At 63.2% G+C, this 57,671-nt stretch carries 32 protein-coding genes and 1 pseudogene (2 of these 33 cut by a window edge); 9 read left to right on the top strand and 24 right to left on the bottom strand.

From position 1 onward, the window contains the following. The 6 genes from AB4O22_RS13510 to AB4O22_RS13485 form a co-directional block, all read right to left on the bottom strand. Window positions 1-2,755: the beginning of an amino acid adenylation domain-containing protein gene (locus AB4O22_RS13510; RefSeq protein WP_460096478.1), read on the bottom strand. It extends 7,445 nt beyond the left edge of the window; only the first 2,755 of its 10,200 coding nucleotides appear in the window; its start codon is at window positions 2,753-2,755; its stop codon lies off the left edge, out of view. Between the two features lie 94 nt (window positions 2,756-2,849). Continuing rightward, on the bottom strand, window positions 2,850-16,796 hold the full coding sequence (locus AB4O22_RS13505; RefSeq protein WP_460096477.1) for a non-ribosomal peptide synthase/polyketide synthase: 13,947 nt from the start codon (window positions 16,794-16,796) through the stop codon (window positions 2,850-2,852). Between the two features lie 57 nt (window positions 16,797-16,853). After that, complete coding sequence (locus tag AB4O22_RS13500; RefSeq protein ID WP_460096476.1) at window positions 16,854-19,916, bottom strand: non-ribosomal peptide synthetase; 3,063 nt, start codon at window positions 19,914-19,916, stop codon at window positions 16,854-16,856. Window positions 19,917-20,027: 111 nt separating this feature from the next. After that, the gene (locus tag AB4O22_RS13495; RefSeq protein WP_223471717.1) at window positions 20,028-21,074 is read right to left on the bottom strand and encodes a TauD/TfdA family dioxygenase; all 1,047 of its coding nucleotides are present in this window, start codon (window positions 21,072-21,074) and stop codon (window positions 20,028-20,030) included. 17 nt (window positions 21,075-21,091) lie between these two features. Further along, window positions 21,092-24,520, bottom strand: coding sequence for a condensation domain-containing protein (locus AB4O22_RS13490; RefSeq protein ID WP_460096474.1), 3,429 nt, complete (start codon window positions 24,518-24,520; stop codon window positions 21,092-21,094). A gap of 7 nt (window positions 24,521-24,527) precedes the next feature. Beyond that, window positions 24,528-25,505 carry a TauD/TfdA family dioxygenase gene (locus AB4O22_RS13485; RefSeq protein ID WP_223471719.1) on the bottom strand — a complete coding sequence of 326 codons (978 nt, stop codon included), beginning with the start codon at window positions 25,503-25,505 and terminating at the stop codon, window positions 24,528-24,530. A gap of 248 nt (window positions 25,506-25,753) precedes the next feature. On the opposite strand from AB4O22_RS13485, the gene AB4O22_RS13480 reads away from it, so the two are divergent. Next, the gene (locus AB4O22_RS13480; RefSeq protein WP_460096473.1) at window positions 25,754-27,817 is read left to right on the top strand and encodes a TonB-dependent receptor; all 2,064 of its coding nucleotides are present in this window, start codon (window positions 25,754-25,756) and stop codon (window positions 27,815-27,817) included. Between the two features lie 108 nt (window positions 27,818-27,925). Next, the gene (locus AB4O22_RS13475; RefSeq protein WP_223471721.1) at window positions 27,926-29,347 is read left to right on the top strand and encodes a diaminobutyrate--2-oxoglutarate transaminase; all 1,422 of its coding nucleotides are present in this window, start codon (window positions 27,926-27,928) and stop codon (window positions 29,345-29,347) included. A gap of 724 nt (window positions 29,348-30,071) precedes the next feature. Here the strand turns inward: AB4O22_RS13475 and AB4O22_RS13470 are convergent. Together AB4O22_RS13470 and AB4O22_RS13465 are read right to left on the bottom strand one after the other, a co-directional pair. After that, window positions 30,072-30,572, bottom strand: a complete 501-nt coding sequence (locus tag AB4O22_RS13470; RefSeq protein WP_223471818.1) for a methyl-accepting chemotaxis protein — start codon at window positions 30,570-30,572, stop codon at window positions 30,072-30,074. A 372-nt stretch (window positions 30,573-30,944) separates the two neighbouring features. Next, a pseudogene (locus tag AB4O22_RS13465) lies at window positions 30,945-32,099 on the bottom strand (FIST signal transduction protein); the annotation flags it as partial. Between the two features lie 308 nt (window positions 32,100-32,407). Here AB4O22_RS13465 and AB4O22_RS13460 point away from each other — a divergent pair. Then, a complete protein-coding gene (locus AB4O22_RS13460; RefSeq protein WP_460096471.1) occupies window positions 32,408-33,934 on the top strand; it encodes an FAD-dependent oxidoreductase in 1,527 nt (508 codons plus the stop codon). Between the two features lie 25 nt (window positions 33,935-33,959). Here the strand turns inward: AB4O22_RS13460 and yghU are convergent, their stop codons facing one another. The 5 genes from yghU to AB4O22_RS13435 all read right to left on the bottom strand — a co-directional run bounded on the left by yghU (window position 33,960) and on the right by AB4O22_RS13435 (window position 38,825). Next, complete coding sequence (gene yghU / locus AB4O22_RS13455; RefSeq protein WP_223471723.1) at window positions 33,960-34,799, bottom strand: glutathione-dependent disulfide-bond oxidoreductase; 840 nt, start codon at window positions 34,797-34,799, stop codon at window positions 33,960-33,962. 44 nt (window positions 34,800-34,843) lie between these two features. Beyond that, a complete protein-coding gene (locus tag AB4O22_RS13450; RefSeq protein ID WP_223471724.1) occupies window positions 34,844-35,578 on the bottom strand; it encodes a substrate-binding periplasmic protein in 735 nt (244 codons plus the stop codon). A 26-nt stretch (window positions 35,579-35,604) separates the two neighbouring features. After that, window positions 35,605-36,948 carry a diguanylate cyclase gene (locus tag AB4O22_RS13445; RefSeq protein WP_223471725.1) on the bottom strand — a complete coding sequence of 448 codons (1,344 nt, stop codon included), beginning with the start codon at window positions 36,946-36,948 and terminating at the stop codon, window positions 35,605-35,607. Window position 36,949: 1 nt separating this feature from the next. Continuing rightward, window positions 36,950-37,708, bottom strand: coding sequence for a substrate-binding periplasmic protein (locus AB4O22_RS13440; protein WP_057448047.1), 759 nt, complete (start codon window positions 37,706-37,708; stop codon window positions 36,950-36,952). A gap of 121 nt (window positions 37,709-37,829) precedes the next feature. Then, window positions 37,830-38,825: an aldo/keto reductase gene (locus tag AB4O22_RS13435; RefSeq protein WP_460096470.1), complete on the bottom strand. Its 996-nt coding sequence runs from the start codon at window positions 38,823-38,825 to the stop codon at window positions 37,830-37,832. Between the two features lie 113 nt (window positions 38,826-38,938). Between AB4O22_RS13435 and AB4O22_RS13430 the strand changes: the two genes are divergently transcribed. Then, window positions 38,939-39,862, top strand: coding sequence for a LysR family transcriptional regulator (locus AB4O22_RS13430; RefSeq protein ID WP_223471728.1), 924 nt, complete (start codon window positions 38,939-38,941; stop codon window positions 39,860-39,862). 172 nt (window positions 39,863-40,034) lie between these two features. On the opposite strand, the gene phnE (AB4O22_RS13425) is transcribed toward AB4O22_RS13430, so the two are convergent. From phnE (AB4O22_RS13425) to ppk2, 6 genes are all read right to left on the bottom strand, one after another. Beyond that, window positions 40,035-40,802, bottom strand: coding sequence for a phosphonate ABC transporter, permease protein PhnE (gene phnE, locus AB4O22_RS13425; RefSeq protein WP_013693114.1), 768 nt, complete (start codon window positions 40,800-40,802; stop codon window positions 40,035-40,037). Beyond that, the gene (gene phnE / locus AB4O22_RS13420; protein WP_411740627.1) at window positions 40,799-41,650 is read right to left on the bottom strand and encodes a phosphonate ABC transporter, permease protein PhnE; all 852 of its coding nucleotides are present in this window, start codon (window positions 41,648-41,650) and stop codon (window positions 40,799-40,801) included. The genes phnE (AB4O22_RS13425) and phnE (AB4O22_RS13420) overlap by 4 nt, the downstream gene beginning before the upstream one ends. Further along, the gene (locus tag AB4O22_RS13415) at window positions 41,620-42,417 is read right to left on the bottom strand and encodes a phosphonate ABC transporter ATP-binding protein (protein ID WP_223471730.1); all 798 of its coding nucleotides are present in this window, start codon (window positions 42,415-42,417) and stop codon (window positions 41,620-41,622) included. Before AB4O22_RS13415 ends, phnE (AB4O22_RS13420) begins: the two co-directional genes overlap by 31 nt. Next, entirely contained in the window at window positions 42,414-43,265 is an 852-nt protein-coding gene (locus AB4O22_RS13410) for a putative selenate ABC transporter substrate-binding protein (protein WP_003200995.1), read from the bottom strand. Before AB4O22_RS13410 ends, AB4O22_RS13415 begins: the two co-directional genes overlap by 4 nt. 325 nt (window positions 43,266-43,590) lie before the next feature. Next, window positions 43,591-45,210, bottom strand: a complete 1,620-nt coding sequence (locus AB4O22_RS13405; RefSeq protein WP_003200997.1) for an inorganic phosphate transporter — start codon at window positions 45,208-45,210, stop codon at window positions 43,591-43,593. A gap of 68 nt (window positions 45,211-45,278) precedes the next feature. Then, the gene (ppk2, locus tag AB4O22_RS13400) at window positions 45,279-46,196 is read right to left on the bottom strand and encodes a polyphosphate kinase 2 (protein ID WP_028237133.1); all 918 of its coding nucleotides are present in this window, start codon (window positions 46,194-46,196) and stop codon (window positions 45,279-45,281) included. Between the two features lie 319 nt (window positions 46,197-46,515). Between ppk2 and AB4O22_RS13395 the strand changes: the two genes are divergently transcribed. The 3 genes from AB4O22_RS13395 to AB4O22_RS13385 all read left to right on the top strand — a co-directional run bounded on the left by AB4O22_RS13395 (window position 46,516) and on the right by AB4O22_RS13385 (window position 50,073). Then, the gene (locus AB4O22_RS13395) at window positions 46,516-47,451 is read left to right on the top strand and encodes a Ppx/GppA family phosphatase (RefSeq protein WP_003200999.1); all 936 of its coding nucleotides are present in this window, start codon (window positions 46,516-46,518) and stop codon (window positions 47,449-47,451) included. A gap of 254 nt (window positions 47,452-47,705) precedes the next feature. Beyond that, entirely contained in the window at window positions 47,706-48,803 is a 1,098-nt protein-coding gene (locus AB4O22_RS13390) for a carboxynorspermidine decarboxylase (protein ID WP_003201000.1), read from the top strand. A gap of 25 nt (window positions 48,804-48,828) precedes the next feature. Then, window positions 48,829-50,073, top strand: a complete 1,245-nt coding sequence (locus AB4O22_RS13385) for a saccharopine dehydrogenase family protein (protein WP_043042741.1) — start codon at window positions 48,829-48,831, stop codon at window positions 50,071-50,073. 465 nt (window positions 50,074-50,538) lie between these two features. On the opposite strand, the gene AB4O22_RS13380 is transcribed toward AB4O22_RS13385, so the two are convergent. Next, a complete protein-coding gene (locus AB4O22_RS13380; protein ID WP_460096468.1) occupies window positions 50,539-50,967 on the bottom strand; it encodes a DUF1810 domain-containing protein in 429 nt (142 codons plus the stop codon). A gap of 101 nt (window positions 50,968-51,068) precedes the next feature. Between AB4O22_RS13380 and AB4O22_RS13375 the strand changes: the two genes are divergently transcribed. Beyond that, window positions 51,069-51,911 carry a hypothetical protein gene (locus tag AB4O22_RS13375; RefSeq protein ID WP_460096467.1) on the top strand — a complete coding sequence of 281 codons (843 nt, stop codon included), beginning with the start codon at window positions 51,069-51,071 and terminating at the stop codon, window positions 51,909-51,911. Next, window positions 51,898-52,563 carry a LuxR C-terminal-related transcriptional regulator gene (locus AB4O22_RS13370; RefSeq protein WP_013693119.1) on the top strand — a complete coding sequence of 222 codons (666 nt, stop codon included), beginning with the start codon at window positions 51,898-51,900 and terminating at the stop codon, window positions 52,561-52,563. Before AB4O22_RS13375 ends, AB4O22_RS13370 begins: the two co-directional genes overlap by 14 nt. Window positions 52,564-52,616: 53 nt before the next feature. Here AB4O22_RS13370 and AB4O22_RS13365 read toward each other — a convergent pair whose 3' ends face one another. From AB4O22_RS13365 to AB4O22_RS13350, 4 genes are all read right to left on the bottom strand, one after another. Continuing rightward, on the bottom strand, window positions 52,617-53,315 hold the full coding sequence (locus AB4O22_RS13365) for an outer membrane protein (RefSeq protein WP_003201010.1): 699 nt from the start codon (window positions 53,313-53,315) through the stop codon (window positions 52,617-52,619). Between the two features lie 85 nt (window positions 53,316-53,400). Then, entirely contained in the window at window positions 53,401-53,871 is a 471-nt protein-coding gene (locus AB4O22_RS13360) for an SRPBCC family protein (RefSeq protein WP_013693120.1), read from the bottom strand. Window positions 53,872-53,928: 57 nt separating this feature from the next. Next, window positions 53,929-57,357: a beta-ketoacyl synthase N-terminal-like domain-containing protein gene (locus tag AB4O22_RS13355; RefSeq protein WP_460096466.1), complete on the bottom strand. Its 3,429-nt coding sequence runs from the start codon at window positions 57,355-57,357 to the stop codon at window positions 53,929-53,931. Window positions 57,358-57,431: 74 nt separating this feature from the next. Beyond that, window positions 57,432-57,671, bottom strand: partial view of an acyl carrier protein gene (locus tag AB4O22_RS13350; protein ID WP_460096465.1) — the end only. It continues 861 nt past the right edge of the window; only the last 240 of its 1,101 coding nucleotides appear in the window; its start codon lies off the right edge, out of view; it ends in the stop codon at window positions 57,432-57,434.

Genomic DNA, 57,671 nt, shown 5'->3' with positions numbered 1-57,671 from the left:
TGGCGGACAGCGACTGGCTGGCGACCAGGTAGGCCACCAGGCGCAGGCTGCCGTCCAGTTCCACAGCGCGGACCAGCGCCTGTTCGATCAGCGGCGACAGGCGTTTGAGCTGCGCCTCTACTTCGCCCAGCTCCAGGCGGTTGCCACGGATCTTGACCTGGCTGTCGACCCGACCGAGGAACGCCAATTGGCCGTCCACTTGCCAGCGCACGCGGTCGCCCGTGCGGTACCAGCGTTGTTGATCCGCGTCGAGGTGGAAGCGCTCGGCGGTCAGGTCCGGGCGGTGCAGGTAACCCCGGGCCAGGGCGCCGTTGATCAGCAGCTCACCGGACACCCCGGTGGGCACCAGCCGACCGTTGGCATCCACCACTTGCAATCGGCGGTTCGGCAGCGGCCGGCCGAGGGCGATGCTGTGCAGGCCTGCCGGCAGTTCGGTGGCAATCGCCCCGACTGTCGCTTCACTCGGCCCATAGTGGTTGAACACCCTGAGCCCTGGGGCCAGGCGGTTGACCTGCTCCAGCAGCGCCGGGCCGAGGGCGTCGCCACCGAAGACCAGCAGGGCGCGCGGCAACAGGCGGGCGTCGGGAAGCGCCTGCAACAGACCGGCCAGGTGGCTTGGGGTGATCTTCAGCACATCCACCGGGTGTTGCTCGAAGAGTTCGGCCAGCGCCAGGGGGCTGAAACCGCTGTCTTCATCCACCAGCAACAGGCTGGCGCCGCTGCACAGGGCGCCGAACAGCTGGGTGTGGCCGAGGTCGGCGGCAATGCTCGACAGCAAGCCGTAACGGGCCGCCAGCGGTGGATTGAGTACTGCGTGCACCGCCGTCAGGTAGTCGACGATGGACTGGTGCTCGACCACCACACCCTTGGGGGTGCCGGTGGAGCCCGAGGTGTAGATCACGTAGGCGGCGTCAGTCGGGCTGTGGGCCACGGTCGGGGGCATGTCTGGCTGGGAGGCGATGGTCTCGGCCTGTTCCGCCAGCCACAGCGTCGGCGTGTGCTCGGCCAGGCCCTTGAGCAGGGGCGAGGCGGACGCGCCGATCAGCAGTGCGGCGCGGCTGTCCACCAGCACATCGGCCAGGCGCCCGGCGGGCTGCTTGAGGTCCAGCGGCAGATAGGCGGCGCCGGCCTTGAGGGTGGCCAGCAGGGCAATCACGAACTCGGCGCTGCGTTCCAGGGCCAGTGCCACGACGCTGTCGTGGTCGATGCCCTGGGCGCGCAAATACTGGCTGAGGCGGTTGGCCTGCTGGTCCAGTTCACGGTAGGTCAGGGCGACCTGACGGTCGCGGACCGCCAGGTGTTCCGGGTGAGCGGCCACCTGTTGTTCGAAGCGCTGGTGCAGGCACGCCTCAGGCACCGGCAGTTGCACGCCGCGACCCTGCACGAGCAGTTGCTGGCGTTCTTCAGGGCTCAGCCATTCAAGCTCGCTGACCCGGCACTGCGCTTGCGCCGTCATCGCCAACAGGATGGCGCGCAATTGTGCCGACAACACCGCGACCTCGGCATCGCTGAAGCGACTGCGGTCGTAGCTGATCAGGTAGTGCAATTGTTTGTCCGGCACCACGATCAGCGACAGCGGGAAGTGGTTGCGGCCTTGGGTGAGGGTAATGCCGTCGACCTGCCGGTCGCTGCTCGGGGCACTGAAGCTCAAGCCGCCGGTGTCCTGGTTGAGCGCGTCGGTGACCGGGAAGTTCTCGAACACCAGGATCGAGTCGAACAGCGCCTGTTCAGCAGCGATGCGCGTCATCGACTTGAGCTTGCCCAGCGGCAGGTAGGCGTGGTGACGCAGATCGCTGTTGGCTTGCTGCAAGTGTTGCAGCCAGGTCACCAGCGTCGGCTCGTCAGCCCATTGCACACGCAGCGGCAATGTATTGATGAACAGCCCGACGGTGCTGTCCACTGCCGCCAGGCTCTCCGGACGTCCGGCGACGGTGACGCCATAGACCACGTCGTCACGCCCGGCGTGTTGGCCCAGCAGCAGTGCCCAGGCGCCCTGGATCAGCGTATTGATGGTCAGATCGTTCTGGCGGGCGAAGTGCGCCAGTTGCTCGGTTTCGCTGGCCGCCAGCAGACTTTCCCGTTCGGCGAACGGCGCTCCTGCCGGTGCCGCCTGGCGTACGGCGAAGGTGGGCAGCGGGGTCGGCTCGCTGACGTCCTGCAACTGCTCGCGCCAGAAGCCTTCGGTGGCGACCATGTCCTGTTCCGCCAGCCAGGCGATGTAGTCCCGATAAGGGCGGGTCGGCGCGAGGTCGGCGGGGCGGCCATGGGCTTGTTCGTAGTACAGCGCCAGCCACTCCTGGACGGCGATGCCGACGCTCCAGCCGTCCATGAGGATGTGATGGAAGGTCCAGATCAGGTGCCAGCGCTCGGGGGCCAGGCGCACCAGGCACACGCGCATCAGCGGCGAGTCATTCAGCTCCAGGGGTTGCGCCCGCTGCTCCAGTGCCAACTGCTCCAGCGCGGCCTGTGGCTCGGCGCGGTCTTGCCAGTCCAGTTCGGTCAGGGGCAGGGCGACTTCCTGTTGCACCACCTGATAGGCATCGTCCAGTTCTTCCCAGAGAAACGCACTGCGCAGCACCGCGTGGCGCTGCATCAGCGCCTGCCAGGCAGCGCGAAACGCGTTCAGTTGCAGCGGGCCGTTCATGTCCAGGCTCAATTGCTGGTAATAAACCCGCGAATCCGGTTCATAGACGCTGTGGAACAACAGGCCGTGCTGGGTCGGCGAAAGGGAGTAGATGTCTTCGATGTTGTTCATGCTTGCTTGGTCCATTTCAAAGTCTTGAAAACTCAAGTGAGTCGATCAAGGCGCCGCGTCGGTCGGTCTGAGACCTGCGGCGCCGCATCGCTCGCTAGTTTTGGGAATTGGGTTTGGTCTTGAGCTTGCCCAGCAGCTTGTCCAGGGATTTCTGGTTCAGCGCCTTGGCCAGCGGGAAGTCCGCGGGCATCAGCGAACCGGCCTGCGGGTCGAGGCAGTGTTCGACCAGTGCCTGCAAACGTTCCAGCAGACGAGCGGGCAAGCGGCTGTCGGCATTTGGCGTGACGCTGTGCCATTCGACACGCAACACGCCGTCCTCCAGCCAGGCCACCACTTCACGGGCGTGGGTCACTCGGTTCACCGGGGCCACGTCCGGCGGCGGGGTCAGGCTGCTGGCGCGCAACCAGCCCTCTGGCGTTTGCTCATGCCCCAGGTAGTTGAACAGCACATCACCGTGGCTGGCCGGCAACTCGCCGCGCTGGCGCAGCAAGCCGTAGCCGAGGCCCAGGCCAGGTACGTCACGCAAGGCTTGCTTGGCGTTGCGCACTTGATCGCCCGCGGCGCCGCTGGCATTCACGCGCAGTGGGTAGAGGGTGGTGAACCAGCCGACGGTGCGGCCGACGTCCAGCCCGGCAAACGGTGCGTCACGCCCGTGGCGCTCCAGGTCCACCACGATGTCGCTGCGCTGTTCGGCCTCGGCCAGGGTCGCGGCGAGGGCGGCGATCAGCAGTTCTTCCGGTTGCGTGCGGTAAGCCGCATGGGATTCGGTCAGCCATTGGTGCGTGCGGCTGGCGTCCCAGCGGGCCGACAGGGTCTGGCGTTCGGCGACCGCGGCCATGGGCGGCTGGTTAGCGCCGATCTGGGCACTCCAGTAGCGATGCTCGGCGGCGACCTTGGCGGCATGGGCTTGCAGGTGCTCGCTCCATTGACGATACGTGGTGGTTTTCGCCGGCAACGTCGGGCTCTCGCCACGCTCCAGTGCCGGGTACAACTGCTGGAAGTCTTCCAGCAGCGGCGTCCAGGAAACTGCGTCCACCACCAGGTGATGGGCCACCAGGTATAGGCGCTGCGGGGTACCTTCCAGCAGCGCCGCGGCAAACAGCGGGCCGTGTTGCAGGTCCAGGCTTTGGGCAACTTGCAGCAGTTGTTCCGGGCGTTCGCAGCAGGTCAGTTGGGCCGCAGCCACTGGTGCGATGTGCGCCTGCCATTGGCCGTCGACGTCGGTGAAACGCAAGCGCAGGGCGTCGTGGTGGGCGACCAGTCGATCCAGCGTGGCTTGGACGATGGCCGGCACCAGGCGACGGTCGCTGTCGGCCAGTACCGATTGGTTCCAGTGCGCGACCTGGACCTGCTGCTGGTCGAAGAACCACTGGTGCAATGGCATCAGCGGCATCGGCCCGGTCACGTCACCTTGTTCGGCCTGGGTCAGCAACGCCGTGGTCACGTGGGCCAGGGCCGCTGGGGTTGGCGAACGGAACAAGTCCCGTGGGGTGAGCGAATAGCCCTGTTCACGCAAGCGCGAGATCAGTTTCAGGCCGAGGATCGAGTCACCGCCCAGGGCGAAGAAACTGTCCGAGGTGCCGACTTCACGGCCACCGGTCAAGGTGTCGCCGAGCAGCTCGCCGAACAACTGGCAGAGCAGGCGTTCCAGATCGTTGCGCGGTGCCGCGTAGTCCTTCTGGGTGTTCGGCAAGGGCAGGGCGGCGAGGGCCTTGCGGTCGATCTTGCCGTTGGTGCTCAGGGGCAGGGCCGGGATCTGCACCCATACCGCCGGCACCATGTAGGCCGGCAGCTCGGCCGCGAGCTGGGTGTCGAGGTCCGGTTGCGCGGCGCTACTGCTGTAGAACGCCACCAGGCGGTTGTCGATGACCAGGGTGCAGGCACCGGTGATGGCCGGCAGGTTCAGCAGGGCTGAGTCGATTTCCCCCAACTCGATGCGCTGGCCGCGCAACTTCACCTGATGGTCGAGACGCCCCAGGTACTCGATGTTGCCATCGGCCAGGAAGCGGCAACGGTCGCCGGTGCGGTACAGGCGATCACCGGCCACGAACGGGCTGGCGAGGAAGCGTTCCTCGGTCAGGTCCGGGCGTTTCAGGTAACCCCGGGCCACACCGACGCCGCCGATGTACAGCTCGCCGATGCTGCCAATCGGTAGCGGTTGCAGGACTTCGTCGAGGATGTACAAGCGCAGGTTGGCGATGGGCTTGCCGATCGGCACGATTGCATCGTCCGCCGAGCAGCGCCAGACCGAGACGTCGATGGCCGCTTCGGTCGGGCCATACAGGTTGACCAGCGCTGCCGGGTGCTGGCCCATGAAGCGCCGGACCAGGTCCACCGGCAGGGCTTCGCCACTGGCGAACACCTGGCGCAGGCTCTGGCAGTTGACCAGGCTCGGTTCCTCGACAAAGGCACGCAGCATCGACGGGACGAAGTGCAAGGTCGTGATCCGCTCCTGCTGGATCAACTGGCTGAGATAGGCCGGGTCGCGATGACCGTCCGGGCGGGCAACCACCAGGGTCGCGCCAGTGATCAGCGGCCAGAAGAACTCCCACACCGACACGTCGAAGCTGTACGGGGTTTTCTGCAGAACACGGTCGTTCGGGCCAATCGGGAAGGCGTCCTGCATCCAGTACAGACGGTTCATCAAGGCGCCGTGTTCGTTCATCACGCCTTTGGGTTGGCCGGTGGAACCGGAGGTGTAGAGCACATAGGCCAGGTCGTGGGCCTCGACAGTGATAGGTTCGAACGCTGGGGCTTGGGGCAGGGCGTCGAGGGTCCAGGCCTGATGCCCGGCCGGCAGGCGCGACAGCCACTGCGCTTGGGTCAAGGTGACCTTGGCATCGGCGTCTTCGATCAGGAACGCCAGGCGCGCGGCAGGCAACTCCGGGTCCAGCGGCAACCACGCGGCGCCGGCATGGACGATGCCGAGCAAGGCCACGACCATCTCCACCGAACGCTCCATGCACACCGGCACGATGCTGTCGGTGCCCACGCCAGCGGCGCGCAGGGCGCGGGCAACGGTTTGCGCCCGCTGGTCCAGCTCGGCATAGCTCAGGCGCTGGCCTTCGAACACCAGCGCAGGTGCGTTGGGGCTCAGGGCTGCTTGTTGGCTCAGGGCGGTGTGCAGGTTGGTCGGGCCGCTGTAGTGGCGCTCGGTGGCGTTCCAGCGGTCCAGTTGCTGCTGATCCTGCTGTTGCGGGAACAGTTCGACCAGGGTACGTCCAGGAGTGGCCACCAAGGCGTCAAGCAGCGCGCACCACTGCGCGCTCCAGCGTTGCATCGTCGCTTCGTCGTACAAGGCCGATTGGTATTCCAGCGCCAGCGTCATGTCGCTGCCGTCGTCCTGGACTTCCCAGCTCTGTTCAAACTTGGCGTCGATCACCGGCAGCATCTGTTCTTCGACGTTCAGCCCCGGCCATTGGCTGCTGTCGATGCGGCCATAGTTGAGGGAGAACAGCACTTGGAACAGCGGCGTGCGGTTCAAGTCGCGGTTCTGCGCAATGGCACCGACCAGGGTGGCGAAGGGCAGGTCAGCATGGGCTTGGGCTGCACGCAGGTCGGCCTCGAGGCTGGCCAGCAGTTGCTCGGCCGGGGCCCGTTGGTCGACGTCGCTGCGGATCACCAGGGTATTGACCAGGCAGGCCAGCAACGTCTGGGTTTGCCCATGGTCACGCTGGTCCGCCGGGGTGCCGAGACGAATCTCCCGCTGACCGCTGTAGCGGGCCAGCAGCGCGCTCAGGGCCGTGGCCAGCACCACGTAGGTGGTCGTGCCGCGCTGACGGGCGAACTGCCGGACGGCTTCGGCGCGCTGGGTTCCGAGGCGCACGGTGAGTTGCCGGGCGCGGCGATCCGCTTCGGCGCCGCGTGGATGGTCGATGGGCAGGTCGAGCTGGTAGTCGTCCTGGCCCAGGTGGTTTTTCCAGTAGTCCAGGCTGTCATTGCGCCGGGCCTGGGTGTCCGGGTGCTGTTGCCACAGGGCGAAATCGACGTAGTCGATTTCCAGCGGAGCCCAGGCGGGCGACTGCCCGTTCAGGCCGGCGGCGTAGGCCTGGGTCAGTTCGTCGATGAGCAACTGCATGGCCCAGCCGTCGGTGGCGCTGTGATGCAGGCATACCAGCAACAGGTTCTCGTCACTGCCTTGGCGTTGCAGCAGGTGCGCCCGCCAAGGCGCCGCGGCGGCCAGGTCGAACGGCGTCATCAGTGCGTTCTGGGCATTGGCACAGGTCGCTGCCCAGTCCTGGATTGCAACGCCAGTGACCGCGAGCGCCGGGCCGTGGTCGTCGATCAGCAATTGCGGCTCGCCGTCGACTTCGACGATACGGCTGCGCAGCACCAGGTGGCGCTGGCTGACCTGCGCAAAGGCCTCGCGCAAGACCTCGACCTGCAACTCGCCGCGCAAGGTCAGGGCGAATGGCATGTGGTACTCGCGGGACTCCGGTACCAGGCGGCTGAGCATCCAGAACCGGCGTTGAGCCAGGCCCAGGGGCAATTGCGCCGGGCGCGGTTGTGCGCTGATCGACTCACCGGGCATGGCCGCGCGCAGATGCTCGGCCAGGGCCGCGACCGTCGGTTGGGCGAACACCAGCGGCAAGGGCAGGGAAACCCCGAGGCGCTCACGGACCCGGCTGACCAGGCGGGTTGCCAGCAAGGAATGGCCGCCGAGTTGGAAAAAGTTGTCTTCGATGCCGACTTCCGCACCACCCAGCACTTCGCTGAACAGTTCGCAGAGCACGGTTTCAGTGACCGTGCGCGGCGCGGTGCGCGGCTGCTCGCTTTGGCTTTGTGGCAGCGGCGTGGCGGCCAATGCCTTGCGGTCGAGCTTGCCGTTGCTGTTGAGCGGCAGGTTATCGAGCTGCACGAACAGGCTTGGCTGCATGTGCGCGGGCAGGCTGTCACTCAGGTCGGCACGCAGGGTGACCTCATCGGCGTCACCGCACCAGAAACTCACCAGACGCTGGTCCAGCAACAAGGTGGCGGCGTCGCGAACACCGGCCAGTGCCAGCAGCGCAGCGTCGATTTCCCCCAGCTCGATGCGTTGACCGCGCAGTTTCACCTGATGGTCGAGACGCCCCAGGTACTCGATGTTGCCATCGGCCAGGAAGCGGCAACGGTCGCCGGTGCGGTACAGGCGATCACCGGCCACGAACGGGCTGGCGAGGAAGCGTTCCTCGGTCAGGTCCGGGCGTTTCAGGTAACCCCGGGCCACACCGACGCCGCCGATGTACAGCTCGCCGATGCTGCCAATCGGTAGCGGTTGCAGGGCTTCGTCGAGGATGTACAAACGCAGGTTGGCGATGGGTTTGCCGATCGGCACGATTGCATCGTCCGCCGAGCAACGCCAGACCGAGACGTCGATGGCCGCTTCGGTCGGGCCGTACAGGTTGACCAGCGCCGCCGGGTGTTGACCCATGAAGCGCCGGACCAGGTCCACCGGCAGGGCTTCGCCACTGGCGAACACCTGGCGCAGGCTCTGGCAGTTGACCAGGCTCGGCTCTTCGACAAAGGCCCGCAGCATCGACGGTACGAAGTGCAAGGTCGTGACCCGTTCCTGCTGGATCAACCGGCTGAGGTAGGCCGGGTCGCGATGACCGTCCGGACGGGCAACCACCAGGGTCGCGCCAGTGATCAGCGGCCAGAAGAACTCCCACACCGACACGTCGAAGCTGTACGGGGTTTTCTGCAGAACACGGTCGTTCGGGCCGATCGGGAAGGCGTCCTGCATCCAGTACAGACGGTTCATCAAGGCGCCGTGTTCGTTCATCACGCCCTTGGGTTGGCCGGTGGAACCGGAGGTGTAGAGCACGTAGGCCAGGTCGTTGGCGTCGACGCTGATCGGCTCTGCGACTTCAGCGATTGGCAACGCATCCAGCGTCCAGGCGTCATGTTCGGCGGGCAGGCGCGACAGCCACTGCGCCTGGGTCAAGGTGACCCGGGCGTCGGCGTCTTCGATCAGGAACGCCAGGCGCGCGGCAGGCAGTTCGGGATCCAGCGGCAGCCACGCGGCGCCGGCATGGACGATGCCGAGCAAGGCCACGACCATCTCCACCGAGCGCTCCATGCACAGCGGCACGATGCTGTCGGTGCCTATACCGGTTGCGCGCAGGGCACGGGCGACGGCTTGCGCCCGCTGGTCCAGCTCGGCATAACTCAGGCGCTGGCCTTCGAACACCAGCGCAGGTGCGTTGGGGCTCAGGGCTGCTTGTTGGCTCAGGGCGGTGTGCAGGTTGGTCGGGCCGCTGTAGTGGCGGTCGGTGGCGTTCCACTCGATCAGTTGGCGGTGACGCTCTGCCGCCGGCAGCGGTGTCCAATCGCCGAGGCGGGTCCGTGGCGCTTCGAGCATCGCCTCCAGCAGTTGTTGCCATTGTTCCAGCCAACGCCGGGCCGTGGTTTCGCTGAACAGCGCGGCGCGGTACTCCAGCAACACCGACAGCACCTCGCCGTCATGCACTTCCCAGTTCAGGTCGTACTTGGTGGCCTGGGCGGTCACGGCGCGTTCGCTGACCCGCAACTGCGGCCATGGCTGGCTCGACGAGTCGGCGTTCTGCATGGCGAACAACACTTGGAACAGCGGCGTCTGGCCGAGGCTGCGCGAAGGCTTCAAATGCTCGACAACCTGGTCGAAGGGCACGTCCTGATGCTGCTGGGCATCCAGCACACGGTTGCGCACCTGGTCGAGCAAACCTTCGAAGTCCAGCGCCGGATCGAGGTCGGCACGCATGACCACGGTGTTGACGAAGCAGCCGATCAGCGGCTGCAGCTCGGCGAATGGACGCTGGGCCACCGGGCTGCCAACCCGTACATCGCGCTGGTTGGCGTAGCGGCCCAACAGCAATTGCGCGGCGCCGAGCATGAGCATGTACAGGGTGGCGCCGCGGTGCTGGGCGAACTGTCGCAGGCGTTCCACCAGGACGGGCGGCAATTGCAGTTGGACCGCGCCGGCCGCCGGGGCGAGCTGGGTTGGCCGGCCCTGTTCGGTTGGCAGGTCCAGCAGGTAGTCGCCGTCCTCCAGTTGGTTGCGCCAGTATTCCAGTTGGCTGCTGAACGCGGTCTGTTGACCGGGTTCGCGCTGCCAGAGGGCGTACTCGGGGTATTGCAGCGCCAGCCCTGGCAGTGCTGCCGGGGCGCCCTGGCACTGGGCGGTGTAGCACTGTCGCAGTTCATCCAGCAGGTTCTGGCTGGAGGCGTCGTCGGTGGCGCAGTGGTGCACGTTGAGCAACAGCAGCGACTGTGCAGCGCCGCTGCGTTGCAATAGCGTGGCACGGACCGGCACTTCGGCGGCGAGGTCGAAGCGGCGGCCGGTTTCTGCGTGGATCGCCGCGTCGGTCAGTTGCTGCCATTGCTCGTCGCTGGTCGCGTGCAGTGCCGTCACTTGCACGCTGATATCGACCTGCGGTTCGATCACCAGCGCCAACTCGCCGTCGCTATCGCGCACGATGCGGCTGCGCAGGATCTCGTGGCGCTGGACCACGCTGTTCAAGGCCGTGTGCAGGGCCTGGACGTTGAGTTCGCCGTCCAGTTGCACGGCGCTGACCACGTTGTACTCGCCACCGCCGGTGCTCAGTTGTTCAAGGAACCACAAGCGTTGCTGTTCGAACGACAGCGGCAGGCGCGCCGGACGCGGTGCCGGGACAAAGGTCGCCGCCGGGGCTTGCCGGGGATCGCCCAGCAGCGCGGCCAAGGCGTCGAGGGTCGGGTGTTCGAACACCGCCCGCAACGGCGGCACGCTGGCGAACTGTTGGCGCAGGCGGGCAAACAATGTCGCCGCCAGCAGCGAGTGGCCGCCGAGGTAGAAGAAATGGCTGTCACGGCCGATCTGCGAAGACGGCACCTTCAGCAACTCGGCCCACAGGGCAGCCAGTTGCTGTTCGGCGGCGCTGCGGGGCGGATCGAGGGCGTCTGGCGCGGCTTGGATGTCCGGGGCCGGCAAGGCCTTGCGGTTGAGTTTGCCGTTGTCAGTCAGCGGCAGTTCATCGAGCAGTACGAATGCCGAGGGCACCATGTAGTCGGGCAGGGCGGCGCCAATGGCTTTGCGCCAGGCATGGATGTCGGCCTGCTGGTCGCACGTCACATAGGCGACCAGGCGCTTGTCGCCGGGCACGTCTTCACGGGCCAGCACCACGGCCTGGCGCACGCCCGGTTGGGCGCCGATCAAGGTTTCTATTTCCCCCAGCTCGACACGGAAACCACGGATCTTCACTTGATGATCCATGCGTCCCAGGTATTCGAGCTGGCCGTCGGGCAACCAGCGCACCAGGTCACCGGACTTGTACATCCGTGCCCCGGCCACGGTGGAGAACGGGTCTTCGATGAACACCTTCGCGGTCTGCTCGGCGCGGTTGAGGTAGCCCAGGGTCACGCCGGCACCGCCGATGTGCAGTTCCCCCGGGACGCCTACCGGCATCGGGTTGAGGAAGGCATCGAGCACGTAGGTGCGCACGTTGGCGATGGGCCGGCCGATGATTGGCCGCAGCGGGAAGTCATCCACCGCGCAACCAGTGGCATCCACCGTGCATTCGGTTGGGCCGTAGGTGTTGAAGAAGCGGCTGCCGACAATCGACGGCAGGCGTTGCCACAGTTGTGCGTCCACCGCATCGCCACCGAACAGCACGAAGCGCGGCAGGTACACCTCGCCACGCCGAACACCGTCGCTTTCGAGCAGGGCCTTGAGCTGTGCCGGGGTGCATTCGAAGGCGTCCAGGCGGGTGTCGCGGAAGAATCCGGCCAGGGCCTCAGGGTCGTAACGCACGTCTTCCGGGGTCAGGTACAGGCTGTGGCCGTCGAGCAACAGGATCAGCTCGGCCACCGAACTGTCGAAGGCGAACGAGTAGTTGAAGCTGGTGCGCATCGGCTGGTCGGTGTAGCGGCGATACAAGCCATGGATACGCGCCCAGGCCAGGTTGACCACCGAACCGTTGGTCACCAGGGTGCCCTTGGGCTTACCGGTCGAACCGGAGGTGTACATGATGTAGGCCAGGTCTTGCGGCCCGGCGAGCGGGGCAGGGTTGCTGTACGGCTGGTTGGCGAACAGGGCTGCGTCGCTGTCCAGGCGCAAGCGCGGCAGTTCGGCGCCCAACTGTTCCAACAGGCCTTGCTGGCCGAGCAACAGTGCCGGTTGCGCGTCTTCGAGCATGTACGCCAGGCGATCCACCGGGTAGGTCGGGTCCAGCGGCACATAGGCGCCACCGGACTTGAGAATGCCCAGCAGGCCGACCAGCAGTTCCAGCGAGCGCTCGACACACAGCGCCACCGGGCTGTTGGCGCCGACGCCCCGGCTGCGCAGGTAATGCGCCACCTGGTTGGCGCGCCGGTTGAGTTCGCCGTAGCTCAGGCTGCGGCCTTCGAAGCACAGGGCGTCACGCTCCGGGGTGCGTTCGGCCTGTTGTTCGAACAACTGGGCGAAGGTCAGGTGCGTTGGCACCGCCATCTCGGTGCGGTTCCACTCGACCACGGTGCGTTGCCATTCGGCGTCCATCAGCAACGGCAAGGCGGCGACCGGGCGTTGGGGCTCGGCGAGCATGTGTTCGAGCAGATGTTCCAGGCGCGCCAGGGTCTGGCGGGCGCTGTCGGCGACGAACAGATCGAGGGCGAACATCAACTCCAGCTGGATCGGCGCATTGGCCGGGCACAGCACGTGCAGGTCCAAGTCGCATTCGGAATGTCGCAGCGGCGTGTCCAGCGCTTCGAATGCCAGCCCGGGGAAGCGCAACCGTGACTCCATGGCCAGTTGCTGGGCGACCATCACCTGGTACAGCGGCGCATGGCTGAGGCTGCGTGGCAGTTGCAGGCTGTCCACCAGTTGCTCGAAGGGCAGGTCCTGGTGCAGCAGGCCACTGCGCAGACGTTCGGCCACCTGTTTGACCAGGGCAGTGAAACCGGCTTGCGGCTCGAAGTCCGCGCGGATCGCCAGGTTGTTCAGCAGGATGCCCAGCAGGCCTTCAGTGCCCGGCTGTTCACGGTGGGTGACCGGGGTGCCGACCAGCACCGTGGCATCGCCGCTCAAACGGTGCATCAGCACGGCGAAACCGGCGAACAGGACGGTGAACGGCGTGGTGCCGAGGCGACTGGCAAAGGCCTGTACCCGGGCGCTGAGGTCGGCGCTGAGTTCACGCTGCACGATCCCGGCGCGGTAGCTTTGCACCGACGGCCGTGGATGATCGGTGGGCAAGGCCAGCAGCGGGCTGGCGTCGCTGTCGCGCCGGTCGAGGGTGGTGGTCCAGTAGTCGAGTTGGCGCTTGAGTTCGGCGCCTTGCAGGTGTTCGCGCTGCCAGAGGGCGAAGTCGGCGTATTGCAGCGGCAGGGCCGGCAGTTTGGCAGGGGCGCCGTTGCAACGGGCTTCATAACCCAGGGCCAGTTCGCGCAGGGCGATGGTGGCCGACCAGGCGTCCGAGACCAGGTGATGCAGGGCGATGCCGAGCACGTGCTCGCCCGGCGCCAGGCGTAGCAAGCGCGCACGCAGCAGCGGTGGGCAGGTCAGGTCGAACGGCAGCTCGAAGGTGTCTTGCAGGGCATTGAACTGCGCGCCGGCGCGAGCGGTGGTGGTCAGCCCCGACAAGTCTTCGAAGGGCAGCGCGATGTCCAGCGCTGGGCTGATGCGCTGGCACGGCACGCCGTCGGTGCTGTGGATGCCGGTGCGCAGGATTTCGTGGCGCAGCAGCAGGTCGTTCAGGCTGGCGTGCAGCGCCTCGACATTGAGTTCACCCTTGAGGTGCAGGGCGAACGGGATGTTGAACAGGGTGGTGCCCGGCGTCAGTTGCTCGATGAACCACAAGCGTTGTTGCGAGAACGACAGCGGTAGCAGCGTCGGGCGTGGCTGGGCCTTGGGCACGCTGATCGCGCTGGCTTGCGGCGCGGCGGCCTCGGCCTGGCGGGCGGCGATGGCCACGGCCAGCAAGGCCACGGTCGGCTGTTCGAACAGCACCCGCAACGGCAGGTCGAGCTTGAACTGAGTGCGCAGGCGGGCAACGATCTGGGTCGCCAGCAGCGAGTGTCCGCCGAGGGTGAAAAAGTTGTCTTCCACGCCCACCGTGTCGCGCCCCAGGACCTCGGCCCAGATCGACGCGACGGTGGTTTCCAGCGCGTTGCGCGGGGCGATGCTTTGCTGGGTGTCGGCCTGCCAGTCCAATTCCCGGGCGGCCAGGGCCTTGCGATCGACCTTGCCGTTGTTGTTCAGGGGCAGTTTGTCCAGGCAGACGAACGCCGCCGGCACCATGTACGGCGGCAGTTGCGTGCGCAGGTGTTCGCTCAGGCCGTCGCTGCCCAGGGTTTCGTCATGGGCCGACCAGTACGCCACCAGCCAGGCTTCGCCGACGGTGTTTTCCCGCAGCAGGACGGCGGCTTCGCGTACGTTGGGGTGCTGGGCGAGACGGTGTTCGATTTCCGTCAGTTCGATCCGGTGCCCGCGCAGTTTGACCTGCTGGTCGCGGCGGCCGAGGTATTCGATCACCCCGTCTGCACGCCAGCGTCCCAGGTCACCGGTGCGGTACAGGCGACCTTCGAGTTGAGGGTGGTCGATAAAGGCTTCAACGGTGCGCTGCGGGTCGTGCAGGTAACCGCGGCCAACGCCGACGCCGCCGACACAGATTTCCCCGGCCACGCCCACCGGCACCGGGCGCAGGGATTCGTCCAGCACATACAGGCGGTTGTTGGCGGTCGGCTGGCCGATGGGCATGTGGCTGACCTCGGCCCCCGGTGCTTTGAGGATCGGCTGGAAGGCCACGTCGTCGGCGCACTCGGCCGGCCCGTAGGCGTTCATCAGGGCAATGTCGGGGAACCGTGCGAACCAGTCGCGGGCCACGGTCGGCGGCAGGGCTTCGCCGGTAGGCAACACCCAGCGCAGGTCCGGCAGTTGCAAGTCGCACGGGCACAGCGCGAGCAAGGTGCGCATCAGGCTCGGGACGATTTCCAGCACGTTCAGGCGCTCGCTGGCGAGCACCTGCAACAGGCGTTGCGGGTCGTGGGCAACTTCATCCGCAAGGATGTGCACGGTGGCACCGAGCACCGGTGCGGCAAGGAACTGCCACACCGAAATGTCGAACGCCACCGAGGCAGTCTGGGGAATCCGGTCGGCGGCGCTGAGCCCCAGGGCCGGTACTTTGCCGAAGATGTTGTTGAGCATGCCGCGCTGTTCGATCATCACGCCCTTGGGCGTACCGGTCGAACCCGAGGTGAACAGCACGTAGGCCAGGCTGTCGGGGCTGGCGAGCACCGGCAGTGGCGCGTCGTTGCCGGACGTCCAGCAGGCTTCGGCGAACAGCGCCTCGGGTGCCTGGTCGAGGCCGCTGAGCAGTTGATCGAGCAGGCCGCTGTAGGCTTCGCTGGCGACCAGGAGCGGGGCGCGGGACAGCCCGAGGATTTCCCGCAGGCGCTCGGGCGGGTGATTGACCTCAAGGGGCAGCATCGCCGCACCGGCCTTGAACACCGCCAGCATCATGCTCAACAGCGCCAGACCACGGGGGGCTACCAGCGCGACCAGTTGGTCTTCAGCAGCGCCGGCCTCGCGCAGGGCGTGGGCCAGGCGCGTGGAGCGCAGGTCCAGCTCGGCGTAGGTCAGCGACTCCCCGTCGCAGGTCGCGGCGATCTGTTCGCCGCGCTGAGCGACCTGGGCGGCAAACAGCTCGGCGTAGCTTTGCTCCAGCGGAAAATCGTGGGGGTTGAGCGCCCACTCGCCCAGCAACTGCTGACGTTCGTCGGCGGCCAGCAGCTCAAAGCTGGCCAACGGCGCCTCGGGTGCGGCGAGCATGTTGCGCACCAGGCTGGCGATGTGGCCCAGCAGGCGTTGCACGGTGGCGGCTTCGAAACGTTCGCGGTCATAGGAGACGCGGATGCCCAGCTGTTCGCCCGGCAGGATCACCACGGTCAAGCCGTAGTGGGTGTGCACGCTGTGGTCCATGCCTTCGAGGCTGAACTGGAAGCCGCCTTCGAGGATCTGTTCGTCGATGGGTGCGTTTTCAAATACCAGGATGCTGTCGAACAGGGTCTCGCCCCGGGGGAAATCGCTCCAGCCCTGGATGTCGGTCAAGGGCGTGTGTTCGAAGTCGCGCATGTCGACGTTGAGCTTTTGCAAGTCGCCCAGCCAACTGCCGAGCGAGGCGCTCGGGTCCACCGAAACCCGCAGCGGCAAGGTGTTGATGAACAGGCCGATCATTTCCGCGACACCGGTCAGGTCGGCCGGGCGCCCGGCCACGGTGACGCCGAAGACCACGTCCTGTTGCCCGCTGTAGCGTGATAGCAGCAGCGACCAGACGCCCTGGAAGAACGTGTTCGGGGTGATCCGGCGACTGCGGCAGAACGCCGCCAGTGCCTGGGTTTCCTGTTCGTCGAGGTGAATCAGTTGGTCGTCCACCAGCACCGCATCGGTGTAGCGGTCGCGGGTCACGCCGTTGTCCACGGTCAGCGGCGTGGGGGCATTGAGACCTTGCAGCTGGCCGCGCCAGAACTGCTCGGCCTCGCTCGCGTCCTGGTGTTGCAGCCACTGGATGTAATCGCGAAACGGCCGCGGGCTTTTCAGCTCTGGCGTGCGGTCGTTGCACAGTGCTTCGTAGACTTTGAGGAAGTCCACGGTCACCAGGGAAATGCACCAGGCGTCCATCAGGATGTGGTGGAAGCTGCGAATGAATTCGTAGGACTCATCGCCCAGGCGGACCAGCCGGAAGCGAATCAGCGGTGGCTTCGACAGGTTGAAGCCGACTTTCTGCTCGTCTTCCAGCAGCGTGCGGATTCGCGCTTCCTGCTCATGGGGGGCGAGCCCACGCAGGTCGAGGGTGTCCAGCGGTACCTTGACCTGGCGATGGATCACCTGCACCGGTTGCTTCTGGCTTTTCCATTGGAAACTGGCGCGCAGGGAAGGGTGCAACGCCACCACCTGGCGCCACGATTCGAGGAACGCCCCTTCATCGATAGCCCCGCCGATGCGGTAGCGATCCTGCATCAGGTACACACCGGAGTCTTCGTGCAGCAGGGAGTGGAACAGCATCCCTTGTTGCAGCGGCGACAGCGGGTAAATGTCTTCGATCGGGTTACCGGTGGTTTTTTCGGTGGTCATTGAAAGCGTCCTGCGTAAAAGGGGCAACGGTGATGGCGGGGCGACGGGACGAGCCGCTCACAGGTCGGCCTCGTCCAGTTCGGCCATCAGCGCTTGCATTTCGTCATCGGACAGGCCCGAGGCGCTGAACTCGGTGCTGTCGGCTTGCGGCTCGGCGGCGCTCGGTGCCAGCGGTTGCGCGACCTCGGCCATGGCCGCGATGGTCTGGCGTTCGAAGACTTGCTTGGCCGAAAGCGCGATGCCTTGCTCGTGGGCCTGGGCCACCACTTGCAGGCTCAGGATCGAGTCGCCGCCGATGGCGAAAAAGTTGTCGGTGACACTCACCGTCAAGAGCTTCAAGACCTTGGCGACGATGGTTTGCAGGGCGGTTTCCATGGCGTTGCGCGGCGCCACGTGGGCACTTTCGTCGAACGAGTCGGGGTCGGGCAATTGGCGGGTGTCGAGCTTGCCGTTGGGCGTGCGCGGAAAGCTTGCCAGGGTCAGCACCAGGGCCGGCACCATGTACGACGGCAGGCGCTCGCCGAGGAAACGCTTGATCGCCTCGGAGTCCGGTGCGTAGCCGTGGGCGGCGAGGATGTAGGCGAGCAGGCGCTTGCCGGCGGCGTGTTCCTGGACGATCACCGCGGCTTCGCGCACGTCGCTGTGGCTGCACAACTGGCGTTCGATTTCACCCAGCTCGATGCGGTAGCCGCGCACCTTGACCTGATGGTCCTTGCGCCCCAGGAACGCCAGGCGCCCGTCGGCCAACCAGCACGCCAGGTCGCCCGTACGGTAGGCGCGAGTGCCGTCGGCCAGGGTGACGAAGGCCTTGGCGGTTTCTTCGGGTTTGTGGCGATAGCCGCGGGCCAGGGTCGGGCCGGCGAGGACGATTTCCCCTGGTTCGCCAATGCCGCAGGCAGTGTCGAACTCGTTCAGCAGGCGCAGGTCCATGCCGGCGATGGGGCGGCCAATGCTGACGTTGCGGTTTGGCTCCAACACCTCATAGGTGGCCCAGACGGTGGCTTCGGTGGGACCGTATTCGTTCACCAGCCGGGCGTGGGGCAGGGTCTTGCTGTGTTGCGCGATCAGCGATGGCGGGCAGGCTTCACCGGCGACGATCCAGCAGGCGAGGCTGTCGGTGCCTGCGCTGCGCTGCAATTGATCGAGCAGGGCCTGGTACAGCGATGGCAGCGACAGACCGTGGCTGACCTGATGCTGGGCAATCAGTTGCGCCAGGCGGGACATTTCCAACTCTTCACCCGGGGCGGGCAAGACCAGGCGTCCGCCTTGGGCCAGGGTCCAGAAAATCCCGGCGACCGAACTGTCGAAGGCGAACGACGACAGCAGCAAGTAGGCGCGCACCGGAGTCTCATAGGCGGCCATGCGCACCTGGGTCGAGAAGCTCAGTGCGCCGTGGCTGATTTCCACGGCCTTTGGCGCACCGGTAGAGCCCGAGGTGTAGATCAAGTAGGCGAGGTCGTTCGCGTCCGGCAACGGCAGCGCCGGCCAATCGCCGAGGTCCGGCGCTGCCAGGTCATCCAGCACGAAGCGTTGCAGGGTGGCTGGCACGCTGTCGGCCAGTTCGCTGCTGACCACGATGTGGGCAATGGTGCTGTCGGCGAGCATGTAGGCGCGACGGTCGGCTGGGTAGGTCGGGTCGATCGGCACGTAGGCGCCGCCGGCTTTCAACACGGCGAGTATGGCGACAATGGCCGCGTTGCTGCGGGCGAACAGGATGCCGACGGGCACGCCAGGACCGATTCCGGCCGCGACCAGTCGATGGGCCAGTTGCGTGGCGCAGGCGTCGAGGTGGCTGTAGCTCAGGTCACCGTTCTGGTCGCTGAGGGCAATGGCGTCTGGCTGTTGGCGAACCTGACGGGCAATCAATTCCACCAGCGTCACCGGTTCGATGGCCGGCACGCTCGTGCTGGTGCCGATCAACTGAGATTGCAGCGTTCCACCCAAGGGCAGTTGGGCCCAGGCCCGTTGCGGTTCAGCCAGGGCGCCTTGCAGCAGTTGCAGCCATTGCTCGGCGAGGCAACCCGCGGCTTCGGCGCTGAGGGCATGGCGGTCGTAGACCAGCTGCGCGTGCAGGTTGGCGGGCAACTGGCGTACGTTCAGGCAGGCCTTCAGCGGGTTCATCACCGCGCTGGCATGACGCTCCCGGGTATCGCCCGAGCGCCAGGCAAAGGCATAGCCGGCGTTGAGGTGGCCGGTGTAATAGTCTTGCCAGCCGACAGCCCGTTCCACGGTGGCGGCCACTTGCGTGCTTTGTTCCAGCAGGGTCGCCTGGGCATCCAGTTCGATGCTCACGGGCAGGCACTGCTCGAACAGGCCCAGGGTGTTTTCCAGCTCCGCGCCGCGACTTTCATGGATCAGGGTGAGCGGCACCTGTTGCTGGCCGGCCAATCGTCCCAGCACCGCTGCCCATGCCGCCAGCAGCAGGTCCGGGGTCAGGGCCGAGTGACGGGCGAGGTCGCTCGGCAGAGTCAGGTCCAGCCGGGTCGGCGCGAACCCGCCATCGAGGGCCACTTCGAGCGGCAGCTGCAAGGTGGCCTGCTCGGTTTCGCCCGAGGGTTTCCAGAAGCTCACGCCCGGATGGTCCGGCGCGTCTTCAACCAGGCTCCAGCGCCATTCGGCGTAGTCGGCGTACTGCAAGGTGTCGGCCAGGTCCGTTGCGCTGTCTTGCAGCAGTGCGCCGGCCAGCCATTTCAGGCTGGCGAGGTCGAAGTGGCTGCTGGCCGCCGCCAGGTCCAGGACCGCATGTTCATCGGACAGGCGCACCAGGGTCACGCACAGTGGGGTTGCCCAGTCGCGGGACTGGGTAGCGAGCCGGGCCAGCGCGGCGTCCTGGTCGGCGCGGTTGCGTTGGCGCAGGTCCTGGAGATTCACCGCCAGCGAGCCGGCTTCGTCGATCACCTGCACCGGGTGGCGCAGGCCGGGCACGGGCATCAGGCGCGTGCGCAGGATTTCACTGCCGGCCACCAGGGCTTGCAGGCGGTTGTCCAGTGCAGCGACGTCCAGCGACTGTGACAGCGACCATTGCAAATGGCAGCCGAACGGGTGCTCCGCCGCGCCGTTGATGTGGGGGTAAACCGATGCCTGTTGCGGCGAAATACGAAAACCTTGAAGTTCGCTCATGTTCATCTCGACTGGAAAAGGGCTTGAGCCTGGATCACCGCACAGACGCTGGGGCTTGCTGGACACGTGTCAGGCAAGCCTCCTGCGAACGGCGGGTGGACCCGTTGAATGTCAGACGGCGACGTCGCTCGACAGCAGGGCTTCAGCCATGCCGGTCATGATGGCGCGCTTGCCGGTAAAGGGTTCGCGACCGTGCACGGCGAGCATGTTGTCGATGAACAACACGTCCCCCTGTTGCCAACTGAACCGCACCAGCGAATCGAGGTAGGCCGCACGCAGCGATTGCAGTACGTGTGGCTCGATCGGTTCGCCATCGCCATAAAAGGTGTTGGTGGGCAGGTCGAGGTCGTTGAAGTTGCTTTGCAGCGAATCGCGGATTCGCTCAGGCAGGGTGCTGATGTGGAAGAACGTGGCGTGGTTGAACCAGACCTCTTCACCGGTGCGCGGGTGGCGCACCACGGCCGGCCCGCGTTGGCGGGTGCGCAGGCGATTGCTGTCTTTCCATTCCACTTCGATGCCGACGCTGGCGCAGTAGGCCTCCACTTCGCGGCGGTCTTCGGACTGGAACACGGTCTGCCACGGCAGGCCGAAACCGTCGCCGTAGTTGCGCACGTACAGCACGCCTTTTTCCCGGAATCGCGCTTCGATCTGCGGGCTGATCCCGGCCTTCACGGCGCGGGTCGAGCCAATCGGTGTTTCACCACCGGTCTCGGACGGCAGTTGGCAGTAGAAGAACAGCCGCAGTGGAAAGCGCGGCGAGTAGGAGTGCTCGTTGTGGGGGAAAATCATCTGGTCGGCCGGGTAGTCGGTCGAGGTGTAGATGTTGCCGCCGACCCGTGTCCGGGGCGAGGCGCGGAACATGTATTCCAGAGCGCCGGGGGAAAGGGCGGCGATCACTTGGTCGAACTGCTCGACGGACGCGACGTTGAAGCCGCGAAACAGCAGGGCGCCGTACTCCAGCAGTTTCTTTTCCAGCGACTCGCGTTCCCGGGTGGCCCAGGCGATCAGGTCGACGCCGCTGACCGCCGGCTCGATCACCAGGGGCAGGGCGTGGTCCGGGCTGAGCAGGCGCTCGGTGACCAACTGTTGTTCCGAGACGTTCATGGCTTTGCGACGCACGGCGCCGAGGGCGCGTGGCGATGGGGGCACGATAGACATAACGGCATCCGACTCGGTTAAAGGGACAAGGTGCGACGTTTGGCTTGCATCATCTGGCTGCGACCGGCCAGCGCCTGTGACTGTTGTCGCTCACGGGTAAAGGCCTGGTCCCAGTTATCGATGCGCTCGGCCAATGCCGGCAGCGGCTCGTCCAACAGGGTGTGTAGCTGTTCCAGCAGGCCCGTCCACAGGTGTTGCAGGCGCAGGGCACGCTGCTGGTCGAAGTATTCGCCGCGATACTTGAGGGTCGCGGCGAGGCCTTCGCTGCCGTGCACGAGGTCGAGCACCAGGTGGAAATCTCCCGGTGCCTGGGCCACGTCCAGCGCGGACAGCTGCGCGCCGGCGATGGCGGTCGGGGTCACCCGTGACGGTTGATAGTTGAGCTTGACCTGGAACAGTGGCGAGTGACCGGGACGGCGTTGCGGCGCAAGGGCCGAGACCACCAGATCGAAAGGCAGACCTTGATGGGCATAGGCCAGGCGCGCTTCATCGCGAACCCGCTCAAGGAAACCGGCCAGGGTCGGTTCGCCGCGCAAGTTGCAACACAGGGTCAACTGGTTGACGAAGAAACCGATGACGTCACTGTGCTCGGCCAGTGGCCGGCCGCTGACGTCGGTGCCCAGCAGGAATTGCTGCTGGCCGCCCAGTTGCTTGAGCACCAGTTGGTAGCTGGCCAGCAACAGCATGAACAAGGTCATGCCTTGCTCGCGGGCCAGTGCTGCCAGCCGTTCGCAGCGGGCCTGGGGCACGCTGAAATCCAGGCTGTGTTCGCCCGGGGCCTGGCCGCTGCCACCGAGTGCCACCGTTTGCGGCATGCCGGCCAGGTGTGTGCGCCAGAAGTCCTGCTCGATGGCGATCCGCTGTTCGCTCCAGTACCGGGCTTCCCATTGGGCGAAATCGAGGTATTGCCCCGGCAGCGCGACGTCTGCCGAGCCTGCCAGTTCCGCCAGCAGCACTTGCGCCGAACGCCCGTCGAAGGCGATGTGGTGCAGGGTCAGCAGCAGGTCATGCTGGTGGTCCTGTCGGCTAAGCAACTGCGCTCGCAGCAGCGGGCCGGCTTGCAAATCGACAGGGGTGGCGTGTTCGTGGGCCAGGTGCTCGCTCAGCGCCTGCTGTTGCTGCGCTTCATTCTGCTCGCGCAAATCATGATGGATCAGCGCTACCGCCGTGGCCGGCAACACCTGTTGTTGCGGGCCATCGACACCGTCGCGGTACACCGTGCGCAACACGCCATGCCGCTCGACCAGCGTGTTCAAGCGCAGGGCCAGGGCCTCGATGTCCAACGGCCCTTGCAGGCGCAGATGCAGCACCAGGTTGTGGCGGGTGTCGTCCGGGTTCAGTTGGCGCAGGAACCACAGGCGACGCTGGGCGAACGACTGATGGCCCTGGTTGAGGTTGGCCTGCTCGGTCGAGGCTTCGGCCGTGGGCGCCGGTTCATTCAGGAAACCTTGCAGGGCCAGCGCCCATTGTTCCAGGGTGATTTCCCCGAACAAGTCCTGGGTCTCGAGATTCCAGCCCAGGTCCCGGTGCAGGCGCGCAGCGAAGTCGGCCACGCCGATGGAGTCCAGGCCCTGGCCGATCAGGCTGCGTTCGAAATGGGCGGACAGATACGGGTTGACCGCGTGCAGCGTCTGTTCCAGCCATTGGCGGCAGGCGACCTGGGCCTGTTGCGGCGTCTGGGCCACCAGGCGCTTGAACTGGGCAAGGTCAAGGGTCTCGCCGTGCGAGGCATGCTGCCCACCGCTCTGGGCGATGATGCTCAATGTGCCGGCGGCCAGCTGCTTGCGTGCGCCTTGACGGGCGATCTTGCCGCTGGTGGTCATCGGGATGGTGCCGGCTTGCACCAGCACAATCTGGTCGATGCCACAGTCGGCGGCTTCGCTCACGGCGTTTTGCATCGACGCGAACAGCGCCGGATGATGCGCCGGGTCGACGAACTTGCGCTGCGGCTCGGCGACGATCACCAGTTTCTCGCGGCCCAGGGCCGGGTCCATTTCCGAGAAGGCGGCGATGCGTCCGGTACGGATGCCCGGCTCGGCGTCGGTGATGGCGAATTCGATGTCGTGGGGATAGAGGTTGCGTCCGTTGAGAATCAGCAGGTCCTTGAGCCGTCCGCAGATCACCACCTGGCCTTCGTGCATGAAGCCCAGGTCGCCGGAGCGCAGATAATGCTCCGATGAACCGACAATCCGTGCTTCAAAGGCTTCGCGAGTGGCCTCGGGGTTCTTCCAATAGGACTCGGCGTTGCTCGGGCCCTTGAGCCAGACTTCGCCGATGCGCTCGGCGGCGCAGCGTTCGAAGGTGTGCGGGTCGACGATGGCGATGCCGTGCAAGGCTTGCGGGTAACCGCAGGCGACGAACTCCACGGCAGCGGCATCGGCCGTCGCCAGGGCCACGCGACCGGTCTCCAGCACGGTCTTGTCCAGGCGCAGCACCACTGGCAGCGCATCGGCCGGCGTGGCGCTGACGCACAGGGTCGCTTCGGCCTGGCCATACCCGGGGCTGATGGCCAACGGGTTCAGGCCACACGCGGCAAAGCGCTGGGCGAAAGCTTCCAGGGTGCCAGGGTGGATCGGTTCGGCACCGTTGATCGCGTGTTTCCAGGCGCTCAGGTCAAGCTGCGCGATCAGGTTGTCGCTGACCACGCGGTTGCACAGGGCATAGGCGAAGTTGGGGGCGAAACTGGCGGTGGCGCGGTAGCGACTCAACGCCTGCAACCAGGTCGACGGCGCATTGACGAACGTCTGGGACGCCATCAGGTAGCAGGGCATGCCGCTGTAGAGCGGGGCCAGCATGCCGCCGATCAGGCCCATGTCGTGGTATAGCGGAAGCCAGTTGACCATGGCGCCGTGCTCGTCGAAAGCGTACGCCTGGCGCATCAGTTCGACGTTGGCGATCAGGTTGCGTTGACGCACCTCGACGCCTTTTGGCGAACCGGTAGAGCCGGAGGTGTATTGCAGGAAGGCCACGGTCGAACCGTCGATGACCGGGCGTTGCCACTGGCTGGCCGGTGGCGTGCCCAGGTCCTGGACGGTCAGCACATCGACGCGACCCTCCACCAGTTCCAGCAAACCTTCGCAATAATCTGCCGGTGCGAGAATCAGCGCCGGTTCGGCATCCACCACCACGTTGCGGACGCGATCGAGGTGGCGCGGTTTGCGCGACGGCGGCGGAAACAACGGCACGGCAATCAGCCCGGCATACAGGCAGGCACAGAAGGCGCGGGCGTAGTCGAGGCTGCTGGGCAGCATCAGCAGCACCCGATCACCCGGTGCATAACGCGCTTGCAGCGCGACTGCGAGGGATTGGGATTGCTCGTGCAACTGGGCAAAAGTCAGGGTTTCGCCGATCTCTACGCCGTCCGGCAGAAAATGCAGGGCCGCACGATGAGGGAAGTGCTGGGCGTTGGCTTCCAGCACGTCGATCCAGTGTTCGAATGAAAACATGTGCAATTCACGCCATGGCCACGATGACTTTGCGGTCACCGGTGAAAGGATTGCGACCGTGTGCAACCAGTCGGTTGTCGAGCATCAGGATATCGCCGGGCTGCCAGGGAAAACTGATGGCAGTCTCGCGGTAGACCTCGCGCACGGTGTCGAGCATGTCGTCGGCAATCGGCGAGCCGTCGCCGAAATAGACATGGCGCGGCAGGTTCTCTTCACCCACCGCCGCCAGCAGGCTGGCGCGTACGCTCGGTTCGATGGCCGAGACATGGAACAGGTGCGCCTGGTTGAACCAGACCCACTCACCGGTATCGGGATGCTGCTGCACGGCGGCGCAACGCTGGCGGGTGCGCAGGTCGCCATCGGCTTTCCATTCCCACTCGATGTCGTTGTCCTGGCAGTAGCGTTCGACCTGGGCGCGGTCCTGGGTGTTGAAGACTTTTTCCCAGGGCAGGTCCAGGGCGCCGCTGTAGTTGCGCACGTAGAGCAACTCGCGGCTGGCGAACAGCTCGCGAATCTCGGCAGGCATGCGCTGGTAGATAAGGCGGCTGTCGGCAATCGGGGTCTCGCCACCGGTTTCGCTGGCCTTGATGCAGTGGAACCAGATGCGCGAAGGCCAGGGGCGGGTGTAGGCCTGTTCGTTGTGCAGCGGGATGAATTGATGGGCCGGATACTCGGTGGAGCTATAGACCCCGGCGAAGACTTTGCTGCGCGGTGTGGAGCCGAATTCGTAACTGGCCAGCGGTGCGCCGAAGCTGGCAGCGAAGCGCTTGAAATCAATGGGCGTGGCGACGGTGAAACCGCGAAACAACACGCCGCCAACGGTGCTCAGGACTTGGGCCAGGCTATCGCGGATCGAGGTGTCCAGATCGTGGATCGACTGCCCCGATGTCCCCTGCACCAGCACGGGGAGCGATTGGGCGCTTGCATCCGTGGGCGCCGTTGAAAAAAGCTCGGAACGCCCGTTCAGGTGTTCGATTGAGGTCATCCTTGTGCATCCTCTTATAGCGTCTTCGACCAGTCACAAGACCATGAAAGCAGGGCAGCGGTCAGCGATGTAGGACTCGTCTGTAATGTATGTAAGGCAATACAAGACGACATACTAGGTACAAATGAGATGGATTATCAATACTATTTATTTAATTTTTTTTTTGGATTAGACTCCGCTCCGCTGGCGCCAAGCAGCCTTCGGCCAGCTCAAAAAACCTAAAAATATCTGTCGCAGGGGAGCGGGGCGTGAATTTCAAAAAGAACACAATTGCGTTGGCTGTAGGGTCGGCCATCGGCATGAGCAACGGCGCATGGGCGGCCGAAGAAGCCGGCAAGATGGAGATCGCTCCGATCACCGTGACGGGTGAAAAAATCGACCGCCCCCTCGATAAGACCCAGTCCAGCGTCGTGGTCGTCACCGACAAGAACCTGCGTGAACACGGCGACAAGGACCTGGTGGATGTATTTGCCCGCACGCCCGGCGTCTATAGCCAGGCCGGCAATGAGAACTGGGGTATCCGTGGCGTGCCGGTGTCCGGTTTTGACGACCAGGGCCCGGCGGCCCTCAACGGGGCGGTGTCGGTGTATGTCGACGGTGCCGTGCAGCCGAACCGTGCGCTGACCCTCAGCCCGGTCCCGCTCTGGGATGCCGAGCAGGTCGAGGTTTTTCTCGGGCCGCAATCCACCACCCAGGGCCGTAACTCCCTGGCCGGCGCGGTGGTTATCCGAACCAAGAACCCAACCTTCGAACCGAGCTTCTCGGCGCAGACCAGCGTGGGCAACTACGGTGAGCACGGTGCGGCCGTGGCGGGTGGCGGGGCCATCGTCGATGACAAGATCGCCGGGCGTATCGCCGTGGATTATTCCGACGGTGACGGCTACATCCGCAACACCACGCTCGATAAAGATGCCAACCCGCATCGCACCAGCAACGCCCGCGGTAAATTGCTGATCCTGCCCAATGACGACACTGACGTCTTGCTGACTTATGCCCATAACGAACATCGCCAGGGTGACCGCTCGACGATGCGCGGCGCCGATGGCAAGCCGAGCTATTACGACATCGCGTCCAATACCGAGGCCTTCGACAACCTCAAGCAAGACACTTTCAGCGCCAAGGTGGATTACCGCCTGAACGATGCCTGGTCGTTGACGAGCATGACCGCCAATACCAGTACGGACTACAGCAACCGTCTGGACTTTGACCAGACAGCGGTGGACAACGAGGTCGTTCTGCGTAAGCAGGACGGCAACCTGTTCAGTCAGGAGCTGCGTCTGAATTACGACTCGGACACGGTGAAGAGCTTCGTTGGTGCCTACTATGGTCACAACACCAACAACTTCCACGACCGGTTGTTGTTCGATGACGTGCTGGTTCGTACCGTCAAAGGTGATACCAAGATTGAAAACAAGGCGGTGTTCGGTGAAGTCAACTGGACGTTCGCCCCGCGCTGGACCTTGATCACCGGCCTGCGTTACGACCACGAGACGAACGATACGGACATCGAGGCAGATGGCCGCTTCGAGCCCGAGAAAATCAAGAAGTCGTTTGATGCCGTGCTGCCGAAACTCGGCATCGACTACGAACTGGCAACGGACCAGTACCTCGGTTTCACGGTGCAGAAGGGCTATCGCGGTGGTGGTGTCAACCTGCGTTCCGGTAGCGGTCACCAAGCCTACGACCCGGAATACACCACCAACTACGAGCTGTCCTATCGCGGTTCGTTCTTCGACAGGACCCTGCGTACCCGCGCGAACCTGTACTACACCGACTGGAAAGATCAGCAGGTCAGCGTGCGGCAGCCCGGTAGCACGGTCATTGATATCTACAACGCTGGTCGCAGTGAGATCAAGGGCCTGGAAGTCTTCGTCGAAAAAGACATCACCGAGCAACTGACCCTGAACGTCGGCGGCGCCATCACCGATAGCAAATACAAGGACTTCGTCGCTGACAATGGTCAGGACAGGAGCGGCGAGGCGTTCCTCTACTCGCCTAAATACAAGGCCTCGGTGGGTGGTGTCTATCGCTTCGACGATCGCCTGATATTCGGTACGGACATTGTCTATCAGAGCACCGCGCCTTCGGAGTACGAGTTCGACTCAAACGGCAAAGTCACTGGTGAGCGCAAGAGCGACGCCTATGTGCTGGTGAATTTCAACACCGAGTACAAAGTCACCAAGAACGTCGCAGTGTCCGCCTACGTGAAGAATGCGTTCGACAAGGAGTACGTCACCAACAATCGCAACGACGACATCATCGACGTCGGCGCACCGCGCACGGTGGGGATGATCCTGCGCTACGACATGTAATCCCACGGGCGCGGGGAGGCAATCTCCCCGCGTCTGTCCTGCAACGTTTCGGATGTTTGTATCCAGGCTGTTTGTTCCCTTCCAAACCCAGCCTCCATGGAGGAAATCATGAGTGCTTTTTCGAATGTCACAGTGGGTGGCGCGCCACAGCTACGCCTGTTGCACACCGGTCTGTCGAGTCCTTACTGCCTCGATTCGACGCCGCTGCTGGAACGTCAGCAACAGCAGGAATCCAACGCCCGCAGTTACCCGCGACGCATTCCCCTGGTGCTTGAAAGGGCCCATGGCATTTATGTGCAGGACAGCCGAGGGCAAGTGTTCGTCGATTGCCTGGCCGGTGCCGGGACCCTCGCGCTGGGCCACAACCACCCGGTGATCATCGAAGCCATCACCCAGGTCATGGCGGCCGGTGTGCCGATGCATACCCTGGACCTCATGACCCCCGTGAAGGACGCATTCGTCCAAGAGATTTTCGCTTGCCTGCCCAGCGAGTTCGCTCGCCATGCACGCATCCAGTTCTGCGGCCCGAGTGGGGCCGATGCGGTCGAGGCCGCGCTCAAGCTGACCCGTACCGCGACCGGACGGCATTCGGTCCTGGCGTTCGAAGGGGCTTATCACGGGATGACCCTGGGCACGCTGGCCATCAGCGGCAACCTGTCGCCAAAGAATGCCCTCGGCGCGTTGATGCCCGGCGTGCAGCGCCTGCCGTTCCCCCACGACTATCGTTGCCCGTTCGGGGTGGCCGGCGATCAGGCGGTCACGTTGAACGTTCGATACCTGGAACACTTGCTCAACGACCCGGAAAGCGGGGTGACAGCACCGGCGGCAATGATCCTGGAGCCGATCCAGGGCGAGGGTGGGGTGATCGCCGCGCCGGACCGCTGGCTGCAGGAGTTGCGCCGGTTGACCCAGGCCCACGGCATTCCGCTGATCGTCGACGAGATCCAGTGCGGCATTGCCCGCAGTGGACGGATGTTCGGCTTCGAGCAATCGGGCATCACGCCGGATGTCATCACCCTGTCCAAAGCCATCGGCGGCGGGTTGCCGCTATCGGTGATGGTCTACCACGAGTCGCTGGACGTCTGGCAGCCGGGTGCCCACGCCGGCACATTCCGCGGCAATCAACTGGCGATGGCGGCGGGTACCGCGACCTTGCGTTTTATCCGCGATCAAGGCCTGGTCCAGCACGCCGAAACGGTGGGCGTTCACCTGCAAAAACAATTGCAGGCGCTGCAAAACGAGTTCGCCTGGATCGGCGATGTGCGTGGACGCGGCCTGATGCTCGGCATGGAAATCGTCGACCCGCAAGGCACCCCAGACGTACAAGGCCATCCGCCGGTGGACACGGCCCGGGCCAAGGCGTTCCAGCAGGCTTGCCTGAAGCACGGCTTGATCGTTGAACTGGGCGGACGCCACGGCGCGACCGTACGCTTCCTGCCGCCGCTGATCATCACCGAACAGGAAATCGATTTCGTCGCGAAAATTCTGTTCCAGGCCGCGAGCACCATCAACGAGCGCCCCGCAGACTGATCACCCAGGTCCGGACCCGCATCCAGACACAACACCAAACCCTGTGGGAGCGAGCTTGCTCGCGAAGGCGTCAGCACATTCAACATCACCGCAAGCAGACCCACCGCTATCGCGAGCAAGCTCGCTCCCACAAAAGATTGCAGGTGCCCACAACACCTGGATTCAACACCAAACCCTGTGGGAGCGAGCTTGCTCGCGAAGGCGCCGGCACATCCAACATCACCACAAGCAGACCCACCGCTATCGCGAGCAAGCTCAGCTCCCACAGGGATTTGTGGCGAACGCCGGCCCCCTGATCACCCCGGCCCCCTGTGGGAGCGAGCTTGCTCGCGAAGACGGCGGCACATTCAACATCAATGCAAGCTGATCCACCACTATCGCGAGCAAGCTCGCTCCCACAATGGATTGCGGGCGCCCTCAGCATCCGGATTCAACACCAAACCCTGTGGGAGCGAGCCTGCTCGCGAAGACGCCGGCACATCCAACATCACCACAAGCTGACCCACCACTATCGCGAGCAAGCTCAGCTCCCACAGGGATTTGTGGCGAACGCCGGCCCCCTGATCACCCCGGCCCCCTGTGGGAGCGAGCTTGCTCGCGAAGACGGCGGCACATTCAACATCTATGCAAGCTGACCCACCGCTATCGCGAGCAAGCCCGCTCCCACAAGGAATTGCGGCTGCCCACAGCATCCGGATTCAACACCAAACCCTGTGACAGTTACTCAAGCACTGGCGTGGGTCAGCCCCGTCAACGTGTCCGCGATGGCCTTCGTGCGTTGTGCGGTGCCTTCGGTGGTGCGGCTTGAGTCTTCCAGGGCATCGAGCATCTCGCGCAGGGCGCTGACGGCGACGGACTGGTCTTCGATCTGTTGGGCGACGCCTTGGATCTCCGTCGAGAGCAGGTCAATGTCCACGCCGATTTCCGCGGCATTCTTGCGGGTGATTTCCGCGAGCTTGCGGACCTCATCAGCCACCACCGCAAACCCTCTGCCCATCTCACCGGCGCGCGCTGCTTCGATGGCGGCATTGAGCGCCAACAGGTTGGTCTGTCCGGCGATTTGCTGGATGACCTGTACGATCGACTGAATACGCAAGCTTGAACTGGCAAGCGCACGGGCGCCGACCACCGCTTCACCCGCTTGCGTGGCAAGCTGTTCGACGGTCGTGCCGGCCTGCTCGGCGACGCTGTTTTGTCGGTCGATCGTGCCCGTCAGGTCATCCATCGACAAATGAAGTTCGCCAGAGTAGTGCTTGATTTGCGTCGCCATCAGCGCTTGTTGCTGGCTGGCCTGGGCCAATACCTGGCCCAGGTCCGTCAGGCCGTCGAACACCGGCAGGATGGTGTTGTCCAGGCCGCGAGTGTCCAGGGCGCTGCTGAAATCATTCATCTTGAACGCCATGATCTGCTTGACCACGACATGGTTCAGGCCCGCCAGCTTCTTGATCTGGCGGCGCAGGAAAAACGCCTTGAACTCACCGTAGTGAGCAATAAAGTTGTCGACGTACTCATCGACAAAACGGGCGCCCTTGGTGACTCTGAAGAAGAAAATCGCCGTGAGTGTCTGGTTGAGGTTCAAACCGAGGATTTCACCAAACGTCGAGAAGCCGGCCAAAGGCACATCGCCGAAAATACCGGCCATGCTGCCCAGGTCGCTGCTGTTGTTGAGCCGGCGCAGGATGCAGTCGTTGAGAATAGCGGCCACCGGACGGCCGCCTTTGCCCTTGAGGAATTTCTCGTAGTCGAGGCGGGTCGCCTCGCGAAGGGGCGTACGCTTGACCATCACCAGCTCTTCGCCGGGCGCCACGTCGCAGAACAGCTGGATGATCTGCTGCTGATAATCGATGCGGGCAATGGAGCGCACGAACAGCTCATCGCCCACACGGATGGCGAATGAATAATCGGCCAGCTTCTTTTCCAGTGCCTGGGCACTGCACTCGAATGCCTCGCACAGCGCCTGGACCATGCTCTTGATGTTGCCACGGCTGTCGATGACCTGATCGATGGTGCGGTCCTCGACCGACGCGGTCAGCACGCTGAACGTCAGCCCGGCCGGTTGGAAATTCTGGCTCTTGAACACCCCGAAGCGCACGTCCGCCGCGGTTTTCAGGAAGACAATCTGCGCGTGGTTCTGATAACTGCGTTGCCCGTCACTGATCAGGGTCTTCTTGAAGTCCGTCTTGCCACCGGCCGAGCCGCCGACGAACAGGCAAGGGAAACGTCCCGACTCATAGAGCGCCTCCATGAAGAACGACTCGGAAGCCGAAAGCCCATCGAACACCACGTAGGCCAAGGTATCGCGGTGGTCAATGGGCGTGCTCACTTGCGCCTGCTTGATGTTAGTCACCAACCTGGCGATTCGCTCACGCATGGCCAAGCGCTTGCCGCCACCGCGAATGTCCTCGCACTCCAGCGGCACCATCACCACCTCGGCCGACACAATCACACTGGCGTCAAACAGCTGCAGCACCACTCGATCCCAGGTATCGCCGGTCTGGCAGTACAGCGTGTTCGCGCCGTTGCACAACTCACCCGACGTCGTGCACAGGCTGATGGCGCTGTGGGCAAAGCGCTTCTTGACCTTGGCGGCGACCTGGTCGATGTCCAGGTGCGGGGAGACGAACCCGGTGACCAACACTGGGGTGATACGTACGTTGGCCAGTGCCTGGTCAAGTTCAGCAGAGGTGCAGACCACGCTGACCGCGCCTTGAGTCTGGGCGCGGGCCTTGTTGAATAGATTCAGTAGGTTCATGGCTGGACTCGGTTGAGCGCGACGTGACGCGTACGAGGTATGCGTGTGGAGCCCTTTCTCTTTAGCGGTCACGGTTGGGGACTTGTATGGGCGTGAGCTTGTGCTTTTGCGGGGGCGGTCCATAGGGGCTTTTGGTTGGGGTTTACTCCGCCTGTTGATCAGCGACTTTCGTATAGGTCCCAGGAGAAGCCTAGCTATCGCGAGCAAGCTCGCTCCCACAGCTTGCCCGCCGGCCGTTCGTTGACATTCGGTCTTCCTCGACCATTATTAAGTGCCTCCAGAGTCATCACTCCTCCAGAGGCACGATCATGGTGCAAACGGACATTCTCATTGTGGGAGCCGGCCCTACTGGATTGGTCCTGGCTTTGTGGCTCACCCGGCAGGGGCTTGCTGTCAGGATTGTCGACAAGAGCAGCGGACCGGGGGAAACCTCGCGGGCCATGGCCGTCCAGGCCCGCACACTTGAGCTGTATCGCCAGCTCGACATGGCCGATGCGGTCATCGAAGCCGGGTACAAGACCCCGGCCATGAACATGTGGGCCCGGGGGAAACGCAAGGCGCGGATTCCCCTGGTGGACGCTGGCGGGGATGTATCGCCTTATCCTTTTGTCCTCATATACCCCCAGGATCGTCATGAGCGGCTGTTGGTCGAGCAGCTTCAGTCCCTGGGCGTCGAAGTCGAGCGGCAGACTGAACTGCTGTCCTTCGAGGACCGTGGCGACCACGTTACCGCGCGCTTGAAACACGCCGATGGTCGCGAAGAAACGCTGACGACCGCTTACCTCGCAGGATGCGATGGTGCGCGTTCGCTCGTGCGTCATCAGGTGGGGAGCGGCTTCGAGGGCGGCACCTACAAGCAGTTGTTCTACGTGGCGGACGTGTCTGCCAGCGGTTTCGAGCCTGCGGAGGAGGCCCATATCGCCTTTGATAAATCCGAATTCGTGTTGGCGTTTTTCTATGGCGAAACTGGCCAATATCGCCTGATCGGTACGGTTCGCGATGAACGCGCGGAACATCCAGAGACGCTCACGTTCGAGGACGTTGGTCATGACGCCATCAACGGCCTGAACATCAGGATCAATGGCGTGAACTGGTTCTCCACCTACCGGGTCCATCATCGCGTCACGGATCAGTTCCGCTGGGGCAGGGCGTTTTTGCTGGGAGACGCGGCGCACGTCCACAGCCCGGCCGGTGGCCAAGGCATGAACACCGGCATCCTCGACGCGATCAATCTGGCCTGGAAACTGGCGGCGGTCGTGAAGGGACAGGCGCCAGACGCGTTACTCGACAGCTATCAGGCCGAACGCCAGGCGTTTGCGCAAAAACTTGTGGAAACGACGGACCGGCTGTTCACCTTTGCTACTGCCCAAGGCAATTTTGCCGACTTCGTGCGCACGCGCATCGCACCGCTCTTCGCAAGTGTCGCCTACAAAAGCGAAAACGTGCGTGAGTACCTGTTCCGGATAGTGTCCCAAACCACCTTGAATTATCACCAGAGCCCGTTGAGTGCCGGCAAGGCGGGTGACGTACTGGGCGGTGACCGTTTGCCCTGGGTACCGGTGCCGGGCGCTGACAACTACCAACCGCTCGCATCCATCGGCTGGCAGGTGCACGTCTACGGCGAGGCCGGGGCGGACCTGAAAGCCTGGAGCAGCCAGCATCAGATCCCCCTGCACACGTTCACCTGGCAGGCTGAGCATCATAAAGCCGGGCTGTGCCGGGACGCCGCCTATCTGCTGCGTCCCGATACCTACGTCGCCCTGGCGGATCCCCAGGCGTCTGCGGCAACGTTGAGCCGGTATTTCAGCGACCGAGGCCTGACGCTGCCGGCTTGAGCGCGTCAGGTGTGGCGATTGGCCCTCAGCCCAGATCCCCAGCCTCATGCCGCTCTGGCACTTGGCTCGCTTCGTCACCCCACGTACGGTTGACGCGTTGCCCGCGCAGGACGGCCGGTCGCTCGGCAATCGCCTCTGCCCAGCGCTGCACATGGGTGTATTCGTGAGCACTCAAGAATTCGGCGGCGCCGTACACGTTGTTGCGCACCAGTTGGCCATACCAGGGCCAGACCGCGATGTCGGCGATGGTGTAGTCATCGCCTGCCAGGTATTGGCTTTCGCCGAGGCGGCGATCGAGGACGTCGAGTTGACGCTTGGCTTCCATGGTGAAGCGATTGATCGGGTATTCGAGTTTCTCCGGCGCATAGGCGTAGAAATGCCCGAAGCCACCACCCAGGTAGGGGGCAGAACCCATCTGCCAGAACAGCCAGTTCAGTGTTTCGGTGCGGCCTGCCAGGTCGGTGGGCAGGAAGGCGCCGAATTTTTCCGCCAGGTACAACAGGATCGAGCCGGATTCGAAGACACGGATGGCAGGTTTCACGCTGCGGTCCAGCAGGGCCGGGATCTTGGAGTTGGGGTTGACCTCGACAAAACCGCTGGAGAACTGGTCGCCTTCGCTGATGCGGATCAGCCAGGCGTCGTATTCCGCGCCCGTATGACCCAGCGCCAGCAGTTCCTCCAGCAGGATGGTCACCTTCACGCCATTGGGCGTGGCCAGGGAATAGAGCTGCAACGGGTGCTTGCCAATCGGCAAGGTTTTTTCGTGAGTCGGCCCAGCGATAGGGCGGTTGATGCTGGCGAACTGGCCGCCAGACGGGGCGTCGTTTTTCCAGACCTTGGGCGGAACGTAGGACGCTTGGCTCATCGGGACATACCTCATCGTTTGCTTGTGGTGTGATCCCCCAGAGTCTACCGCTGTTCGTTCATGATTCGCGCCACTTCACCGGAAGCCTTGAGCTGCTCGAAAGCGCGCTGGGCCTTGGCGACGACTTCGTCAGGTGTGCTCAGGCTGAACGCCAGGTGGACCTTGTGGGGTTGCTCGTCGAGGGTATAGACCTCTTCCAGCGAAGTGAAATCCACTTGGGCATCCTTGCTCATCAGGCGCGCGGTGTTCTCCGGCATCGGCAGCATTTGGATCTGGTGATTCAGCAGCTTTTGAAAGTTGTCGTGGTTGTTGGCCGAGATGACCAGCCGGGTAAACCCACGCTGTTGCAGGTAAATCTGCTTGGCGTCATTTCGCACCACACCGATGCTGTACTGCTTGGCATCCTCGAGGTTGTTGACGACGATGCCTTCACTGTCTCGCATCTTGTAGAGCCGGCTCGCCACCCGGTGTATCTCACCGACCCATTTGAACAATTGCTCGCGGGCCGGGGTGCGGTCCAGCGGGAAAATCAACACGTTAGGCTCGTGCAGCGCCTTTTCGTAGGCCCGGGCCCACGGGTACAGCGACAGGCTGTAGTCGGTGAGCTGCGCGTTTTTCAGCGTTTCTTCGGCGATGCGAATGCCCGGCCCGACGACCTTGTCGTCACGCTGGTAGGCATAGAGGGAATCTTCGGTCACGACTTCGATCGTCTCAGCGTGGCTTTGCAGGCTGATCGAGGTGAGAAGCAGGCACGAGCAGAGTATCAGGCGATAGTGCATATACAGACCTCATGGCACGCGATGGTTTACAGGGCGACGCAATCGCGTCCCTTGTGTTTGGCCCGGTACAGCGCCTGGTCGGCGCGTTGCAGCAGTTGATCGAAATGGTCCATGGTCTCCGGGTCCAGCTCGGCGACGCCGATGCTCACGGTGACAAACGACGAGACCTTGGAACCGCTGTGGGGCAGTTCACGTTCCGCCAGGCTTGCACGGAAACGTTGGGCGGCCTCGCAGGCCTGGGCGGCATCGACGTTGGGCAGGACCACGACGAACTCTTCGCCGCCGACGCGCGCGGTCAGTTCGCCAGAGCGGCCGAACACGCTGCGCAGGGTCTCGGCGATCTCTTTCAAGCACAAGTCGCCCTGCATGTGGCCGTAGGTGTCGTTGTAGATTTTGAAGAAATCGACATCGCACATGAGCACCGCCAGCGGGGTCTTGTGGCGGATCGCCCGGCGAAACTCGATGTCCTTCAACTCGTCGAAATAGCGACGGTTGGCCAGCCCCGTCAAATCGTCGTGGCGTGACAGTGCTTCGAGGGCCTGGTTGGCCGCCTTCAATTCCGCGGTGCGGGCCTCGACCAGTTCGGCCATTTGGTCGCGGCTGGCGGCAAGGGCCAGTTCGTCCGAATGCTGGCGTTCCAAATGGGCGCGCAGGTTGTCCTGGAGTGTATTGACCTGGAATTCGAGCAGACTCAGCTCGTCCTGGCGCTGCACCGCCCGTTGCAGCTTGAGGTGACGCTTGAGGGTTTGCGGCGCCAGTTCGCCCAGGTGCCGGGCGATGTGCACCACATGCACGGTCACCAGGCGGTTGAACACGGTCATGACCAACCCTGCCAGCAGCAAGGACTGGATGAACTGGGTGATGACGATGCTGCGTGCTTCGCCCCAGAGGCGCTCCCACAGCAGGTTATTGTCGCCTTCGATGGTCAGCTCGCCGACTTTTTCATGGGCCCCGGCGTAGGGTTGTGCGATGAGCTGGCGATGCAGCACCGGCACCACGCCCGATTGACCGACGGGGTATCGATTGAGTTCGATGACTTCAGGCGCTTGCCCGGGGCGCAGGATGTTCAATACCAGGCGTCCCACGGGCGCTGCCATGGCGACGCTGGCGATTTGCTGGTCAAGGGATTCACGGTCCAGTTCCCAAATGGCATGGGCCAGGGTGTTCTGGAACACCTGGTCGATCAGGGCCAGCTCAGAATTCATTTCCGCCAGGTTGTTTTCCCAGGCCAACCAGGTGCGCCAGGTGACCATCGCCAGGGTAAAGAGCAGGCAGAACAACAGCGTTGCCAGTACCAGGCGGCGCCCCAGGGAGCTGAACGCCTTGGTCTGTGGTTGTAAGGAGGAGGCCCTACGGAAATTGGCATCCATGTCATAACCATTTGCGCAGGATGGCATCGTAGACGCCATTGCGCCGGATGGTCTCCAGACCAGCACGGAACTTTGCCACCGTATCGGCCGGCGTCTTGCGGCTGAATGCCATGCTCAAGCCGTCTGCGCTGCTCAGCTCGGGCAGCGCCAGCGAGCGGATCAGCAATTTGTCCGGGTCTTCGCCATTCTGGCGCGTCAGGTACAGCGCGTTGAGCTCGTTGGAAATCCACAGCTCCACGTGATCGACCTTGAGCTTGCGGTAGTTGTGTTCGTATTTGGTGCTCGACTGCAATTCCTCGCCGATGCGAAAGCCCTTCGAGACCAGGTATTGCTCACCCACGTCCTGATTGACCGTGGCGATCTGATGCCCATGGGCATCGGCCAGCGAGTCGAGTTTCACTGGCCGGTCCGCCAGCGAGTAGATGTACCACTGCGTCGGGCCGATGCTGCCGACCCACTGGAAAAGCGGTTCGCGTGCAGGCGTGCGGACGATCGAGTAGATCAACACGTTGCTTTCATTGAGCGCCAGTTCGTAGGCCCGGGCCCACGGCATGGAATGGATAGGCGCGTCCATGCCGACCTCCTTGAGCACGGCCTGGACCACCTCGGTGCTCATGCCGGTCATTCGACCGTTCTGCGTCATGTTGTAGGGCGGCAGTTCCTCGGTCACGATGCGCAGCGGCGCCTCTGCCGCGCAAGCGCTTGCAGCGAGGAACATCAGGACGCCCCACACCAGCAGGCGATTCAGCGGCAAACCCATTGATCATTACCCTATGCAACTGCAGAACCCGGAGGTCTGGAAGCTATTATTGATAGGGTTATCGGCTGGGCTGGCGCCTGCTTGAGTCCGGCCTGTCGAAACTGCCAGCCCAGCCGCAGGATCAACCGTTCAACAACGTCATCGTGTGCGCCTGGTATCGGTCGCCTGCCACGGCACCTTCGCCTGCGAAAATTCCATCCAGCTGGGCCAATTCGTCAGCGCTCAACATCACCGAAGCCGCTGCCACGTTGCTTTCCAGGTACTTGCGCTGCTTGGTGCCCGGGATCGGGATGACATGGTCACCCTGGGCCAATACCCAGGCCAAGGCCAATTGCGCAGTGCTGATGCCCTTGTCCAAGGCCAATGCCTTGACCCGCTCTACCAGCGCCAGGTTGCGATTGAAGTTGTCGGCCTGGAAGCGCGGGTTGAAGCGGCGATAGTCATCGGCGGCGAAGTCCTCCGGTGATTTCAGCTCGCCGGTCAAAAAGCCCCGGCCCAAGGGACTGTAGGCAACGAATGCAATGCCCAGGCGCCGGCAGGTATCGAGCACGCCATTGTGTTCAGGCTCACGGGACCACAGCGAGTATTCGCTTTGTACCGCTGCCAGGGGATGCACGGCGTGGGCCCGCTGGATGGTCTCGGCGCTGGCTTCCGAGATCCCGATGTGGCGGACCTTGCCGGCCTTGACCAGCTCGGCCATGGCGCCGATGGTTTCTTCGACGGGCACTTCAGGATCGATGCGGTGCTGGTAGTAGAGGTCGAGGTAATCGGTATCGAGGCGCTTGAGGCTGCCCTCGACAGATTGCCGGACGTAGTCGGGGCGACCATTGACGCCGCGGGCATGGGGATCGCTGCTGCGCACCAGGCCGAACTTGCTCGCCAGGTACAGGTTTTCACGCTTGCCACGCAGGGCCCGTCCGAGCAGTTCTTCGTTGGTATGCGGCCCGTACATGTCGGCGGTGTCGAACAGCGTCACGCCCAATTCCACGGCGCGGTGCAGCGTGGCAATCGCTTCGCGCTCGTCCACGCCCGTGGTGTAGAAATCCGACATGCCCATGCAGCCCAGGCCGATGGAGGAAACGTGAGGGCCGCGATGGCCGAGTTGGCGAGTCTTCATGCTGATAGCTCCTGGAAATGAACGACCTGTGCAGTCTCTATCAAGAGGTTTCCTGGATAAATCCAAGATTATTGGTTTAACTATTCGTGATATCTAAATAATGAGGCGCGAGATTGGACCGATTACAGGCCATGCAGGTGTTCCGGCGCATCGTTGAACTGGGCGGTTTTGGCAAGGCGGCCGATGACCTTGGGCTTCCGCGGGCCACCGTCAGCCTGCTGATCCAGCAGTTGGAAGCCCATCTGGGCGTGCAACTGTTGCAGCGCACCACCCGGCAGGTGCGCGCAACGCTTGATGGGCAAGCGTATTACCAGCGCAGCGGCCAGTTGCTGGACGACCTCGATGACCTCGAAAGTTCGTTGTCGGCGCAACGCAGCCAGCCGCGCGGCACCTTGAAAGTGGACATGCCCATTGCCTTTGGTTGCACCTGGATCGTGCCACGCCTGCCGGATTTCTATCGCCGCTACCCTGCGTTGCAACTGGACATCGGTTTTCATGACCGCCAGGTCCATCTGCAGCGCGAGGGCGTGGATTGCGCAATCCGCGCCGGCAACGTCGTCGACCAGGCGCTGGTGGCGCGTCCCATCGTGCGCCTGCATCAATTGACGTGCGCCAGCCCTGACTATCTGGCCCGCGCCGGCACGCCCGGGCGGTTGGAGGATTTGGCGGCGCACCGGGCCATCGGGTTTGCGTCCGGCAATGGGCGGTTCTTTCCGTTCGAATTCGAGGTGGCGGGGCGGGTGCGCGAAATGCAATTGCCCAGTGACTTGAACGTCAACAATGCCGACGCCTACGTGACGGCCTGTGAAGCGGGATTCGGCTTGATCCAGGTGCCGCGTTATCACGTGCAACAGCAGTTGGCCGAAGGCCGGCTGGTTCAAGTGCTCGACGACTACAGCGTGCCGTTGTGGCCGATCTCAGCGGTGTACCCGCCCCATCGACAGTTGTCGCCCAGGGTGAGGGTCTTTATCGACTGGGTGATCGAGCTGTTGCACGGAGAGGCGGATGCCCAGGGGGCGCTAATGGAGAGGGTGTAGGCCGAGCTGTTGATCGTTCCCACGCTCCGCGTGGGAATGCCTCTACGGACGCTCCGCGTTCGGCTTTTGAGTGGACGCATAGCGTCCATGGCTGCATTCCCACGCAGAGCGTGGGAACGATCAATGTTGGAGCGAGCTTGCTCGCGATAGGGCCCTGTCAGTCAATAGGACCTCAAGCCTTGACCCAGCGTTGGCGACTCCAGCTGCTCAACGTATCGACCGCGAAAACCAGCAACAACATCGCCAGGATCACCGTGCTGCCCTGGGCTTCCTGGAACAGGCTGAGGCTGACGTAGAGCATTTGCCCCAAGCCCCCGGCGCCGACGAAGCCGAGCACGCTGGCCATGCGGATATTGTTTTCCCAGCGGTACAAGACATAGGCCAGTAGCTGGGGCAGGAGGTTGGGCAGCGTGCCGTAGCAGAAAGCCAATACCGCATTGCCACCTTGCAGGCGGATGGCGTCGGCCGGTTCGGACGGGGTATTTTCCAGGGCTTCGGCGAACAGCCGGCCGAGCACGCCGGTGGTGTGCAGGGCCAAGGCCAGGGTGCCGGCATTGGGGCCGAGCCCGGCGGCGAGGACCATCAGCGCCGCCCACACCAATTCTGGAACCGCGCGCAAGGCATTGAGCACCAGCCGCGAAGCGCTCTGCAGGGGCCAGCCGAAGCGCCCGGCCGCAGGCAAGGCCAATAGCAGGCCGAAGACTGCCGCGAGCAAGGTGCCAATGGCCGACATGGCGAGGGTTTCCAGGGCGCCGTGGCCGATCGCCTTCAGGTGGCCCAGGCTCAGGTCCGGGCTGAGAAAGCGCTGCGCATAAGCGCCCATCTGGTGCAGATTGCCGCTGTCGCCGAGCTCGCCCAGGTCGATGCCCAGGTAGATGAACGAGGCGACGACTGCCGCACCGATGCCCAGGACAATGACCGCGTTGATCAGGCGATTCATGCCAGCCTCCAGCGCAGCAGGCGGCTGAGTTGATCGGCGAGCAGTACCAGCACCAGGAACGTCAGCAGCAGGCTGGCCACTTCACCGCCGGCGAACATTCGCAGCGACAGGTCCATTTGCTGGCCCAGGCCCCCGGCACCGACGAAGCCCATCACTACCGAGGCGCGGATGGCGCACTCCCAGCGATACACCGTGTACGACAACAGTTCCGCCGCGACATTGGGCAGGATCCCGTAGCAGAAAGCGGCGAGCCGGCTGCTGCCGGATTGCAAGAGCGCATGGGCCGGACGCTGGTCGACCGACTCGTAGATTTCCGCATAGACCTTGCCCAGCATGCCGCTGTAGGTAATGGCGATCGCCAGTACACCGGCCGTGGGGCCGAGGCCGACGGCACGTACGAAGAGCAAGGCCCAGACGATTTCCGGGACGCTGCGCAGGAAGATCAGCAGGCCGCGCACCGGCCAGCGCAGCAGTTGCCCCCAATAACCCGGGTGCCCGGCACGGGAGGCCGCCGACAGCGACAGGGCGCGGCTGGCCAGCAGGCTCGCGGGCACTGCCAACAGCAACGCCAGGGCCATGCCGGCAGTGGCGATCGCCAGCGTCTGCAAGGTGGCCTGCCACAGCAGCTCGACAAATTCATCGCCATGGGCTGGAGGCCAGAAGGCCGCTACAAACCGGCCCATTTCACTCTGGCTGTCCCTCGCCACCAGCACGCGAAGGTCCAGTTCGCTGAACTGGATGCCCGGCCACAGCAGGACGAGGGCCAGCAGAGTGAGCAGCAGGCGCGGGCGGGTGGCGGGGTCTCGGGTATCGCGCGTCAGCATCGGGGGATCTGCACGCTCAAGGATGAAGGGGGTGTTGGCGAAGACTGAAGCTGTTCGTTGGCGTAGAGCGTGTCGAGCAACTGGCGGTCGACCGCGTCGGTTGGCAGGTCGAACAGGATCTGGCCATCACGCAGGCCAATGACCCGGGAAAAGTGTGCCAAGGCCAGTTCCACCGCATGCAGGCTGGCGACCAGGGTGACGTTGTGCTCCCGGGCATGGCGGCAAAGCACCGAAAGCGTGTGCTGGGCCAGTACCGGATCCATGGCCGAAACCGGTTCATCGGCCAGCAGCACCTCAGGCGCCTGGTACAACACCCGGGCAATGCCTACGCGTTGCAGCTGTCCGCCGGACAGTTGCTGGCATTGCGCGAACAATTTGTCGCCCAGGTCCAGTCGGGCCAACGCCGCCCTGGCGCCTGGAATATCCAGCGGATGCAGCAGGTTCAACAGGCTTTTGCCGATGCCCCACTGACCGAGCTTTCCGGCCAGGACCGCCGTGACCACGCGTTGACGCGGCGGCAGCGGCGGCGATTGGTGGATCAGGCCGATGCGCGCGCGCAGGCGTTGACGCTGGCGGGCAGACAACTGCCAGGCGCATTCGCCGAGTAGTTGCAGCTCGCCGTTACCCGGGCGCAGGGCAGTGGCCAGCAGGTTGAGCAGGCTCGACTTGCCCGCGCCGGACGGGCCGATGATGGCGACCTGTTCGCCGACGCCGATGTGCAGGTCGATGCCGCGCAGCGCCTGGACGCCATTGGCATGGGTAACGCTGACCTGGGTCAGTTGCAGGGTCATTTGAGCAGTTCGGCGGCGCGTGCGGCTTCCTCGATGCCCTTGTAGTTCTCAGGCTTGGTTTCGATGAAGCGGCTGGCGGCCTGCAGATCGAGGATTTCCTTGTCCTTCGGGTTGGCTGGATCGAGTGCCAGGAAAGCTGCCTTTATCTTGGCCGCCAACGCTGGGTCGAGGGTACCGCGCACCGTCCAGTTGTAGTCGAAATAGGCTGGGGTGGTGGCGAAAACCTTGACCTTGGTCGTGTCGACCTTGCCGGCAGCGACCAGTTTTTCCCAGACACTGGCGTTCAACACGCCAGCGTCGACCTTGCCGGCCTGGACCCAGGCGACGGTGGCGTCATGGGCGCCCGAGTAGCCCACGCGACTGAAGTAGCTTTCCGGCTTGATGCCGTCCTTGAGCATGAAATAGCGCGGCATGAGGCTGCCGGACGTCGACGACACCGAACCGAAGGCAAAGGTCTTGCCCTTGAGGTCGGCGAGGGATTTGACGGCCGGGTCGGCGGTGATGAATTTACTGGTGAACTGGGCGTCCTGTTCACGCTGGACCAGGGGGATGGCGTTGCCGGTTTTCAGGCGTGCCTGCACGAAGGTGAAGCCACCCAGCCAGGCCATGTCGATCCGGTCAGTGGCCAGCGCTTCGACCACGGCGGGGTAGTCGCTGACGGGTACGAACTCGACTTTCATGCCGGTTTGCTGCTCCAGATAAGCACCCAGCGGCTTGAACTTGCGCAGCAGCTCGGTCGGGGCCTCATCGGGAATCGCACTGACTTTCAAGGTGTCGGCGGCCTGGGTCAGCAGGCTGCAAAAAGACAGGGCAACGCCGACGGCCAATGCCAGGGAACGCTTGAGCATGGAGGATCTCCGGTACATGAAGGCAAGGAATAGTGAAGCATCACGCCCACATGGAGGGCGGTACGCCGCTCTGTGAGGGTAGACGAAGGAGAGCGATATTAACCGTTTTCTGGCCTGCCAGATGAAGAAGATAGGACAGGGCAGCGATCTCAAGCTCACCCACAACCCTTGTGGGAGCGAGCTTGCTCGCGATAGCGGACTACCAGTTGCAGGGTTTGTGACTGACACACCGCTATCGCGAGCAAGCTCGCTCCCACATTGGCAGGTGGCGGACAGGAGATTCAGCACGAGACCTCAGTCAGGTGAGGCCTCGGCGAACGAGAGGTCAGAACAGCTTGGTGAACAACCAGTAGAGGCTGCCCGAAAGGAGGATGGCAGCAGGCAGCGTCAGTACCCAGGCCATCACCAGGTTGCGGATGGTGCGCATCTGTAAGCCGGAACCGTTGGCGACCATGGTGCCGGCCACGCCGGAGGACAACACATGGGTCGTGGACACCGGCAAACCGAACATGTCGGCGGCGCCGATGGTCAGCATGGCGACGGTTTCGGCTGAGGCACCTTGGGCGTAGGTCAGGTGGGACTTGCCGATTTTCTCACCCACCGTCACCACGATGCGCTTCCAGCCGACCATGGTGCCCAGGCCGAGGGCGATGGCCACGGCGATTTTCACCCACAGTGGAATGAACCGCGTGGAATTGTCGATCTGCTGCTTGAACAGTTGCAGCTGGGCGCTGGTGTCGGCGTCGAAGTTGCCGACCTTGTTCTTGTCCATCAGGCGAATGGTTTCGCTGGTCAGGTACATGTCGTTGCGCACGTTGCCCACGGCTTCGGCGGGGACTTTGGCCAGCGAGCCGTAGCCCTTGACCTCGGCGCCGATGCTGCCGGTCATGGCGGCCAGGGCCGGAACCAATTGCGGCGTCGCCTCCTTGCTGCCCACGTAGGTGGAAAGGATCGCTCGCGGATTTGCCGGGGCCGGCAGCGGCGAGTGCTTGACCAGTGCTTGCTGGGTGACTTGCGCCACGGCGGCGAATTGCAGCGCCTGGTCGGCCGGCATGGTGCGGTTCAGCGCATACGCCATCGGCAGGGTGCCGACCAGAATCAGCATGATCAGGCCCATGCCTTTCTGGCCGTCGTTGGAGCCGTGGGCGAATGACACGCCGGTGCAGGTCAGGATCAGCATACCGCGAATCCACCAGGGCGGCGGCGTATTGCCTTCCGGGGCCTTGTACAGCGAGCGGTTCTTGACGAAGGCCCGCAGCGCCAGCAGCAGCAATGCAGCGCAACCGAAGCCCACCAGCGGCGACAACAGCAACGCATAGCCGATCTTGGTCGCCTGGGCCCAGTCCACACCGCTGGTGCCGTCGCGCCCGTGCATCAGGGCATTGGCGACGCCCACGCCGATGATCGAGCCGATCAGCGTGTGGGACGACGACGCCGGCAAACCCAGCCACCAGGTGCCCAGGTTCCACAGGATGGCGGCAATCAGCAGGGCGAAGATCATCGCGAAGCCGGCGGAGGAGCCGACTTGCAGGATCAGTTCCACCGGCAGCAGGGCGATGATGCCGAAGGCCACGGCGCCGCTGGAGAGCAGCACTCCGAGGAAGTTGAAGAAGCCCGACCAGGCCACGGCGAAGTTCGGCGCCATGGAATTGGTATAAATGACCGTGGCCACGGCGTTGGCGGTGTCGTGGAAGCCATTGACGAATTCGAAGCCAAGGGCAATCAGCAGCGCCACGCCCAACAGCAGGAACGGCGTCCAGGTGGTCACTACGGTGCCGAGTTCGTTCATGTCGTGCATCAGGCTGTAGGCGGTAAACAGCAAACCGCTGCCCAGTACGGCGAAAAACACCACCAAGGTGATCACGCTCGGTTTGCCGGTGAGCTGCGGTCTTGAGCTGGGGGCGATGGAACTCGATGAGTCCATGACCAGGGTCTGGTTTGTCATGATGAAATCCGATTCAGTGAGCTGTGGAAGTGGGAGGCGCGGTGCCGGGCGTCCCTGCCTGGCTGGCCTTAATAGACCCGAGGCACGATGAGCTCCGGTGGCGTCGGACTGCGGGAGTAGTCTTGCTGTCGTACTCGCTGCGGCAGTTCGATGGCCGGCATTTCCACCTCTTCATAGGGCATTTGCCCAAGCAGGTGATGGATGCAATTGAGCCGGGCCTTTTTCTTGTCGTCGGCGTGCACCACCCACCAGGGAGCCTCGGCGATGTGGGTGCGTTCGAGCATGATTTCCTTGGCCTTGGTGTAGGCCTCCCAACGCCGGCGGGACTCCAGGTCCATGGGGCTGAGCTTCCATTGCTTGAGTGGGTCATGAATGCGACTGAGGAAGCGCAGGTGCTGTTCCTGGTCGGAAATGGAGAACCAGTACTTGATCAACTGGATACCGGAGCGAGCGAGCATCCGTTCGAATTCCGGCACGGTACGGAAGAACTCTTCGTACTGGTCGGCGGTGCAGAACCCCATGACTTGTTCGACCCCGGCGCGGTTGTACCAGCTGCGGTCGAACAGCACGATTTCACCCGCCGCAGGCAGGTGCGAGACGTAGCGCTGGAAGTACCATTGAGTCCGTTCACGGTCGTTGGGGGCGGGCAGGGCGGCGACGCGGCATACCCGTGGATTGAGTCGCTGGGTAATACGCTTGATCACGCCACCCTTGCCAGCGGCATCGCGTCCTTCGAACAGGATCACAACCTTGTGTCCGGTCTTGACCACCCAGCTTTGCAGCTTCACCAGTTCGCCTTGAAGGCGGAACAGTTCGCTGAAATACAGTCGTCGGATTTCCTTCTCGCTGCTATCCGGGGCATGTTCATCGAACAAGGCGTTCAGGTCATACCCGTCTTCGGATAACTCCAGCTCCAGCTCTTCGTCACTGTGGTCAAGCAGTTCGCGGTGGATGCGCTGTACCAAGGTGTCCTGGGTTGAAAGCATGATGGAAAACTCGGTCGTGGAGGCGCCATCCACGCTAGTTGCATTTTGTTACATGACGGTGACGGTCATCCGAGCTTCACGCGCTTTCCCATGGCTAAAACGTTTATCTCTGGAGGATGCCTGCACGATCGAGTTTTATCGATTACGCTCGAAGGCGCAGGGTTCGCCCGAAATTTCGTTGGTGCGCGTCTGTTTTCCATGGCCGAGCGCCAGGGGTGTCATCCAGGTGTCATCGAAGCCATGGCAGGATCTTCGCAAACCATCGTGGGAAGTCCGGCAGCGCCTGTGCCTGCTGGCTGATGAATCAAGGAACACCGCTATGAAAGGCGACGCCCCCCTGTTCGCGGCCATTGACTTGGGCTCTAACGCTTTCCGCTTGATGATCGGCCAGTCGGTCAAGCGCAATCGACAGTTGGTGATCCAGGAAGTGAAAACCCTGCGCGAGCCGGTCCGATTGGCTGAGGGCCTGCAGGCCGGGGCGTTGGACGAGCTGGCACTGGATCGGGGCTGGCAGGCGCTCGCCCGATTCGGCAAGAAACTGCGCGGCTTTGAAGCCGGACGGGTGCGGGCGGTGGCGACCAGTGCCGTGCGCGAGGCGGCGAATGCCCAGCTGTTCCTGGCCAGCGCCGAGCGCCACCTGGGGTTTCGGATCGACGTGCTCTCCGGGCACGAAGAAGCCCGACTGGTGTATGCCGGTGTTGCCCATACGGTGCCCGGTGTCGAGCGTACGCGGCTGGTGGTGGACATCGGCGGTGGCTCGACCGAACTGATTCTGGGGCAGGGTGCGCAGCCGCTGTTCACGGAAAGCATTGCCATTGGCAGCGGCACTTTTGGCGCGCGTTACTTTCCGGGCGGATGCATGACTGCTCAAGCGCTGTTGGAGGCGGAGCGAGTGGCCGTCCTGCAGTTTGAAAGAGTGGCGTCTCGTTATCGCGCGCTGGGCTGGCAGCAGGCTATCGGCTCTTCCGGTACCGCGCGGATGTTGGCCAAAGTGCTCAAGGCCAACGACCTCAACGACTTGGGTAAAGGCGGCATTACCTACAGTGGATTGTTGCGGTTGTCGTTGCGACTGTTGGAGGTCGGCCATGTCAACCAGCTCAGGTTGGCCGGCTTGCAAACCCACCGCCTGGGCATCCTGCCCGGTGGCCTGGCGATCATGCTGGCGGCATTCAAGGTCTTTGGTATCTCGCAAATGATTGCTTCCGAGCCGGGCCTGAGGTTCGGCGTTCTGCATGGTCTGATGCATCAGCACTGATCACGGACGGTTGTTACCCATTGCCGTCTATCAGCGATGGCTCAATTTCGAGCATCAGCGCCTCTTCGGTGACCCCTTCTTTACCAGATCATCCAGCATTTCATCGCCTGGGCAGTCGGTACGTCCGGTTATCGCAAAGCGTGGGCCCGGATCAGGGTGATTGCGTGAACGGGGCTTTTCGCTCTTTCGATATGCAGTCAGTGAAGGCACAATGCGCATCCTTTTTTGGCTCGCCTTGCCCGGAGGCCTCGAAAATGATCAAAACGCCGTACTACCTCATCGACAAACAAAAGCTGCTGGCGAACATGCAGAAGATCGCCTATGTGCGTGAGCAGTCCGGGGCCAAGGCCTTGTTGGCGCTCAAGTGCTTCGCCACCTGGTCGGTGTTCGACCTGATGCAGCAGTACATGGACGGCACGACTTCGTCGTCGCTCTATGAGCTCAAGCTCGGCCGGCAGAAGTTCGCTGGCGAGACCCATGCCTACAGCGTCGCCTGGGCCGACGATGAGATCGAGGAGATGCTCGCCAACTGCGACAAGATCATCTTCAACTCCATCGGCCAGTTGCAGCGCTACACCGAAGCGTCGGCCGGCAAGGTCCGCGGCCTGCGGGTCAATCCGCAAGTGAGCAGCTCCGATTACCTGCTGGCTGACCCGGCGCGCCCCTTCAGCCGCCTGGGTGAATGGGATCCGGTGAAAATCGAGCAAGTCATCGAGCATATCTCCGGCTTCATGTTCCACAACAACTGCGAGAACGGCGATTTCGGTTTGTTCGACCAGATGCTGGGCACTATCGAAGAGCGCTTTGGTCACTTGCTGCATAAGGTCGAGTGGGTCAGCCTCGGTGGCGGCATTCACTTCACCGGCGAGGGCTACGCCCTGGACGCCTTCTGCGCGCGGCTCAAGGCCTTCTCGCAAAAATATGGCGTGCAGGTCTACCTGGAGCCGGGCGAGGCCGCGATCACCCAGAGTGCGTCGCTGGAAGTCACCGTGCTCGACACGCTCTACAACGGCAAGCACCTGGCCGTGGTGGACAGTTCCATCGAGGCGCACATGCTCGATCTGCTGATCTATCGCCTGGACGCCAAAATGGCACCGAGCGAGGGCGAGCACACCTACATGGTGTGCGGCAAATCCTGCCTGGCCGGAGACATTTTCGGCGAGTACCAATTCGATCGTCCGCTGTCCATCGGCGATCGGCTGTCGTTCATCGACGCAGCGGGCTACACCATGGTCAAGAAAAACTGGTTCAACGGCCTGAAAATGCCGTCCATCGTAGTGAAGCAGCTCGACGGCAGCGTCGAGGTGGTTCGCGAGTTTGTTTACGACGACTATCTGTCCAGCCTGTCTTGAGTTGGCGGAAGGAGAAATGAAGAAATTGAAGAAGAACGTACTTATCATTGGTGCAGGAGGTGTCGCCAAGGTGGTGGCCCACAAGTGCGCGCAGCACAACGACGAACTCGGTCGTATTGCTATCGCGTCGCGCAACATCTCCAAATGCCAGGCCATCATCGACAGCGTCAAGGCCAAGGGTAGCCTCAAGCAACCCGCCGACATCAAGGCTTTCGCACTGAACGCTCTGGATGTCGAAGCGACCAAGGCGCTGATTCTCGAAACCGAGTCGCAGATCGTCATCAACGTCGGCTCTGCCTTTCTCAACATGTCGGTGCTGCGTGCCTGCATCGATACCGGCGTGGCCTACCTGGACACCGCCATCCACGAAGAACCGGGCAAGGTCTGCGAGACGCCGCCCTGGTACGGCAACTACGAGTGGAACCACCTCCAGGAGTGCCAGGAAAAGAACATCACCGCCATTCTCGGCGTGGGCTTCGACCCGGGTGTGGTCAATGCCTATGCGGCACTGGCGCAGCAACAGCATTTCGACCGTATTGATTCGATCGACATTCTCGACGTCAATGCCGGCTCCCATGGCAAATATTTCGCCACCAATTTCGACCCGGAAATCAATTTCCGCGAATTCACCGGACAGGTGTGGAGCTGGCAGGACAGCCAGTGGACCAGCAACACCATGTTCGAGGTCAAGCGCACCGACGACCTGCCGGTCGTAGGCTCGCAGAACCTGTACCTGACCGGCCACGACGAAGTGCACTCGCTGTCGAAGAACCTCGATGTGCCCAACGTACGTTTCTGGATGAGCTTCGGCGAGCACTACATCAACGTGTTCACCGTACTGAAGAACCTCGGCCTGCTCTCCGAGCAACCGGTCAAGACCGCCGAAGGCCTGGAAGTCGTGCCGCTGAAAGTGGTCAAGGCCGTGCTGCCTGACCCGAGTTCGCTGGCGCCGGGCTACACCGGCAAGACCTGCATCGGCGACCTGGTCAAGGGCGTCAAGGATGGCCAGCCGCGCGAGATGTTCATCTACAACGTGGCCGACCACGAGGACGCCTACGCCGAAACCGACAGCCAGGGCATTTCCTATACCGCAGGCGTGCCACCCGTGGCCGCAGCCTTGCTGGTGGCCCGTGGCGAGTGGGACGTGCAGCGCATGGTCAACGTCGAGGAGCTGCCTGCCGAGGCGTTCCTCGAGGCGTTGGACGTGATGGGCTTGCCGACGCGCATCAAGGACGAGCATGGAGACCGTCCCTGGAACCAAAACGCCTAAGGATAGCGGCGGGTTGCGTTCCGGCTCCCACAATCCGTGGGAAGCCTTGAAAAAATGCTCCGTATCGAAAGGTACGGGGCATTTTTCGTTTATGACCCCATCAAACAGATAACCTGTGGCGAGGGAGTCCCCGCCACATCTTCGACGCCGCGCTGTCGCGCAGGGAACTAGAGCGACGTCCACGAGATATCTGTTTTTGATCGTTCCCGCGGCCTGCGTGGGAATGCATCCCGTGACGCTCTGCGTCACACTCCAGAGGCGGAACGCGGAGCGTCCCTGGCGACATTCCCACGCAGGAGCGTGGGAACGATCGACATGTATTTTCAGCCTTAAAAATCACATGGTTGCAATTTGTTCCATGAGAGCCTGTTCTCGCTGGGTCGAGCGTAGGAGCTGCCGAAGGCTGCGATCTCTTGATCTTTCGCTCACCACTCAATTGGCTGGCGCAACGTCCACGTTTCGTAGTCAGGCATTTCTACTCTCTTGCTCCTTAAGCAAATCCAGTGTCCTTGCGTCGACCTTCAGCCCACCCTCCAACGCTTGGGCATACACGGAATGCTCGCCCGCAGCGGCTGCAAAAAGCGTCATGCAGGACGCGAACTTCATGGCATCGATGGTCCCGAGGAGTTTCTCCAAAGCGACTCCCGAGTCCAGTACGGCACGGGTGGCGCGCTTGAGTCGCGGCCCCAGAAGCGGGTGCTGCAAATAGTCACGCGCTTCGTCAATGCCGCACAGGCCATAGTAGGTGGCGTTCTCACTGACGCCCAGGCCGCGTAATTGCGGAAAGATGAACCACATCCAATGGCCTTCCTTGCGGCCACGCCGCAGTTCCAGCAAGGCGTGCTCATAGGTAGACGCTTGCGCCTGGATAAAACGCTCCAGTGATTCGGTCATGCGAGCCTCCGTATGGTTTCAAGGCTGAAGAATGAACCAGACAAGGGCAAAGCCTATAGCACACTTGCGCTATAGCGCCGCTCGGCGCTCGTCCCTAACCTATGAGCGTTATCGGTTTTTCGATCGATCGCAACGAGCACATCGGGACAAGGATCTGTTTTTTGAAAAGTACATCTGCCAGAAAGTCCAACGTCAATCCGGCTTGGCGCAAACGCCTGGCAACGGCGTTCACCGCCTCGACCCTTGCCGTCAGTGGCTGGGGTTCTTTAATCGCCGATGCGTCGGCCTCGACCGCCAGTGCAACGTCTTCAGCCGCTTGCACCAACGAAGCGGACTTTCAGGCCGGGACAGTGGTGGAGTACGAAAGCCGCGACAACCTGTCGTCGACCATCAGTCGCGGCAGAACCGAGACGTTGGGGCGTGAGGCATTTGCCGACGCCAATCCGATGGCTTCGGCGCACACCTCGTTCTTGAACAATGCGCCGTTCTTCCTGACGACAACCTTCGCCGAGATCAAGGACGGTCGATTGATTCGTTACGGCGATCGCCATGGCGCCGGGGCATCGTTGGTGACCACCCTCTACCAGCCTCCCGCTTCCACACCAATTGATCTGCAACCTGGGCAGACCGTCACCGTCAGCTACAAAAACAAAGCCGTGAGCGCCGGGGCAACCATCGAGTTCGATGTCGTCGAGAAGCTGACTTACAACGGTCGCGAAACGATCAAGACCGCCCTCGGCACGTTTGATACCTGCAAGTTCACCAATGAAATTTCTACCGGCTCGGCTTCGGCCACGCAGCCGAAAAACGTCGTCGTTGTCCAGAATTGGTTTCCTGCGGACGGACCCTACCGTGGGCAGTCGATCCGATCCGTCACGCCGCCGGCCAATGGCGTTGCGCAGAGAATCGGCGAAGTCATCAAGATGCAGTATGAGGCGCGATGAACGACGCGTTTCGGGCCAGAAGATTTGCCGGATCATCGTGGCAGACGAACACCCGCTGTTCCGAGAGGGGATGACGCTGTTACTGCAACGCCTGGTACCTGAGGCGATGATCGAACAAGCAGGGAGCCTGGAAGAAGTACGGACGCTCGTAACGAATGGACACGCTCTCGATACGCTGATTCTTGATATACGTCTTCCCGGCCTGGGTTCCGTCAGCGAGCTTGCGCAGTTGCGCCAGGCACTCAAGCACACTGTGATGATTGTGGTTTCGACCCTGGATGACGGCGATGTCATTGGGCGTGTCATGGAGACCGGTGTCGACGGCTTTGTCGGTAAGAGCCTTTCTCCCGAGCAGGTCGGCAAGGCTATCGGCGCTATTCGTCGTGGCGAAGTACTGGTCAAGTACGAGCCTTCGGACCCGCTGCCGCTTGGCTCCAACGATGACATGAACAAGCTCACGTCCCGGCAGCGAGAGGTCTGGCAATTGATTGCCGAAGGCAAGACCAACAAGGAGATCGCCGCAGCGCTTGAGATTTCTCCCTTCACTGTGCGCATTCATGTCTCTTCGTTGATCCGTGCGCTGAACGTCCCCAACCGGGCGGTGGCTGCGGCGCGTTTTGCCGGGCGCCAGGCGCCTGGCACTTTGCGTTAGACGAGATGAGAAATCGACGCCTGGCCAAGGCAAGGCGTCGATCCGGCTAGCGCTTACAGCCAGTACCGCAGGCCGAGCATCAAGGACTGGGCGTTGTATTCGGTTTTCACATCGGCTGGGACCAGGCCCTGGATTTTGCCGTAGTTCGCTTCGCCGGTCTTGAAGTAGCGGTAATCCAGGGACATGGACCAATGGTCGCTCAGCTCGTAAGCAACGCCTGCGCCGAGTTGCCAGGCCGAGACGGTGTCGCGATGGGTGCCGCCGAACTCGACGCCACCCGCTTCCAGGCCCTTGATGGTCAGCACCGCGTAGCCCAGGCCACCGCCTACATAAGGTGTGAAGCGGCTGAAGGGGGCCGGCAGGTTCGAGACGTCATACCAGAGGTTGGCCATGAGGCTGCTGGCTTCCTCTTCGCCTTTGCCCTCGATGCTGCTTCCGCCCTCGTAGACCCGGTTATTGAATTGGTCCATGGTGTTGCGGCGGTAGCTCAGCTCCACCTCGGGCCGCAGTCCGACCGGGAACCGCCAGCCCACTGCCAGCCCGGTGGCGTAGCCCGAGTGCAGCGGTTGATTGTATTCCATCTCGACGAAATCATTGCTGTTCTGGGTCAGGTCCTGTTTAGAGACCCAGTTCACGCCGCCCATGCCACTGACATAGGGGCCGAGGTTGTCGGCGAAACTCGATGCTGGGGCAATAGCCCCCAGGCCAACGATGGCCATGAGCAGATATTGGCTGTTTTTCTGTAGGTTCATGCTAGATCCGAAATGTGCTGTTATCGATAAGTAAGCAAAGCGAGTCCGGGAAGGTGCGTTCAGCACGCGTGCTTCCGGGAGGCATTCACACGAGGTGCAAAGGCGTCGCGGTTTTCTCGTGTCCTGGGGCGCCAATGGCCCGTTGTTCAGCCAGCCGGCACAGGTTGTCCAGTGCCGTGGTCATCGCTGCGGTCAACGCTTTGCGCAGCAGTCCGCGATACAGGAAACTCAACGGCCCGGAAATTTTCGCGCTATGGATGACATGGGTTTCATCGGGAGAAAGCCTGCGCAACTGATGATCGAACTCGAGGTCGATCCACAGCAGCCGTGCACTGTTGCGATAGCTTTCGTGCAGGCTCACGGCTTCCAGTTTCAGTGGCATGTTCAAGCCATTCTTGAGCACGCATTTGCCGCGTGTCCCCGCCTGGAAAGGGCCGTCGAGTTGACACTGGCGAACGTCGGTATCCCATAACGGCGCTTCTGCAAAATTGCTCCAGATCTTCCAGATTTCAGAAGGGGGCGATTTGACTATGACTTGCACTTTGACATCGTTCACGGCGACACCTTGGTTGTGGGGGGCACGGTCATGCTGGAGGGCAGATCCATTCAATGCTCAGGCCGCCGGCGCGGATTGACTGAGCACCTGGGCGGTAATGCTCGCTTGACCGATTTTTTCGCCCCGGTTGAACAGGTCGATATAGATGCGGTTGGTCTTGAATGCCTGGAGCGCCGCATCAAAGCCGGCTTGCGGCGCCAATGACAGCGGGCTGTTCCTGGGGATGGGGCGATCCAGGGTGAAGCTCAAGGCCAGCAGATTCATTGGCGTATTGAGTGGAATCCGCAGATGGCTGTGGGCGATCTGCATGTAGCACTGGCGAGCCACTTCGAGGAAATACACCATCGAATAGTGTTCGGGATCACCTGCCTGGAAGAAGTGTTCCTGCGGCAGTTTCACCGTGTCCACGCTCAGGCCCTGGGCCACGCCGCTCATGTCACTGACGATGACGTTCTCCTCCCTGGCCTTGTGCAACAGGGCCTTGTTACGGCAGGGCGTGGCGGTGAATTCGCCGGCTGGCGATGTCTCGAACGCCGAGCTGTAGGCCATCCCGAGGACGCAGGTGCACATCACTTTCCCGGCCTGCATGACCTTGGCATTGAACACCTGGGGATCCTGGCCTTGCTCGACGTGCAGATCGATCACGCCTTGCTTCTGTACGTATTGCTGGAACTTGATCGTCAGGCTCTTGATGTAGGCGACCCGGCCGCTCAGAGGCGGCATGGCCAGTTCGATCAGTTGCAGCACGCCCTCGAGCAGCAAAATGCCCGGGACGTGATCCAGGGGGTGATCGAAGAAGTACGGGTGCGCTTCATCCACCACGAGCTGGGCGTGCAGCGACTGTGGGCTGCGCTGGGCGTTGGCGATCACGATATGTTCCACGCTGCGCTGCCAGTGCGTCGGGCGCTGGGTTGTGTCGCCATGGTGCAGGGCGAACAGGCTTTCCATGGCGCGAACCCGCACCCGCAGCCCGGAGAGCAAGGTGCTGGTGAGCATGTCGCTGAGTTGCAGTACGTCGACGCCATCGTTCTGTGGTTCGCGGACCAGGCTGACAGGCCGGGCAGGCGTGATGACCTGCTGCAGTTCGTGGGATGACGAATGGGCAAAGCGCAACATGAAGGGATGCTTGATGGGCGAGCTGGCTTCGGCCGCCGTCGGGCTCCATTGGCGAAGCTTTTCGGTAAACAGCCACATCACCGTCTTGCCGGCGTCGCGCACCTCGATCACGGAATGGGTCGCGCCCTTCAACATCACCGCCAACAGGGTCTCGATGCCGCTGGCTTCAGCCAGGAAACCGGTCATCTCCTGCAGTGATCCGCTGGCAGGCGTCGCAGCAGGCTGCAACTCACAGACGTCAACGTTCGGATAGTCGCTCGGCGCTTTGTCCAGCCGTTGGCAAGCCTCTTCCAACGAGCCGGCAGCGTGGGCGAGGACCGCCGCGCGGATCACCAGCAAGGGTTTGTCAGCGGCATCCGGTTGGTAACGACGCAGCGCGATCAGTCCCAGTCCTTCACCTTGCGTGATTGCGCTGCTCCGGGCGCGCTCGACCTCGATTTCACCGCTGACAAAACGCCCTGCGCCGAGCAGCAGCGTGGTGATGCCGTCGTTGAACCATTGCGGCGAGGCCAGCAAGGTTTGCCAGAACAGGCCCGCTGTGCCGACCAGGGTCTGATGGAAACCCTTGAAGTCAAAAATCTGCGCCGGATAGCCGGACAACATGTTCGGCAGCATGGTTGCCACGTCTGTCACTTCGACGCCCGGTGCCGCACCTTGCGCCCGGGAGTAGAAGTTGTGGGCGCTGCTGTAGGCATTGCTGAAGCGCTCGCCACCCATGTTGCAGCACATGACCATCGCTGTGCCGGGCGAACCGGCCACGCCTGGCAAACGCCGCAGCAAATGATTGACGCGATCGGTGATCAACAGCTTGAACGGATCGACATGAGCCAATGGCTTGGGCCCCATGCCATAGCCATCGATATCGATGACGTGGTCTTGTGCGAGGAATTTACCCAACAACGGTTGACCGGGCGCCGGGGTGTAATCAACGAAGCGCCCACAAGGGAACATGACGGAGGGGGCGGCGGGTTGATCGAGTTGCTGCTGGAATGACTGCAAGGAACGGTGGCTGCCCAGCGCTGCTTCAGCCTCGACAATGGCAAGGTCGAGCATGACCACGCCACTGGCGCTCGCCGGCGCGGTCAGGGGGGCGGCAGGGTGGTTGTCGGGAATGTATTCATCCACCACCAAGTGCGCGTTGGCACCGCCGAAACCAAAACTGGAGATGCCAATCCGGCGTGCAGATGGATGATCCTCCAGGGGATGTATCTGCTGGGTGGCGAGTCTCAGGCAGGTCTCGTCGACCTTGGTGCTGGGGCGGTAACCGGGCTGCGGGGGGATGCCTTTATGGCGCAGTATCATCAAGGCCTTGGCGAGCGAGGCACCGCCGGCAGCGGCCAGGGGATGGCCGATGACCGACTTGATCGAGCCGATGGTGATTTTCTTGCCGTCCGGACGATGGGGGGCAAAGAAGCTGTTCAGCGAGGCCAGCTCCGTTGCGTCCCCCAGCGGTGTCCCGGTGCCGTGGGTCTCGATGTAGTCGACATCGCGTGGATCGAGGCCGCGATAGGCTCGTTGGTAGGCCGAGTACTGGGCCTGTTTGCCTGGCGCAAACACCGAGCCTTCGGCGCCGTCGGCGGACATGCCCAAGGCGCGCAGCACGCCCAGGGGATGACGCTGCGCTGTCAGGGCCTGGGCGAGCGGTTCGACCAGAAAGGCCACGGCACATTCGCCCGGCACGATGCCGTCGGCGTCCTGGCCGAACGCTTCCATCCGCGCGCGGGCGGAAAAAGCCGTCAACTGCGAGAAACCCAGGAACAGCGCGGGTGGCAGCACGGTGTTGAGGGCCATGACAATCGCGTTGTCAGCCTGGCCACTGTTGACCAGTGCCTGGGCCATATCCAGGGCATAGGGGAACGAACTGCACGCGGTGTCTACCGATAACGCCGGCCCACCCAAGGCAAAGGCCGCCGCCAGTTCTGCAACTTGTTCACCCGGTGTAAAGCCGGCCGGTGCGTCGGTTTTTCCGGACACGCCGGTGACGAAATAGCTCTCGTCACTCCAGGAGGTCGCGACCACCAGCGCGGTGCGCTCCCTGCTTAGCGCCGAGCCTTGTCCGGCGAGTTGGGTGAGCAGCGTCTGGAGCACTTTCTTGCCGATGGCGACCTGTCGTCCTTCGTGCCGTGACGGGGTCGAGACGTCATCGGTCAGGCAAAAAGCGCTGTCCAGGTACGTGCGATCCTTCTCGCCGGCCTTGGTTGAATAGATCGACGCCTTGTCCAATTCCCAGCGTGTCGGCATTGATTCGATCGGTGCGATCTGCCCTTGCGAGAGCAACTGCCAAAGCGCATCCGTGGACGGCGCCCCCGGAAACTCGCCCGCCATTGCGCTAAAGCAAAAATCGCCCTTTGTTGTGACTGCGCCACTCATACCTGTCTCCCTGATCGCCAAAATGCTGGGTGACCTGTTCGATCACCCGGATTCCATTCCTGTTGCTGCCGGGCTCAGCTCAGCCTGGCCAGCAGCGACAAGGCATCCTCAGGCGTGCGACGGGACATCAGCGCTTCACCGGCAAATTCGCTGGCAGAGCACTGTTGCGCCATGGATTGGCAGAGCGCCTCTCGGGCAAAGCCGTTGAGGCCCAGTTGTGCGAACGGTGTCTGGATGTCGATCGACTGCGCTGCGTCCGGGATCAGCGGGGACAGGGCGTTGAGCAGCAGGTTTTCTTCCTGCCCTTGAGTGTC

It is taken from the genome of Pseudomonas sp. S3_B11, assembly GCF_054667715.1.
Note: the sequence above shows the minus strand (reverse complement) of the source record. Positions and strands in the feature narration are given on the sequence as shown.

What these genes read in the sequence shown, in the direction of transcription:
- AB4O22_RS13375 (WP_460096467.1), top strand. Translation starts at nt 51,069, where the DNA reads ATGAGCGTTATCGGTTTTTCGATCGATCGCAACGAGCACATCGGGACA.
- AB4O22_RS13500 (WP_460096476.1), bottom strand. Translation starts at nt 19,916, where the DNA reads ATGAGCGAACTTCAAGGTTTTCGTATTTCGCCGCAACAGGCATCGGTT.
- AB4O22_RS13495 (WP_223471717.1), bottom strand. Translation starts at nt 21,074, where the DNA reads ATGTCTATCGTGCCCCCATCGCCACGCGCCCTCGGCGCCGTGCGTCGC.
- ppk2 (WP_028237133.1), bottom strand. Translation starts at nt 46,196, where the DNA reads ATGCTTTCAACCCAGGACACCTTGGTACAGCGCATCCACCGCGAACTG.
- phnE (WP_013693114.1), bottom strand. Translation starts at nt 40,802, where the DNA reads ATGAATCGCCTGATCAACGCGGTCATTGTCCTGGGCATCGGTGCGGCA.
- AB4O22_RS13370 (WP_013693119.1), top strand. Translation starts at nt 51,898, where the DNA reads ATGAGGCGCGATGAACGACGCGTTTCGGGCCAGAAGATTTGCCGGATC.
- yghU (WP_223471723.1), bottom strand. Translation starts at nt 34,799, where the DNA reads ATGAGCCAAGCGTCCTACGTTCCGCCCAAGGTCTGGAAAAACGACGCC.
- AB4O22_RS13405 (WP_003200997.1), bottom strand. Translation starts at nt 45,210, where the DNA reads ATGACAAACCAGACCCTGGTCATGGACTCATCGAGTTCCATCGCCCCC.
- AB4O22_RS13355 (WP_460096466.1), bottom strand. Translation starts at nt 57,357, where the DNA reads ATGAGTGGCGCAGTCACAACAAAGGGCGATTTTTGCTTTAGCGCAATG.
- AB4O22_RS13435 (WP_460096470.1), bottom strand. Translation starts at nt 38,825, where the DNA reads ATGAAGACTCGCCAACTCGGCCATCGCGGCCCTCACGTTTCCTCCATC.
- AB4O22_RS13485 (WP_223471719.1), bottom strand. Translation starts at nt 25,505, where the DNA reads ATGACCTCAATCGAACACCTGAACGGGCGTTCCGAGCTTTTTTCAACG.
- AB4O22_RS13505 (WP_460096477.1), bottom strand. Translation starts at nt 16,796, where the DNA reads ATGACCACCGAAAAAACCACCGGTAACCCGATCGAAGACATTTACCCG.
- AB4O22_RS13445 (WP_223471725.1), bottom strand. Translation starts at nt 36,948, where the DNA reads ATGGATGCCAATTTCCGTAGGGCCTCCTCCTTACAACCACAGACCAAG.
- AB4O22_RS13365 (WP_003201010.1), bottom strand. Translation starts at nt 53,315, where the DNA reads ATGAACCTACAGAAAAACAGCCAATATCTGCTCATGGCCATCGTTGGC.
- AB4O22_RS13380 (WP_460096468.1), bottom strand. Translation starts at nt 50,967, where the DNA reads ATGACCGAATCACTGGAGCGTTTTATCCAGGCGCAAGCGTCTACCTAT.
- AB4O22_RS13440 (WP_057448047.1), bottom strand. Translation starts at nt 37,708, where the DNA reads ATGGGTTTGCCGCTGAATCGCCTGCTGGTGTGGGGCGTCCTGATGTTC.
- AB4O22_RS13395 (WP_003200999.1), top strand. Translation starts at nt 46,516, where the DNA reads ATGAAAGGCGACGCCCCCCTGTTCGCGGCCATTGACTTGGGCTCTAAC.
- AB4O22_RS13460 (WP_460096471.1), top strand. Translation starts at nt 32,408, where the DNA reads ATGGTGCAAACGGACATTCTCATTGTGGGAGCCGGCCCTACTGGATTG.
- AB4O22_RS13490 (WP_460096474.1), bottom strand. Translation starts at nt 24,520, where the DNA reads ATGTTTTCATTCGAACACTGGATCGACGTGCTGGAAGCCAACGCCCAG.
- AB4O22_RS13415 (WP_223471730.1), bottom strand. Translation starts at nt 42,417, where the DNA reads ATGACCCTGCAACTGACCCAGGTCAGCGTTACCCATGCCAATGGCGTC.
- AB4O22_RS13410 (WP_003200995.1), bottom strand. Translation starts at nt 43,265, where the DNA reads ATGCTCAAGCGTTCCCTGGCATTGGCCGTCGGCGTTGCCCTGTCTTTT.
- AB4O22_RS13470 (WP_223471818.1), bottom strand. Translation starts at nt 30,572, where the DNA reads ATGGATGACCTGACGGGCACGATCGACCGACAAAACAGCGTCGCCGAG.
- AB4O22_RS13390 (WP_003201000.1), top strand. Translation starts at nt 47,706, where the DNA reads ATGATCAAAACGCCGTACTACCTCATCGACAAACAAAAGCTGCTGGCG.
- AB4O22_RS13475 (WP_223471721.1), top strand. Translation starts at nt 27,926, where the DNA reads ATGAGTGCTTTTTCGAATGTCACAGTGGGTGGCGCGCCACAGCTACGC.
- AB4O22_RS13450 (WP_223471724.1), bottom strand. Translation starts at nt 35,578, where the DNA reads ATGCACTATCGCCTGATACTCTGCTCGTGCCTGCTTCTCACCTCGATC.